Raw genomic sequence first — 56,226 nt, forward strand, 5'->3', positions numbered from 1 at the left:
TGGCCGGGCCGTCGGCGAACATCGGGGGCACCGCCCACCGGGCACCGCCGAGGGCGAGCCCGTCCAGGGCCTCCCGGCGGCGCTCGTACGGCCAGCCGGTCAGGTCGTCACCGTTCAGGCGGAGCAGGTCGAAGATCATGTACGTCACCGGCATGACCGCCGCCAGCCGTGCCGCCTTGGCCCGGTCCCGGACGTGCATGCGTTCGGCCAGCGCGGTGAACGAGGGCTGCCCGCCCTCGCCGAGCAGCACCACCTCGCCGTCGAGCAGCGCGTCGTCGACCTGCTCGTGCAGGGTGGCCAGTTCGGGGTACGCGGTGGTGATCTCCACGCCGGAACGGGCATACAGGTGCTGAACACCGCCGGAGATGTCGGCCAGGGCGCGCACGCCGTCCCACTTGAACTCGTACGCCCAGCCGTCACCCGCCGGGAGCGGCCCGGTCATCGCGAGCATCGGCTTGAGCGGCGCGCCGGGCACGACCCGACTGTAGTAGCAGCGCGAACACCTCGCGTCCGGTTCCTCGGGATGCGAGCATGGTCGATACCGGCGAAGGGAGCGCAGGATGCGGGCAATCTGGAAGGGAGCCGTGTCGTTCGGGCTCGTCTCGATCGGGGTGAAGCTCTACTCCGCGACCGAGGAGAAGGACATCCGGTTCCACCAGGTGCACCGCGAGGACGGTGGCCGGATCCGCTACAAGCGCACCTGCTCGGTCTGCGGCGAGGAGGTCACCTACGACGACATCGCCAAGGGCTACGACATCGGCGGTGGCGAGATGGTCATCCTCACCGACGAGGACTTCGCCGACCTGCCGCTGACCAGCTCCCGCGCGATCGACGTGCTGGAGTTCGTCCCGGCCGAGCAGGTCGACCCGATCCTCTACAACAAGGCCTACTTCCTGGAGCCCGACGGCGCGGCGACCAAGCCGTACGTGCTGCTGCGCGACGCGCTGATCGAATCGGAGCGGGTGGCCATCGTCAAGGTGGCGCTGCGCCAGCGGGAGCAGCTCGCCACGCTGCGGGTCCGCGAGGGCGTGCTGCTGCTCAACACCATGCTCTGGCCGGACGAGATCCGGACGGCGGACTTCGGCTTCCTCGACGAGGACCTGAAGGTGCGCCCGCCGGAGCTGGCGATGGCCAGTTCCCTGATCGACTCGATGACCGGCGAGTTCGAGCCGGACGTCTTCACCGACGACTACCGGGCGGCGTTGCAGGAGGTCATCGACGCCAAGGTGGAGGGTCGCGAGGTCGTTCAGCCGGAGGAGGTCGAGGAGGCCCCGGCCGCGGCGGTGGACCTGATGGCCGCTCTGAAGGCGTCGGTGGAGCGCGCGAAGGCGGCCCGCGGCGAACCGGCTCGCGGCGGTGGAGGCGGCGGCGGCGAACCGACGCCCATCTCGTCGGCCCGCTCGGCGAAGAAGGCAGCCGAGAAGAAGGCGGCCAAGGCACCGGCCAAGAAGACGGCCGCGAAGAAGACCGCCGAGAAGAAGGCGGCCGAACCGGCGAAGAAGACCGCCGCGAAGAAGACTCCGGCCAAGAAGGCCGAACCGGCGAAGAAGACGGCGGCCAGGAAGGCCGCACCTCGCAAGACCGCCTGACCGTACGGCAGCGCCGACGGCGTCCGCCGGACCGGGTACGCTCCGCCGGCCGTTGGCCACCGGAGGAGCCCGCCATGCCGTACACCCCTGACCTGGACCGGTTGTTGACGCCGGGAGCCCGCTTCACCGACGAGCACGGGGCGTACCTGATGGAGGCCCACCCGGTGGGCGACATCGTGCTGCCGACCGGCCGGGTGGTGGGGTGTGACCCGCTGGTCTGCCCGGAGGCCGAGCCGTACACGGTCGGCGTGCCGCCGGGGCGGCATCCCGCCCGGGCGTGGGTGGCGGTGGTGCTCCGAGAGGACGCCGAGGTGGACAGGCGGGTGGCCGCACTGGAGCTGGTCATCGAGGAGGAGCCGACGGTCCGCTGGGAGCTGGCCGTCGCCGGCGACCAGGACGTCGCGACCCTCGGCGCGGACGACTACTTCGGGTACGGGGTGGACGCGGGCGCCGGCACCCTCGCCGACCCGACGGCCCTCACCGCCCTGGAAGGTTGGGACGAGAACCGGGTGGAGGAAACGTTCATCCCGGCCGAACCGCCCGCCTCGCCGGTCCCGGGGTTGATCACCGCGGTCCTGGACGAGGCCACCGGCGCCAACGTCGTCACCGTCGCCACGGGCTGGGGTGACGGCTGTTACGGCACCTGGATCGGGCGGGCCGCCGACGGTCGGGTGACCTCGTTCGTGACGGACTTCATGGTGGTCCCGGATTAGTCGCCCCGAAGGGCCCGGAACGACGCCGGAGGGCGATTCGACCGGTCCGGGGCGGGCACAGCGGGCCGCCGGGCGGGTACCGTGTGCGTCGGCTTTCCCCCCGGCACCGCGTGCCGGCCACACCTTCGCAGCAGGGAGTCGACGACGTGAGCGAGCGCACGCAGCAGAACCGGTCGGAGGGCCAGGGCCCGGCAACCAAGGCGGGTCGCCGCCTGGCCGCCCAGCTGGCGGCGCAGAAGGCGGCCGAGGCGAAGCGGCGTCGCCAGGCGTGGGCCGGCGGGCTCGCCGGTGTCGCCGTGGTGGCGGTGCTGATCACCGTCTTCGTGATCGTCGGGAACAACGACGACAAGCCCACCAACCAGGCCGGCGCGACCCCGTCCGCCTCCGCCCCGGCCCCGGACGCGGCCGGCGCGCCCCCCGCCCCGCAGCTGCCGGAGGGTGCCGACCCGGCGCTGGGCAGCAAGCCGACCGTGACGGCCGGCAAGGGTGAGCTGAAGAAGCTCACGGTCACCCCACTGATCAAGGGCACGGGCCCGGCGGTCGCGAAGGGTCAGACCATCACCACCAACTACGTGGGCGTGTTCTTCAAGGACGGCAAGGAGTTCGACTCGTCCTGGACGGGCGGCCAGCCGGCTTCCTTCCCGATCGGCGTGGGTCAGGTCATCCCGGGCTGGGACCAGGGTCTGGTCGGGGTGACCGTGGGCAGCCGCGTGCAGCTCGACATCCCGGGCGAGCTGGCGTACGGCAACGACGAGGCCGCGGCCGGCGGGCGGCCGACCGGTCCGCTGCGCTTCGTGGTGGACGTGCTCGCCGCCCAGTGACCCGTCCGGATCGCCCCGGTTGTCGCCCGGCCGCGATGCAGTTGTTCACATGGGGCTTCCGGCCCGTCACCCACCGGCAGTAGGTTCGGCGTCACCCCGGGCGGTTCGCCGCCCGGGGTGACCATCCGGACGGGGACGCGGAGGTGCACGTGACGGCGCTGGACGAGCCTGGGCGTACGGCCCGGTTGATGTGGACGCACTTCGAGCCGGTGCACGCGGTCACCTACTTCCACCCCCGGGCCCGCGCCGCGTACGAGGCGGTGGGGCTGCGCGGCTACTGGCGGGGCTACTTCGCCGGCCGTGCTGCACCGCTGGGCGCCACCGAGGCGCCCCCGGTGATCGCCGCCTTCTTCAACTTCGCACCGCCGATGGTGAGCCGGGCGCTGCCGGCGGTGTGGCGGCTGGCCACGCCGCAGGAGGCGCTGCGCGCCCGCCTGACCGGTGCCGTGCAGGCCCTGGCGGAGCTGACCTACGAGCTGCCCGAGACGCACCTCGCGGAGGCCGCCGACCTGCTGGAGCGGGCCGCCTCGGCGGTGCAGGCCGCCGGCCGGGTGCTCGGCGCGGTCAACGCGGCGCTGCCGGTCGGGGAGTACCCGCTGGCCCGGCTCTGGCAGGCCGCCACCACGCTGCGCGAGCACCGGGGCGACGGGCACGTGGCGGCGCTGGTGGCCGCCGGCCTGGACCCGGTCGAGACGCTGGCCTGGCGGGTCGCCGTCGACATGTCGCCGCAGAACCTGCTCGGCCGGGGCTGGTCCGAGGAGCAGTGGCGGGCCGCCCGTGAGCGGCTGGCACAGCGGGGCTGGCTGACCCCCGACGGTGCGGCCACCGACCACGGCCGGGCCGGTTTCCAGGCGGTCGAGGACGCCACCGACCGGGCCGCCGCGCACCCGTGGGAGGCGCTCGGCCGGGACGGCACGGACCGGCTGCGGGAGCTGCTGGAGCCGATCGCCCGGTCCTGCCACACGGTGATCCCGGAGGGCAGCCCGATCGGGCTGCCCGCGCTGCCCGGCTGACCGGAGCGCCACCCGTCGGGCAGGATGGGCCCGTGGTGGATGCGGTGGTCTTCGACCTGGACGGCGTGATCGTGGATTCCGAACCGGTGTGGGAGGAGGTCCGCCGGGCGTACGTGGCGGCGCACGGCGGAACCTGGCAGCCGGACACCCAGCGCCGGCTGATGGGCATGAGCACCGGCGAGTGGGCCCACTACCTCAGTGGCGAGTTGGGCGTGGACCGTACCGCCCGGCAGGTCGCCGACGAGGTGGTCGAGGAGATGACCCGGCGCTACCGGGAACACGTACCGCTGATCGACCACGCCGACCGGGTGGTACGCCGGCTCGCCGGTCGGTGGCCGCTGGGGTTGGCCAGCTCGTCGCCGACCCGGCTGATCGCGGCGGCGCTCGCGGCCACCGGGCTGACCGACGCGTTCGCCACGACCCTGTCGACGGAGGAGACCGAGCGGGGCAAGCCCGCACCGGACGTGTACCTGGCCGTCGCGCGCCACCTGGGCGTCGACCCGTCCCGCTGCGCGGCGGTGGAGGACTCGTCCAACGGCGTGCGGTCGGCGGCCGCGGCGGGGATGCGGGTGGTGGCGGTGCCGCACGGCGCGTACCCGCTGGACCCGGACGCGGCCGGCCTGGCCGCGGTGACGCTGGGCCGGATCGGTGAGCTGACCCCGGAGACGATCGACGAGCTCGCCGGCTGACCCACCGGGGTGCGCGGCGTCACGTCCGTCCGGTCCCTACCGACCTGTGCGCGGTTATACGGTTTTCGGAGGGCCGGAGGGTTCGGCATGACGGGGACTGAGCGGGGTACCGCAGCCGGCGGTGCTCGATCCGGGTGCCGGGCGCCGGACGGGTGAGGAGACCACGGATGAAAGCCATCGTGTACGAGCGCACCGGCGACCCTTCGGTGCTGGAGCTGGTCGACCGGCCGGTGCCGGAGCCGGGCGCGGGCGAGGTTCTGGTCCGGATGGCGGTGTCGGGGGTGAACCCGACGGACTGGAAGTCTCGCCGATCCTCGCCGCCGCCGGCGGGATGGCAGATCCCCGGGCAGGACGGCGCGGGCGTGGTGGAGGCCGTCGGCGCGGGGGTGGACCCGGATCGGATCGGCGAGCGGGTCTGGATCTGGGAGGCCGCCTGGCAGCGGCCGTGGGGCACCTCGGCGGAGTACACGCTGGTGCCGGTCCGGCAGGCGGTCCGCCTCGGTGACGCCTCGTTCGACCTGGGGGCCAGCCTGGGCATCCCGTTCCTCACCGCGCACCGGTGTCTGACGGCCGGCGAGTTCATGCCGGACTCGCTGCGCCCCGGCGCGCTCGCCGATCACACCGTGTTGGTGCAGGGCGGGGCGGGCGCGGTCGGCAACGCCGCGATCCAGCTCGCCCGGTGGGCCGACGCCACGGTGATCGCCACGGTGAGCAGTGCGGAGAAGGCGCAGCTCGCGGCGGCTGCCGGCGCGTCTTTCGTGATCAACTATCGCGAGCAGGACGTGGTCGAGGAGGTCCACAAGATCGCTCCCGACGGTGTGCACACGATCGTCGAGGTCTCCCCGTCCCGGAACGCCGCGACGGACGTACAGGTGATCCGGAACGCTGGCGCGGTCTGCGTCTACGCCGACGGCGACGGGCCGGAGGTGAGCCTCCCGACCCGACCGTTGATGACGCGCAACGCCCGGTGGCAGTTCGTGCTGGTCTACACGGAGCCGAAGGCGGCCAAGGCACACGCCGTGCGGGACGTGGCCGCGGCGGCCGACCAGGGCGGCATCCGGGTCGGGGCGGACGCCGGCCTACCGCTGCACTACCACCCGCTGGCCGAGACGGCTGCGGCACACCAGGCGGTGGAGGACGCGGCGGTGGGCAAGGTCTTGATCACCACGAGCGACGCCTGATCGGGTCGTCGACCCACGCGATTTCCCCATCATCAGGACAGAGGCGAACAACTTTCGCAACAATGACGGTGCGGGTCGCCCCGCATGTAAAGGGCGGCCCCGGCGCGGTGCGAACGCCGGGGCCGCCCCTCTGGGGAGGAATGTTCAGGAGACTCCTCTGCCCAACAGGCGACGGTGCCCGGAAAAACGTTACGGGGCTGTCAGCTCCCGGACAGTCAGCTCGCCCCCGGCGTACCGCGAACGGACGACCTTCTTGTCGAACTTGCCCACGCTGGTCTTCGGCACCGCGTCGATGAACGCCCACCGCTCGGGCAACTGCCAGCGCGCCACCGAGCCGGCCAGGAAGTCGCGCAGCTCCTCCGCCGTCACCGAGGCACCCTCCCGGACGACCACGGTGGCCAGCGGCCGCTCGTCCCACCGCTCGTCCGGCACACCCACCACGCACGCCTCGAGCACCGCAGGGTGGGCCATCAGCGCGTTCTCCAGCTCCACCGACGAGATCCACTCACCGCCGGACTTGATGACGTCCTTGGCCCGGTCCGTCAGGGTCAGGTACCCGTCCGCCGAGAGGGTGCCCACGTCGCCCGTCCGCAGCCAGCCGTCGCGGAACTTCTCCTCGTCGGGGGCGTCGTCGCCGACGTACCGGGCGGTCACCCATGGCCCACGGACCTCCAGCTCACCCACGGCCGTGCCGTCGGCGGGCATCGGCTCGCCCAGCGGGCCGACGATCCTCGCCTGCACCCCGGCCGGCACCCGGCCCTGCGTGTAGCGGTAGCGCCACGCCTCCTCACCGGTCACGCCGGCCGGCGGGCGGGAGACCGAACCCAGCGGGGACATCTCCGTCATGCCCCAGGCGTGGATGACGTCGATCCCGTGCCGCTCGTCGAACGCGTGCATCAGCGCCGGCGGGCAGGCCGAGCCGCCGACGATCACCTCCTTGAGCGAGGAGGTGTCCACGTCGTGGCTGTCCAGGTAGGCCAGCAGGTCCGTCCAGATGGTCGGCACCGCGCCGGCCAGGGTGGGCCGCTCGGCGGCGATCATCTCGGCGATCGGCGCGGCCTGGAGGAACCGGTCCGGCATGATCAGCGACGCGCCGGAGAGGAACGCGGCATACGGCAGACCCCACGACATCGCGTGGAACATCGGCACGATGGCCAGCTCCCGGTCGGTCGGCGCGAGCCCGAAACCCTCCGGCATGCAGACCTGCAACGAGTGCAGGTAGATCGACCGGTGCGAGTAGGCGACACCCTTCGGGTTGCCGGTCGTGCCGGAGGTGTAGCAGAGCGCCGCCGCGTCCCGCTCGTCCACCTCGGGCCACTCGAACACCTCGGGCCGGTCGGCGAGCAGCGCGTCCCAGTGGTGCACGGCGATCCGGTCGCCGGCCGCCGCCACCAGCGGTGCGGGGTCGCCGCCACCGACGACCACCACGTGCCGCACCGTGGTCAGCTCGCCGATCACCCGGGCCAGCAGCGGGATGAGCGTGCTGTCGACCAGCACCACCCGGTCCTCGGCGTGGTTGGCGATGTAGGTGACCTGGTCGGGAAAGAGCCGGATGTTGAGGGTGTGCAGCACCGCGCCCATGCTCGGCACCGCGAAGTAGGCCACCAGGTGCTCGTTGTTGTTCCACATGAAGGTGGCGACCCGTTCGTCGCCGGTCACCCCGCACTCGTCGCGCAGCGCGTGTGCCAGCCGGGCGGCCGACCGCCCCACCTCGGCGTACGTCATCCGGCGGGGTTCCGCGCCGGTCCAGGTCACCACCTCGGCCGTGCCGTGCACGGTGGCGCCGTGGTCGAGGATCCGGGAGATCTGCAGGGGGGCGTCCATCATCGTGCTACGCATGGGTAACAAGCTAGTGTCGGCGGTCACACGTTGGGAACCCCCGTAAATTGTCGCAGGTGAGCATCTCCTGGGCCGACTCGTACGTGGGGCAGCTGCGCGCGCTCGCCGGGGACCGGACGCTGATGTTCGTCGGCGCCCGCGCCGTGGTCCGCGACAACGCCGGACGCATCCTGCTGATCCAACGCTCGGACAACGGCCAGTGGGCCATGCCGGCCGGGGCGATGGAGCTGGGTGAGTCGATCGCGGACTGCGCGGTGCGGGAGGTCCGTGAGGAGACCGGGCTGCGGGCGCTCCGGGTCTCCGCGTTCGCCCTCTACACCGGCCCGGACCGGACCAGCACCAACATGTACGGGCACACGTACCAGGTCTTCACCACGGCGTTCCGGGTGGACGAGTGGGACGGGCAGCTCTCCCGGGTCACCGACGAGACCACCGACGCCGGCTTCTTCCCCCCGGACCGGTTGCCGGCCCCGCTCTCCGTCTCGGTCACCGAGACCCTGGCCGACCTGGACGTCTTCGAGCAGACCAACCGGCTCATCCTCAAGTAGGGCGGCCCCGGGGTCACCGACCCCGGGGCCGTGCCTCACTGCGGGTGGCGGATCCCGGCGAAGAACCCCTCCTGGATCCAGTTCGGGTACGCAACCGGCAGCTTGGTGGCCTCGTCCAGCTCGGTGAGGTCCTGCTCGGTCAGCGTGAGATCCGAGGCGGCGATGTTGTCCACCAACTGCTCGTGCTTGCGCGCACCGACGATCACGCTGGTCACGGCCGGTCGGGACAGCAGCCAGGCGACCGCCACCCGGGCCGGGCTCACCTCGTGCCGCTCGGCGACACCCTTGAGCACGTCGACCACGGCGAAGGCGTGCTCCGGGTCGAACGGGGTGAAGCTGGCGTAACCGGGCTGGGCGCTGCGCGCGCCACTGTCGGCGACGGCGCCGTCCCGGCTGACCTTGCCGGAGAGGAAGCCACCGGCGAGCGGGCTCCACACGGTCAGCCCGACGCCCGCGTCGAGCGCCATCGGCACCACGTCGCGCTCCACGTCGCGGCCCAACAGGGAGTAGTACTCCTGCACCGAGACGAAGCCGGCGAGCTTCTCCCGGGCGGAGATGCCCAGCGCCTTGGACATCTGCCAGGCGGCGAAGTTGGCGGCGCCGATGTAGCGGACCTTGCCCTGCCGGACCGCGTCGTCCAGGGCCCGCAGCATCTCCTCCATCGGGGTGACCTGGTCGAAGTTGTGGATCTGGTACAGGTCGATGTGATCGGTGCCCAGCCGGCGCAGGCTGTCCTCCAGGTTCTGCATGATGTGCAGCCGGGACGTGCCGACGTCGTTCGGGCCGGGGCCGGTCCGGGAGTGCACCTTGGTGGCCAGCACCACGTCGCGGCGCCGCTTGCCGAGCGCCTGGCCGAGCAACTCCTCGCTCTCGCCGTCGCTGTAGCCGTCGGCGGTGTCGATGAAGTTGACCCCCGCGTCCAGCGCGGTGTCCACCATCCGCTGCACGTCGGGCAGCGCCAGCCCGCCGAGGGTCCCCCAGAGCGGGTGCCCGCTGCCACCGAAGGTCATCGCGCCGAGCGAGATCTCCGAGACGTACACCCCGGTGGTGCCCAACAGTCGGTACTTCACGTGTTGCTCTCCTCATGGTGCGGGGGTCGGAGGCCGAGGTCAGGGCTCCGTGGTCACAATGTCGGACACTGTGTCCGGCAACGAGCGTACGTCGCCCGCCCCACCCCCGGCCACCTAGGATTCCGGCTATGCCCTCGATCACCCGCCGCCGCCCCCGCAACCCCGACGGCCGAGCCGCCGTCGAAGCGCGGGTGCTCGCGGCCACCGAGCGGCTGCTGAAGGAGGGGATCCGCTTCACCGACCTCGGCGTGCAGCGCATCGCCGCCGAGGCCGGCGTGGCGCGGTCGACCTTCTACACCCACTTTCGGGACAAGAGCGAGCTGCTCATGCGCCTCGCGGGCACCATGCGGGAGACGTCCTTCGACCGGATCCGCGACTGGGATCCGGGCGGGCCCGGCGACCAACTCGAGGTGCTCAGTGAGGTCTTCGTCGACGTGATCCGCATCTACCGGACATACGCCCCGGTGCTTGCGGCGGTCACCGAGGTCGCCGCGTACGACGAGACGGTCCGGGACTACTGGGCCGCCGGGCTGGAGCAGTTCGTGGGGCGCACCGTGGAGGCGCTCCGCGCCGAGCAGGAGGCCGGGCGCACTCCCGCGAGCATCGACGTGGAGACAGCCAGTCGGCTGATCGTGATCGGCGGCGACCGCTTTCTCGCCGGTCACGTCAGCGCCACCTCGGCCGACCCCGACACCGACGCGGCGGCCGCCCGAGAGTTGGCTGCGACCTGGTGGTACGGCGTCTACCGCCGCCCCGCCTGACCTCGCGAGATCGACTCCGGATCGCGGAAGTCGGGGCATCCCTGCCACCCGGACACCCCGACTTCACTGACCCCGACTCGATCAGGCTGCCAGCCGGTCTTCAGCCGGCGTTCGGGCCGAACTGTTCGGTGAAGCGGCCGGTGAACAGGTCGGTGCCCTTGTACTCGGAGACCGTCGCGGCAGGGACGACGGCCGGGCCGTCGGGCGTGGGCATCTGGCCGACACCGTGACGCGACCCGAGTGGGACCAGGATCATGGGGTGGGGCATGGGCTGGTAGGTGGCCGTCAGCTGCTCGCCTCGCAGTTGGGCGGCGATGTTCCGCACCACGACCTCGGCGTGCTGCAACGCGTACGCCGCCATCTTGTCCTCGGCGACGTCGGTGAGGTCGCCGACCGCGTAGACGTGGCCGAGGATGTGGTCGGGCCCGCGGACGTTGAGAGTCTCGGTGACGGATACCTGCCCGTCCGGGGTGAGCGTGGTCAGCCGGCCGTCGGCGAGGTAGTCGCTGTTGATGCGCACGCCAAAGGCGCGGAACCAGATGTCGGCAGTGATCTCGTCGCCATCGGTGGTGGTGGCCGTGAAGGTAGCGGCCCGATTGGCCTCGGTCGCCAACGGCGCGACCAGCCCGGTGCCCAGCCGCAACTGGATGCCAAGCTCGTCGAGCTGCCGATGGAGGTCGTCGCGCATCTCCGACCTGAAGCCGGGCAGCAGTTGATCGGCCGGATCGACGATGGTCACGTGCTTGTCCGGCCAGACGTCCTTGATCTCACCGGCCAACTCCAACCCGACCGGCCCGGCGCCGAGGATCAGTACCCGCTCGGCGCTGGCCAGTTCCTTGTTGGTCTGGCGCAGGTCGTCGAGCGCCTCGTCGATGGAGTCGGCGTCGAGTCTGGCCGGGTAGGCGTAACTGGAGCCGGTGGCCAGGACCAAATAGTCTGCCGCGACACGCTCACCTGAGGCCAGGGTGACGCCGCCAGGATCCACCGAGACCACTCGACCGCGGATGACGGTGCCCCGCGTGAGCAACGTGTCGAAGGGAAAGAACATGTTGCCGGCCCAGTCGGGCCGGGTGAGCGCTCGCAGCGATCCCGCAACGTTGACGAACGCGTCCCGAGGATCGATGAGCACGACATCGGCCTGCGACTCCAGCGCCTTGGCAACCGCCGTGCCCCCATAACCGCCGCCGACGACCACAACCGTACGACTCATGATTCAGCTCCTGACAGCCAGGGATCTACGCTCGACCGCTGTCGAGCGCCTTCCCCAACGGTCGTCAGCTGGCCGGAAGCCAGGGAGGCCGGACTGAGGCTGGTAGTGGCAGGGACACCATCCGAACGGCCTCCGTTGTTACCTTCGGATGGTGAGCGACAACGAGCTCGGGTTGTTCCTGCGCGTCCGCCGTGAAGCGGTGACTCCCGCCGAGGTGGGTCTCCCCACCGGGCCGCGTCGCCGCGCCGCCGGGCTGCGCCGCTCGGAGGTGGCGGCCCTCGCCGACGTGAGCGTGGAGTACGTCACGAGACTCGAACAGGGCCGCGACCGCCGACCGTCTCCGCAGGTGCTCGCCGCGCTCGCCAACGCACTTCGGTTGACCCGCAACGAACGCGTCCACCTGCACCACCTCACCAAGGCGGCCGATGCCGGCTTCAACTGCCGGGGCCACAGCACTCCGGCGCGCACCGTACGTCCGACCGTTCAGGCCCTTCTCGACCGTCTCGAACCCACGCCGGCGGTGCTGCTCAACCAGCTCAGCGACATCCTCGCCCACACCGCCGGTTACGAACGGCTGACTGGACCGACCGGGTTGCTGGACGCGACAGAGCCCAACCTCGCCCGGTTCGTCCTCACCGACAGCCGCGCACGCAGCACCTACCCCGACTGGGACCACATCGCCGACGAGCAGGTCGCCGCCCTCAAGCAGGGCCCGTTCCGGGCGTACCCGCCCACGGCCGCCCTGGCGGACGAGCTGACCGTCACCGCCGGGGACGCCTTCACTCATCGCGTCGACACCGTTCCCGGCCTGCCGAAGGCCAGCGGCATCTTCCGTCTGGCCCATCCCGAGGTGGGGATGCTCCGGCTCGCGTACGAGACCCTCGAACTCCCCGCGGATGACGACCAGCGTCTGATCGTCCACCTGCCTGCCGACGCGGCGACCTCCGACGCGCTCGACCGCCTCAACAGCCGACCCACGCAGCCGCTACGCCTTGTGGCCGGATGACACCGACCGTCCCGGAGGGGTCCGGGGCGGTCGGTGTCGCGCGGTCAGATCATCGTCTGGGACTTGGCCTCCATGTCGGCGGCCGCCTCATCCTTGGATTCGCGGGTCAGCGGCTTGCCGCCGGGTGCCGGAGCCTCACCGCCGAGCGGGTCGGCACCGCCCTTGGCGCCCTCCGGGCCGGCGCCCCGGAGCTGTTCGTTCGGCAGCGCCACGGTCACCAGCACGGCCACGATCGCGATCAGTCCGGCGGTCAGGAAGACCATGTCCAGCGCGTCGACGAACGCGTTCTGGATCGCCGCCCGCACCGGCCCGGGCAGGGCCATGATGGCCGCCGGATCGTTGATCGAGATATTCGTGCCGCCGCTCGCCGCCACCTCTGCCTGCTGCTGCGGCGGAAGCTGGGCGATCGCGCCGGGCAGCCGGTCGGCCAGCCCTCCGGCGAGCCGGGAGGACAGCACCGCGCCGAGGATCGCCACCCCGAACGAACCACCCAGCGACCGGAAGAAGGTCGCCGACGAGGTGCCCGCGCCCAGGTCGCGCACGGAGACCGCGTTCTGCACCGCGAGGACCAGCGACTGCATGCACAGGCCCAGGCCGACGCCGATCACCACCATGAAGCCGAAGGCGATCCAGAGCGAGGTGCCCACCGACAGCTGGGTGAACAGGAACATGCCGACCAGCAGGGTCACCGACCCGGCCACCGGGAACCACTTGTAGCGGCCGATCCGGCTCATCGCCCGCCCCGTGAGGATCGAGGTGACGATGATGCCCGTCATCATCGGCAGCATCAGCAGACCGCTGCGGGTCGGCGAGGCGCCCTTGACGATCTGCAGGTACAGCGGGATGAAGATGATCGACCCGAACATCACCAGACCGAGCACGAAGCCGGCCGAGTTGGCCAGCGCGAAGGTGGCGCTGCGGAACAGCCGCAGCGGCAGGATGGGCTCGGCGACGCGGGCCTCCTGGAGCACGAAGAGGACGGCGAGCACCGCGCCCGCCACGAAGAGACCGATGATCACCCCGGAGCCCCAGGCGTACTCGTTGCCGCCCCAGCTCAGCGCCAGCAGCAGGGAGCTCACCCCGGCGACGAGCAGGCCGGCGCCGAGCCAGTCGATCGCGTGGTCCCGGCGCTCGAACGGGATCAGCCGCATCACGTGGTAGCAGACCACGATGGCGAGGATCGCCAGCGGCACGTTGATGTAGAAGATCCACCGCCAGTCGGTCTCCGCGAAGTAACCACCGACCAGCGGGCCGGCCACCGACGAGATCCCGAAGACGGCTCCGAAGAGCCCCTGGTAGCGGCCCCGCTCCCGGGGTGAGACGACGTCCGAGATGATCGTGAACGCCAGCGTCAACAGACCACCCGCGCCGATGCCCTGGATGCCCCGGGTGATGATCAGCTGGGTCATGTTCTGCGAGAGCCCGGCCAGCAACGACCCGACCAGGAACGTGCCGATCGAGAAGAGGAAGACCGGACGGCGCCCGTACAGGTCGGCCATCTTGCCGTACAGCGGCGTCGACGCGGTCGAGGCCAGCAGGTACGCGGTGACGACCCACGAGTAGTGGTTGATCCCGCCCAGCTCGCCGACGATGGTCGGCAGGGCCGTACCGACGATGGTCTGGTCGAGGGCGGCCAGCAGCATGCCGGTCATCAGACCGATCATGAGCAGCCGGATCTGCTGACGGTTCAGCACCGGCGCGGCGGAGGCTTCGGTCATCTGGCCTTCTTTCCCGGCCGACACGGAACATGCGCCGGGTCGGGAAAAACCTCCCACCGCACCCGGCGTTGATCATGAGGTCCAGCGACCCACGACCAACGCGCCGGGTGTGGAACGGGGATCAGCGGGCGAAGGTCTCGGTGATCCGCTGGCAGAAGGCGGGAAGGTCGTCGGGCTTGCGACTGCTGGTCAGGTTGCCGTCGGTGACGCACTCCTCGTCGACCCAGGTCGCACCGGCGTTGGTCAGGTCGGTGCGCAGGCTCGGCCAGGACGTGATCCGCCGGCCGCGCACCACGTCCGCCTCGATCAGCGTCCACGGGCCGTGGCAGATCACCCCGACCGGCTTGCCCGCATCGAAGAACGCCCGCACGAACCGGACCGCATCCTCATCCGTACGCAGGAAATCCGGGTTCGCCACCCCGCCCGGCAACACCAGCGCGTCGTAGCCGCCGGCGTCCGCCTTGTCCGCGGTGACGTCCACGTCGTACGTCCTGGACTGGTCCAGGTGGTTGAAGGACTGGATGGAGCCGGGCTTGAGCGACACCAGCTCGACCGTCGCGCCGGCGTCCTCCACCGCCTCGCGGGGCTGGACGTACTCGACCTCCTCGACGCCGTCTGCGGCCAGGAAGGCGATCCGCTTGCCCTGCAGTGTCGTCGTTGCCATCTCGATGCATCTCCTCTCCGGGTACCCCCATTTCCTTCCCGGGCCCGAACACCCGAAACGCCCCCAGGCGGGCACCGTGGGCAGTTCGGGCACCGCTGCGAGCGGGCGAGCCTGAAAGCCCGGCGGCCCGCCCTGGGGTCGATCACCGCCAAGGTTTGACCCCGGAGGCACTGGGGACCCCGGGAGGCATGGCAGGAGCAGCAGCGGAACAGCGCCGGCTCGCCACCGTCGTGGAGAGCTGGCTCGGGCGCCCGGTCCTGATCATCGGCGACGCCATGTTGGACGAGTGGCGGTTCGCCGACTCCGACCGGCTGTGCCGGGAGGCACCCGCCCCCGTCCTCACCCTGCGGCGGCGGATCTCCGCCGCAGGTGGGGCCGCCAACACCGCGGTCAACGTCGCCGCCCTCGGCGGTCGGGCCGTGCTGGTGGCGCCGGTGGGGGCCGACGTCGCCGGCGACGAGCTACACGACTGCCTGGACCGCGCCGGAGTGTGGGACCGCACGGTCAACCAGCCCGGCCGGCCCACCCCGGTCAAGCGGCGGATGCTGGCCGGCAACCAGATCCTGCTCCGGGAGGACTCCGGTGACCCGGACGACGCACTCGACCCGGACGGGGTGACCCGGCTGCTCACCGCCCTGGACTGCGCCACCGAGGAGCTGCGCGCCGCCGCCGGCGGGGAGGCGCCGACCCTGGTGGTCTGCGACTACGGCCTGGGCGCGCTGCCCGCGCCGGTCCGCGCGTGGCTGGTCGAGCAGCGGGAGCGGTATGCCACCGTCGCGCTGGACGCTCACGACCTGGCCGACTGGCGGGGCCTCGCGCCGACCGTGGTCACACCCAGCTTCGCGGAGGCGACCCGACTGCTGGCCCGGGCCGGCGGTGCGACCCGCCCACCCGCCGGCGTCGAACTGCACCTGGAACACCCCGACAGCGACCCGGCTGACGGACCGTCCGAACTGACCGTCGGCACCGCCCCGGGCGGTTCCCACGTGGAGGACGTCCCGGCCGCGACCGCCCCGGACCCGACGCGGGCCGACCGCCCCGGGGCCGTCGGGGAACCCACCCGCAGCGAAGGCCGGGTCGCCCTCACCGGCGACGGGCTCAGCGTCACGGGCACCGGCGTGACCGTGAACTCCGAGGCCGGCGAGGGCGTCGACCGGGCCGTGCTGGCCGAGTCGCGCCTGGCCGAGCTGCGCGCACACACCGGCGCCGACGTGGTCGCCGTGACCCTGGACACCGAGGGCGCGGTGGTCGGCGGCGCCGACGGGGAGCCCCGACGCAGCCACAGCACACCGGTCCCGGCGAGCCACGCCGTGGGGGCCGGCGACGCGTACCTGGCGGCGATGACGCTGACCCTGGCCGCCGACGCGCCGCTGCCGACCGCCGCCCAGCTCGCCCAACTGGCGGCCACCATCACCGTTTCCGACACCGGCACCTGCGTGTGCCGGCGCGAGGACCTGCTCGCCGCGCTCGATCAGCCGTCGGCGAGCAGCGGGCACCCGGCGCTTGTCGGCACCGACGAACTCGACGCGATCGTCGCCGAGCACCGCGACGCGGGGCGGTCGGTGGTGTTCACCAACGGCTGCTTCGACGTGCTGCACCGTGGGCACGTGCGCTACCTGGAGCAGGCCCGCGCCCTGGGCGACCTGCTCATCGTGGCGGTCAACTCCGACGGCAGCGTGCGCCGGCTGAAGGGGCCGGACCGGCCGGTGAACCCGGTGGAGGACCGGGGCGCCCTGCTCGCCGCGCTGTCCTGTGTGGACCACGTCGTCGTCTTCGAGGAGGATTCGCCGGCCGCGCTGATCGAGGCCGTCCGGCCGGACGTCTACGTCAAGGGCGGTGACTACCCGCCGGAGCTGGTGCCGGAGGCGCCGCTGGTGCGCCGGCTGGGCGGCCAGGTGCGCACCCTCGGGTACGTGCCGGACCGGTCCACCTCGGCCATCATCGAGCGGATCCGGTCGCACAGCCAGGACCGCGAACCCGATGCGGCGCCGCACGACCAGGACCGGCAGCCGGACCCGTCGCTGCGCACCCGCACCCGAGCGTCGTGAACCGACCCCTCGACCTCGACACCGCGGCGGCGTTCCGCGCCGACCGGCAGGTCGACGTGCTGATCCCGACCCGTAACCGGCCCGCCGAACTGGCCGTCACCCTGGCCGGGCTCGCCGCCCAGGAGGGGGTGCCCGGTTTCGGGGTGGTGGTGAGCGACCAGTCCGACGGCGATCCGGCGTACGCCCATCCCGCGGCGGCCACCATGGTCCGGGCGTTGCGCCACCGGGGTCACCCGGTGCTGCTGACCCGCCGGCTGCCCCGGCGCGGGCTGGCCGAGCACCGGGCGTACCTCCTCGCCGCCTCGGCGGCCCGGTACGTGCTCACCCTCGACGACGACGTCTGGCTGGAGCCCGGGGCGCTGCACCGGCTGGTCACCGCGCTCGGGGAGCTGGGCTGCGGGTTCGTCGGCAACGCCGTGCACGGTCTCTCGTACAGCGACGACGTGCGACCGGAGACGCACGGGCACTACGAGGAGTGGATCGGCACACCGACACCGGAGCGGATCCAGCCGGACACCCCGCAGTGGCACCGGGCCCAGATCCACTCGGCGGCCAACCTGCTGCACGTCACCGAGCAGTTGGCGCTGCCGCCCGGCGCGTGGAGGGCGTACAAGATCTCCTGGATCGGCGGATGCGTGCTCTACGACCGGGCCAGGCTCGTCGACTCGGGCGGCTTCGACTTCTGGCGCCGGTTGCCGGAGAAGCACCAGGGCGAGGACGTCGCCGCCCAACTCGCGGTGCTGGCCCGGTACGGCGGCGCCGGCATCCTGCCCAGCGGCGCCTACCACCTGGAATCCCCCACCACCGTCACCGAGCGGGACGTCGAGGCGTGGGAGGTCGTGCTCGCCGACGAGGACAGCCCGCAGCCGGCCTGAACCACCGGCGGGTCGGTGCGGGTCAGGGCGCTCCGGGCTCCGGGTTGAGCAACTCCCTGGCGGCCTCCAGCACCTCGGCCACCGGCACGTCCGTCACGAAGGAATCCCGGTGCGGGCACTCGCCGTCACCCGGCCGGTGCGGGTAGATGCCGGGCGTGCAGTCCACCCCACAGACCGGGCAGTGCACCATCCACGAGCTGATCGGCCGGTGCCGGCCGCGCAGCGGATTGCCCGTGTTGATGAGGTTGCCGACCCAGTAGACGCCGACCGTCGAGACGCCCACCGCGGCGGCCAGGTGCAGGGGGCCGGTGTCGTTGGAGACGACCAGCGCGCAGTCGGCGTAGCAGCCGGCCAAGCCGCCGAGGCTGAGCGTGCCCACCTGAGGCAGGACCGGCACCCCCGCCGCCGCGACCACCCGGTCCACCACCTCCCGCTCGGCGGGAGTACCGGTCACCAGCACCTCGTAGCCGTCCCGGTGCAGCTCACGGGCCACCTCGGCGAAGCGCTCGGCGGGCCAGCGGCGGCGCGTGTCGGTGGCGCCCGGATGCAGCGCCACCCGAGGCCGGCCCGCCGGGCCGAGCACCTGCGCCGCTTCGGCCCGGTCGGCGTCGGTGACCGTCAGCGCCGGCACGATGGTGGTCGCGGGCGCGCCCACCAGGGCCACCACCTCCAGGAAGCGGATCACCTCGTGCTGGTAGTAGACGTAGCGGATCCACCGGTCCAGCGGCGGCGCGTCCTCGCTTCGCAGCCCCACCGTGACCCGGGCGCCGAGGCGGCTGATCAGCGGGTTGGAGTTGGCGCCGCCGCCGTGGATCTGCACCGCCAGGTCGAATCCCTCGCCGGCCGCCGCGGCCAGGAAGTCGTCCGTCGACGACTCCGGCTCGCCCGGTTCCGGCTCGCGGATGCCCGGTCCCGGCGGCACCACCAGGACCCGGTCCACCGGGCCGGGCCGGTCGCGCCAGAGCTTCGCGTGCCACGGCGCTCCGAGCAGCACGATCTCCGCCCCGGGGTACGCGGCGCGCAGCGCCTCCAGCGCCGGTAGGGCGAAGATGAAGTCCCCCAGCGCGTTGGCGCGCAGCACGGCGATCCGTTGCACGTCGGGTACGCGCCCGGCCGTGGGGCCGAGCAGGGGCGAGGTGACCACGCAGTCCCGCTACGGTCGGTCGATCTCACCGGCGATGTCCGGGCGGTGCAGCTCCCGGTCCGCCGCGGGATCGACCGGCATCGGCGTACCACCGGAGACGCCGGTGGAGCGCGGCCCGGTGCGGCCGACGGTGATGGTGCGTGGCGTGGGCCGCGCCGCCCGGGGCAGCCGGACCCGGAGCAGGCCGTGGTCCATCACCGCGTCGATGCCCTCGGGGTCGACGCGGGAGGGCAGGTCGACGCGGTACTCGAAGCCGCGGGTCTCGAAGCCACCCGGGATGCCCTGGTCGGCGTTGACCTCCGCCTCGGATCGGGCCCGCACGCACAGCTCCCGGTCGTCCAGCTCGACCGCCACCTCTTCCGGCGCCACCCCGGGCAGCCGGACGACGACCTCCCAGCCGTCCGAGGTCTCGGTCAACTCGACGTCGGACGCGCCGGCCCGGCCACCGACCAGCCGGCTCAGCTCGGCGCGCAGCGACTGCAACTCGCCCATCGGGTCCCAGCCCTGCTGCCGGCCGCGCCAACCCCGGCCGAAACCGCCGGGCTGCTGCTGCTCGCTCATCGCGCCTCTCCGATCCGGTGGGTGGCCGCGGGCGGCCGCAGTGAGCTGGGCGCGTCCAGACCGGCCTCGCGGTCGACGCCCACGCCGAGCCGGTCGACCAGCTCGCCGCCGAGCCAGGCGCTGATGCCGAGGATGGCCACCGCGACCACCTCGATGGCGATCAGCGCGCCACCGGCGGCCCGGGAGTCCGCGTTGAGCCGGACCGCCCAGACGGCGGCGAAGAGCAGGATCACGGCGACGTTGGCGCCGGCGTGCAGCAGACCCACCCGCTTGGCGCGGGTGCCGGTCGGGATCGCCAGCAGGTCGAACGAGCCGGCCACCGCGGCGAGCAGACCGCCGATGAGTCCGACGGTGATGTTCCAGTACGCGACCTCGCCGAGGAAGTCGGGCCCGCCGACGGTATCGATCACGTCGAACAGCACCGCGGTGACCAGCAGCGCGACCGGGAACATGACCAGCATCGGATGGACTGGGTGACCCAGTACCTTGAGTCGGCTCTCCATTACCCGGCCTCCACTGGTCGGCGTTTCGCGTGACGGGTCCTGCGGCGGGCGCGGTGAGGCCGTACCCCCGACAACCGGGCGCAAACCTCGCGCTGGTCGCGCGGGCCTAGGCTGGCGGGCGAGGCCGTCGGACGGTGGCACCTGCCACCCGGGTCAACGGCCGGGGGAGGGAACACGTGACGGTGGAGATCACCTCGCACGAGGAGCTGCGCGATCTGCTCGGCGTGCCCAACGCGCGGGCGGTCGACAAGGAACGCGTCCGCCTGCACCAACGGGACCGCGAGTGGCTCGCCGCCGCGCCGTTCTGCCTGGTGGCGACGGCCGGCGCCGACGGCACCTGCGACGTCTCACCCAAGGGCGACCCGGCCGGGTTCGCCCTGGTGCTGGACGACACGACCATCGCGCTGCCCGAGCGGCCGGGCAACAGGCGGGCCGACGGCTACCGCAACATCCTGGACAACCCGCACGTCGGGCTGCTCTTCATGATCCCGGGGCGGACCGACACCCTGCGGATCAACGGCCGGGCCCGCCTGGTACGCGACGCGCCCTGGTTCGACGACATGGTGGTCAAGGGGCACCGGCCCGTGCTCGCGGTGGTGGTGGAGATCGAGCAGATCTTCTACCACTGCGCCAAGGCGTTCCTGCGGTCCGCGCTGTGGCAACCGGAGACCTGGCAGCCGGAGGTGTTGCCGTCCCGCGCCCGGCTGGTCAAGGAGGTCGAGGCGCCGACGGAGAACCTGGAGGACCTGGAACGGCACTACGGCCCGGAGTACGCCAAGAACATCTACGTCTGACCCCGCCGGCTCGCGCTCAGCTCGACCAGCCGGCGGGGTTGCCGAACGACTCCCGGGAGATGCCGGAGCCGGTGTCCGGCCAGGCACCGAACCGGTCGTTGTGCAGGTGGGCGAAGAAGTAGCAGAACTCCTCGCAGTCGGCGTCGAGCACGGCGAGGGCCGGGTTGGCTCGGACCGCCTCGTAGTACTCCCGGCCGAGCGCGACGATGAAGCCCCGGCAGTAGAGGAAGCCGTCGTCCGAGCCGTCGGTCACCTCGTGGATGTCCTCCCGGTCGATGTCGTGCAGTTTGCGCTCCACCACCCGGTCGAGGTCGGTCAACTCCTGCGCGGACAGCTCGGCGCTGAGCTGCCCCAGGCGCTCCAGGAACGGGCCCAACCAGGCGTCGATCGCGCGAATCTCGTCGTCGTCATCCTCGCCCGCGTCGGGGTCACGCTCCAGGAGGGCCCGGCGCAGCGCCAGGGCCTCCGCGCCGAGCCCGACCCACGCCGACTCGACGAGCTCCCACAGCCGGGCCTCCTCGGCGGGGGTCGGCAACGTACCGGTGGCATCCATGATCACGGTCACGACCGGACCGTAACCGCCCCCACCGACGGTTTCAGGACGCCGGTTCGACGCTCACCATCCACAGGTGACCGTCCGGGTCCGCGAAGGTGCCGGCGTACCCCCAGGGTTGTGCCTCCGGCTCGGTGACCACCTCGGCACCGGCGGCACGCGCCCGCTCGACGATCGCGTCCGCGTCGGCGGGTGCGGTGACGCCGAGGCTGAGCAGGCACTCACTCTGCCCCCGCGCGGCGACCTCGTGCCCGCCGACCACCCAGCCGAAACCGCCGGTCGGAATGAGCATCAGCCGCAGCCCGTCGTTGACCACGAACTGCAACGGCTCCGGGATGCCGTCGTCGGCCAACTCCCCCACCGCCTCCAGACCGAGCGCATCACGGTAGAAGCGATGCGAGGTGGCACGGTCGGCGATGGGAAGACTGACGATCACGGGCGCGAAGGTCATGGCGGGACGCCTCCAGAGTGTCGGACGGACAGGTTCACCAGGATGGACCGCCCGGACCGCGGAATCCATCGGACCCGCCTGCGGATCGCGCCGCACCGCTGACTCGTGACGGTCAGCCGGTTGCTGGATACCACCCCTCGCGTACGGCTGCTTGACTCGGCGCACAGGGTCACACCCGCTGACGGAGCGAGCCGAAGGGACGCGATGTCACCACAACCGGATCCAGACGCTCGGGAGAAGCGGCGGCTTTGGTTACTGGCCGCTCGGCTCAGGCACTGGTGGGGTCTGCAGGTCACGGGCATGCGTGGACGGCTGACGTACTACGGTGCGCTGGCCGGATTATTGCTGGGCGTCGTGGGGACGGTTGCCGGCGCGGCCAGTTGGAGTTGGGCATATCTGGCCGGGTTGCTCGGCTTCGCGCTCTCCCTTGCGCTGTTTCTTCCCGAATGGGTGAAGCTGCGGCGTCCAGAAATCGCGCTCGTCCCGGGAAACCCTCCGCCACGCAACCCGGGCGGATTAGCGGACGGTACCGTCGTTCGGCTGCCGGGTGCGAACGAGATCGCCGTCGCCTGGGATGATCTGGATATCGCGCTGATGCGCTCGGCCGCCACCTACGGATTCACGCCCGTCAGGCGGCGGCTTCCCCGACGGGTGGGGCGGTTCGCGTACGCCATCCTCATCGCCATCTCAAGTTCGAAGCACATATACAACGGCAAGCTCGTCCGACAGGACGAGGACCTGACCCTGAACATGGTGGTCAACGGCGGAAGCCTCCGCCTCAGCCTGACCGACTACTTCAGCACGGTGTGCTCGAACTACCTGACCGGGCGGCGAGTCATCGACCGGAGGACCGGAGCGACCCTCGTCGAAGGAACCGACCTGTTCATTCGGGACGGTGACCTCCTGCCGCTGGACGAGAACAACCAAGCCAACGTCATCGGGGTGTCAACCCTCGCCCTGACCACCGACGGCAAGCTGGTGCTGACGACGCAGGGCTCGCAGACCCCCTCGTCCGCCGGCCTCTCCGCACCCGGAGGCTCGGGATCGGTGGACCTGAACGACATCCGGGGACCCGGATCCAAGGGCCAGTCATTGGTCCACTTCATCGCCTGTGCGATGCAGCGGGAGCTCGTCGAAGAGGCGAGTGTCTCGTACCGCGAGATCGAATGGACCGAGGTGCTCGGTTACTTCCGTTGGCTGAACATGGGCGGAAAACCGGAGTACGTCGGCGTCACGAAACTCAAGCTCAGTTCGGACGAGCTGATCGGGCGTGACGTCCGCGTTGTCGAGACGCCCTTCGTTCAAAGGATCGTGTTCGACTGCACACTCGACCTGGCACACCTACGGAGCGACCCAGAGAGTCTTCACGCTCTGGGGCGCGCGTTCCGTCAAAACGTGTCGATGCCACTGTTCATGAGCTTGAGAGCACTCGGTATGGCACTTCGCCGTGACGATGCCCTGATGCAGAAGCTGACCGCACCGACCGAGTCGCGCGAACACCTTTGACGGGGGTCAGGGCGTGGGAGGCGGAGCGCCCTCTTCGGACCCCGGACGCGTCTCCGCCCAGGTACCGGGCGGGTGCGGCGGAAGGCGCAGGTCGGCGAGCACTCCGAAGTGGTCACTCGCCCACACACCGCCGACCGGATCGGCGAACACCCGCCGGCAGTCCACGACGTCGAGGGTCGGCCCGTGCGGACCGCACCGGACCAGGGCGTAGTCGATCCGCCGCCCCCGATCCAACGGCATGAGCCCTGCCCGGATCAGCGGATTGCCCGGCGAGAAGGTGTGACCCGGCGCCGCACCACGAACCGCCGTCCAGCAGTCCTGATAGCAGACGCTGACGCCCGCGAGCGACTGCCGACCGGTCCAGAACCGGACGCTCGCGGCGTCGGGCGCCGCGTCGAAGTCACCCAGCAACACCACGTGCGGCTCGGTGTCCGGACCATCCGGGTCGAGCGCACCGGTCCGCCGCTCGACGACGATCTCCTCGATGTACCGGGCCGTCCGCACCGCCTGCAGTTCCCGCTCGTACTCGGCGTCGTACTGCCAGGTCGGCTTGTGGTGCGCGACGAGTACCGGTCCCAGCGGCGGCGGCACCGCGACCTCCACCACGACGGCGGCACTCCACGGCAGCGCCGCGGTGCGCGGGGTGACATGCAGGTCGACGACCCCGACGGTACGCATCGGCCACCGGCTGCCCAGCACGGCTCCGACCCCGTCCTCCGACCGCCCGGGATGCGGTACGAGGTGATAGTCCGGCCCCAGCAGGCCACCGGCCTCGTCCATGTCCCCGCCGCCGGCCACCTCCTGTAGGGCCACCACGTCCGGCCGCAGCTCGCGCAGCCCGTCGACGAGCACCGCCCGACGGCGCGGCCAGTCGGCGAAGAACGGCGCAAGGGCGTTCAGGGTGAGCACCCGCAGGGTCGCCGACTTCTCGGACATCCCGTCATCCTGTGCCCGATGCCCCGCCTCGGCAACCGGAGGCGGAAATGCCACGACCGGGCACAGGGTTCACTGCGATGTGCGTGATGAACACCGATATCGCGGGGGACAACGCCGGTGCCGGAAGGGTCAGGCACTGTGCAGCCGCGCCGCCCGCATCGTCAACCCGCTGTTGCTGGCCGCTGGCCTCGTGGCCACTGGATCCGGCGCGGTGACGGATCCAGGGCGCACCTCCTGGCCAGGACTGGCCTTTGCGCTGTTCGCGGTCCTGGAGCATGTCAACTACTTTCACGTCCAGCTCATGCATGACACGCTCGCGGACCTGCGCCGACTCCGGTCGGTCGGTCTGCGTGCCTCCCACCTCGCCCGCGACATCGCGCGGGCCGCGTCCGATACATCTGTGCGATGACGACCCGACGTCACGCCGACGACGGTTTGTAGGCGGTCGAGCTGGCCGGCCATGACGTCGGGCGAGGCCAGGAGCCACCGCAGTACGGGCTCGGCCAGCAGGAACTCGAACCGCTTGCCGGCGTCGTACAGGAGGTGCTGGCGCTGCATCCGGGTGGATACGGCGGCATCAACGTCGGCGATGTCGAGGTTGTGCAGCTCGACCATCTCGGTGAGGATGCGGCGCGCGTAGTCGGGGGTCTGGAGCAGGCCCGGTACGTACAGGTGGTGCAGGGCGGACCATGTGCGGACCGGCATGGCCGGCGGCGAGGTTGTCGACCTTGGGAAACGGCGAAGCCCAGGCCGATGACCTGGGCTTCTGTACCGAGCCGCCTGACGGAATCGAACCGTCGACCTACGCATTACGAGTCTGTCCCCGGCCGCCGGTCCGCCGCCTGGTCCTGGCGCTCGACATGGCGTCCCTGTCTGCGATCGTCCGCTTGCGTTCGCCGGTTTGGCTGCTCCGTTGGCTGCTCCTGGTAGAACCAGACCACTGCGTGGGGAAGCTCATCCGCAACACGTGCCGCCAGCAGACGTCCCTCTGCGGCGAAGGCTGCATCCTCGTCTGCCGTAACGGGTCTGCTGTCATTTGGATCGACGATGTTGACCATGGACTCGGACCATTGCCGCCAAGACGCCAACCGCCCCACGAGGCTGCCGGACAGCCCGAGCGTTGCAGGATCGCGCGGCTCGTAGACGTCATTGCGGTCGTCACGGACCCACAGGGGCCAGCATCCGTAGTCGTCCATCACCTTGATCAGCACTGTGTGAGGCTACGTCGAGAATCTTCCAGGCCGTCCCCGGCAGGATTCGAACCCGCGACACACGGTTTAGGAATTGTCGGCACTGCTGGTCGGACAGAGCCGCTACCTGCCGTTGCCGCTGCTCAGCGACCGGGAAGACCACCAAGCTTTGACCGCTGTTGCCCCTCGGCGACCGCCGGATCGGGCACGCAACGGGCACGCGACCAGCGCCAGGACCGAGACCAGCAACGAAGGATCTCGGTACCACCGGACGGCACGCCCGCCTTCCACCTGGAGTTGCCGTACCTGCCGCTGAAGTGCGGCCAGTACGTCACTTTCCGCGGCTTCCGTCACAGCGGCTCCGGGCCTCGTCAGCGCCCGTTGCCCTTTCCTGGTAGAACCCTGTCTCGGCACACCTACTCCTTGGCCCCACCATGTTGCCAAGAGCCTAGGCACCCAACGCAACCCACGCACCGCCTGCCGTCCCGATGCTCCTGGACCTCAAGCTCCGCCAGTCGTTTCGCCTACCGAGCTTGACTCCTTCGTCCCGAAGGAACCATCACACGATGCTGAGCTGCGGGGTTGGCGGTGGTGAGCTGGTTCGACGGTCCGCGAGTGTCCAGAGGCGTCCACCCCTGTCCGCGTCGATCGTCACTCAGTTGGTCACCCAGCATCGACTGTCAGGTGCTCACCATCTGCGGAAATTGCACATGTCCCTGATCGCTTGCTGGATAAGATCCCAGGACTTCTGGATATCGACCCTCCCGCTTGTCGCACCCGAATAGCGCGAAGTATCCCTCATCAGGAAAACCGCACCAATCCAAGCCGTTATCACACCCAGCGCCATGGCAACAAACAGCATTATTATGATTGGCACAAGAACATTCGGTGCAACACCGAGTCGAGCAAGCACCATCAGCACCAGCGTTACCGGGAAGAGCAGAGCGAGGCGCATGCCTCTTACAAATAAGCGGTATCGGTACGACTGGACTATTCTAGACATATTGGGACTATTCAAGGGGTTCTCCATTCCGGTCCCAAGCACTCGCAAACACAGTCGCACGCCGAGTCAACGGATGCGCCATCCCGATGCTCCTATGGATGTCAACCCGCGACCCCTTGACCCCCAGGCAACCCACTCAGGCTGCTGACCAGGACGGGCGGGACCTTAGCCTGCCGAGGCCATCCCCCATCGTCCATCGTTGTCCGTCCACGTCCGCCCTGATCGTCACTCAGTTAGTCACTCAGGCGGAAGAACACCGTTCGCCGTATACCGCTCGCCGTCGTCGCCTTGGAGATTGGCCTGTAAGTCCTCGGCGAAAGTTCCGAACTCGCGGTAGGGGTCGCCATCGAAATGACCCTTGATGTCGATCGCACCTTCGAACCAAGTCAGCGAAACCGGGCTTCCGTCCGCGCAGGCGTATTCGTAGATGGGCTGACGGTCCTCATCCCAACCAAGCCATCCGCCTGCGCTGAGCGCGGGATTGCCATCCGCGTAGGACTGCCATTCGGGCAGGGTGATCGGCTGCCCTTCGCTCTCGTAGTACTCCTCGGCTCGGCTGATATGAATCTCGTATCCCACGCTTCCTCCACGTAATCAGCTCTCTTGCCAGGGAGGGACGCAGAATACAGGGCAGACAGATGCTGGCCGGAGGTCGTCAGCAACCCCCTCAAGCCGCGCCTGCCCGCTGCGGCACGACTGGAGGGGGCGCTGTGGTCCGGTGAGTAGGTTGGCTGCTCACTTGGCTGCTCGGCCTAACGACGGCAAGCAAAAGGCCCAGGTCATGATCGGCGATCAAGCCGGTGACCTGGGCCTTTCAGTGGAGCCGCCTGACGGAATCGAACCGTCGACCTACGCATTACGAGTGCGTCGCTCTAGCCGACTGAGCTAAGGCGGCAACGATCAGCAAGTGTACGGCACCCCACGGCCACCGACCGAACGGGATACCCCCTCCCGGCGCGCTGCTGCCAACCGGACATCGGCCGCCATCTAGCCGTTTACCGGACAGCGGATCATCGAGGTCGGGACTACGCTGCGGCGGGTGAGCGACGATCACGCCCCCCTCGACGACCCCCACCAGGACCCGCCGGCCGGGGAGCGGGCAGCCCACCGCCCCCGCACCACGGACCCGCTGGAGCTGGGCTTCACCCCGCGCAAGCCGGTGCCGTGGCTGGCCCCGTTCCTGCTGATCAGCACCGGCATCCGCACGCTGCTGGCGGTGCTCTTCGGGGCGTACCTGGACAAGCGGGAGCTGCAGAACGCGTTCGGCGACGACGCCTTCCGCCAGGTCGGGCCGGACGGCGGTCTCTGGCTCGACTACGTGGCGGACCTGGGCGACGGCTTCAATGCCACCTACTCGGTGGCCTACCTCCTGGCGCAGCCGGAGCTGACCGTGGACGGGCACCGGCTGCCCCGGGCGCAGACCCTGGTGATGGGCGGCGACCAGGTCTACCCGTCGGCGGCCTACGCGTCGTACGAGGACCGGTGCAAGGGGCCGTACCAGGCCGCGCTGCCGGCCACCCCGCCGGAGCGACCCACCCTCTACGCGGTGCCCGGCAATCACGACTGGTACGACGGCCTGACCGCCTTCCTGCGGCTGTTCGTCCGCTCCCGGGACCGGCACTTCGGCGGCTGGGGCACCGGGCAGTCACGGTCGTACTTCGCAGTGGAACTGCCGGCGGGCTGGTGGCTGCTCGGCGTGGACGACCAGTCCGGCTCGTACCTGGACGATCCGCAGCTGGCCTACTTCGACGAGGTGGCCCGGCAGCTCGGCCCCGAGTCGAAGGTGATCATCGCGGCGCCGGCGCCGACCTGGGTCAAGGCCGCCGACCACCCGACGGCGTACGACTCGATCGACTACTTCATCCGGACGATCATCGACCCGACCGGGGCACAAGTCCGGCTGCTGCTCTCCGGCGATCTGCACCACTACGCGCGCTACGCCGGGCCGGACCGGCAGTTGATCACGTGTGGCGGCGGTGGGGCCTACCTCTACCCCACCCACAAGCTGCCGGAGCGGCTCGAGGTGCCGCCTCGGGACACCCTGGCCCGCCGGGCCAGCCGCACCCAGCCGTACGACCTGGTGGCCCGCTATCCGGACGCGGCCCGCTCCCGCCGCTACGGCTGGGGCATCTTCGCCCGGCTGCCGTTCCGCAATCCCGGTTTCACCACGCTGCTCGGCACCCTGCACACGCTGCTGATGCTGGCCATGGCGGGTGCGACGGCGAACTGGGCGGACACCAGCGACCAACGACTGTTCAGCGTTCCGCTGGTGATGATGCTGCTCGTGACGGTGCTGGCGGCGGCCCTGTTCGCCAAGCCGCCCAGCGCGAGCGGCAAGCGGCACGCGCGGCACTGGATCCTCGGTGTCAGCCACGGCCTGGCGCACATCGGGCTGGCCGCCGCCGGCACGTGGGCGTGGCTGGCGCTGCCGTTCTACGACTGGCCGTGGCCGCTGCCGGTGGTCGCCGCAGCGGTGCTCTACGGACCGGTGATCGGCCTGGTGTCCAGCCAACTGGTGGCGGCGTACCTGCTGGTGGCGGGGTCGTTCGGGGTGAACGTCAACGAGCTCTTCGCCGGTCAGGGCATCGAGGACTCCAAGTCGTTCCTCCGGCTGCGCATCGATCCGGACGGCACGCTGACCATCTACCCGATCGGGGTGGACCGGGTCGCCCGCGACTGGCAGCCCAACCCCGACCAGACCCCCACCGCCAGCTGGCTCACCCCGAAGACCACCCTCACGGCCCGCCTGGCCGAACCCCCCATCACCCTCCCCTGACCAACCCGCCCCCCGCCCGGCCGTCCCCCCCGCCGTTGACCATGAAGTTGTTGCGGCGACACGCCGGGACAGCGGGCGATAACTTCATGATCACCGGGGGGCCGGGGGGTCAGGGGGTGTAGTGCTGGTCGTGGGCCTGGCGGGGGGCGCAGACGGAGGCGCGTGAGCAGGAGCAGCGGGAGCCGTCGGCGTCGAGCCGGACCGTCACCGCGTCACGGGGGACGCTGTGGCCGACCACCCGGCCGTCGCCCTCCGCAGTGGAGACCCGGCTGCCGACGGCCGGGGCCGTCTCCTGGAATCGTTGATAGAGAGGGTGCTCGTACTTCAGGCAGCACATCAGCCGGCCGCAGGCGCCGGAGATGCGCAGCGGGTTGAGCGGCAGGTCCTGGTCCTTGGCCATCCGGATGGTCACCGGCTCGAAGTCGGTGAGGAACGTGGCGCAGCACAGGTCCCGGCCGCACGAACCGATGCCACCCTGCACCCGCGCCGAGTCCCGTGCGGAGAGCTGCCGCAGCTCGACCCGGCAGTGCAGGGTGGCGCCCAGGTCGCGGACCAGGGAACGGAAGTCCACCCGGTGCGGGGCGGTGAAGTAGACGGTGCTGCGCTCACCGCCGCCGTCGGCGGAGCCGAGCACGTGGTCGACAGCCACGACCTTCATCGGCAGGCCGTGCGCGCGGATCAGCCGCTTCGCGGCCACCTTGGCCTCGGCCTTGCGCCGGCGCAACGCCTCGTCCCGGCGCAGGTCGTCGTCGCCGGCCAGCGCCACCAGCCGGGGGAAGCCGTCGGTCTCCTCGGTCACCCACTGGGCGGCCCAGACGCACTCCGCCACCTCGGGCCCGTCGTCGGTGGGCACCAGCACCTTGTCGCCAACCTGCGGGCGCAACTCACCAGGGTCGAGGTAGTAGAGGCGCCCGTACCGGTTGAAGCTGACCGCGCAGAGCATGCCCATGCCCCCACCCTACGACGGCTCACCGCGGCGGGCGCGGCGGCCGTCGCCAGACGACTACACCCCGCTTCCATCCATGACCGTCGACTTGACCGATTGCCCGGCCAACCCGTCGTGCCGTTGCACCTCGCCCGGACGGTTGAATCCGGGTCGCGGCAGGGGACAAACGCGGCCGGGCGGCGTTGAGTGGAGGCAGACCTGCGGGGGGTGCAGGGGGAAGACCACGGCGTCGCCGCCGGTGCCGGCTCCGGCCGGGTGCCCGCGAGCGACGCCGTGGCCTGTCCGGGGCTCGGTGGCCCGGCTACCAGCCGACGCGTGTCGGCTGGTCGTAGCGGGGCCGACCGTCGGCCGACGGACGCCAGGCGGACTCGGCCAGGCTCGGCGCCCACTGGCGCAGCAGCGTCTCCGCACCGTCGTACGCCACGCAGAGCACCGCCAGCACCCGAGCGGCGATCTCGGCCGCGTCGGCAACCCCCGGCCCGACCGGCCCGGGTCGGTGCGGAGCGCCGGCCACGGTGGCGGCGACCACGCTGACCGCCTCGGCCGAGCGCAGCACGTCGGCCAGCGTCCGGGCCAGGGCGAGGCGGCTGCCCTCGACCCAGTCGGCGAGCGCGTCCGCGTATCCGGCGGTGGATTCCAGTCGCCCGACCAGGCTCTCCGGCCCCTCGTCGAGGTGGCGCAACAGCGCCGCACGCTCCTGCCCGTACGCGGAGGCGGCCGAGCCGGACCAGAGGACCGGGTCGGTGAGCGTGGCGGAGACGTCGTCGTACCCGCGAATCAGCCGGCGCACCGCGTGCCCGGCGCCGGCGAGCGGTGCCGGGTGGAGGTCGAGGAAGCCACGGACAGCGTCACCCGGGAGGACCTGCATGCGGCGCAGCAGCGGCCAGACCCGGTGGCCCTCGGGGACACCGGCGGCGAGCAGGGTGTCCACCCGGCGCAGCAGGTCGAGGCCGGGCTCGGCGAGCCGGTCCAGCGGATCCATCACGGCTCTCCGATGATCCGGCGGCGGGCGGCCCGGTCGACCTCGCCGTAGCGGTCGGCGGCCTCACGCACCGCCGAGGCGGCGGCTGCCAGCCGGCCGGCGGCGGCCCGCGCCTCGCGGGCCCGGTCGTCGGTGGCGGCGGCCCACTGCCGGTGCAGCGCGCGGCCGATCTCGCCGGGCCGACCGGGGGCGTCGGCGCCGAACGCCGCCTGGGCCGGATCGCTGGCGGTGACCGTGCGGGACAGGGAGGTGAGGGTGGCGCTCGCCTCGTCCAGTCGGGCGGAGAGCGCGCGCAGTGTCTCCATCTCAGGCCCCCGCGAGCGGTCGGTAGGCGGCGAACGTCTCGTTGTGCAGCTTCTCCCGGGCCCACTCGGCGGCATCGGCGGCCGCGGTGACCGCGGCCTGCACGGAGCCGGCCACGTCGCGTGGGCTGCGGCTGTGCAGCGGCCCGAGGAACCGGACGTCGGTGATGCGCCCACCGGCGGTGACCACCACCTCGACCAGCCCGTCCGGCGACCGCACGGTGACCTCGACGGTCGACACCGCCTGGTCGAACTCGGCCTGGAGTGACTCGATCCGGCGGTAGCGCCGCACCGCCTCCTCGATCCAGGCTTCGTCGATCTCCCCCCGTGGCATCGGCCGACTCCTCCCCCGGGTGATCCCTCACTCAGTGTGCTGTCACCGTCACCACGGCACACCGGACCGTACCGCACAGCAATCGCGCGTGTCGATGCCTGTGGATGACCGGTCCCCGGGGGTGGGACCACGGGTCGAAAGCCGCGGGTCAGCCCTTCCAGAGGGCGAGCATCATCGCCTCGACCGCGATCCGCGGCTTGACGTTCGCCTCGATCGCGGCCCGGCAGGCGAGCACGGCTTCCAGCCGGCGCAGCGACCCCTCCGCGTCCCACTTCTGCGCCCCGGCACCGGCCAGCGCCGCGGTGTCGGTGTGCACCGGGGCGACGGGGGCCCGCAGCGCCATGGTGAGCGCGTCCCGGTAGAAGCCGGCGAGGTCGACCAGCGCGCGGTCCAGCGCGTCCCGCTGGGCCCGGGTGGCCCGCGACTTCTGCCGCTTCTCCAGCTCCTTGAGCTGCCCGGCGGCGCCACGGATCGCGCCGGCCGCGCCCCGGCCGGTGCCGCCCGCGCCGAGCGCGGTCTCCAGCGCCGCCCGCTCGGCCGTGTCGGCCTCGGCGACCGACGCCTCGGCCTCCGCCTCGGCCGCCTCGATCAGCGCGGACGCCGCGTCGAACGCCGCGCCGACGCCGGTCAGCCGGCGCGGCACGGCGAGCACTGCCTCGCGTCGCTTGCGGGCCTCCGGGTCGCGGGCGAGCCGGCGGGCCCGACCCACGTGCCCCTGCGCGGCCGCCGCCGCCCACTGGGCGACGTCGGGCGCGACACCGTCCCGACGGACCAGCACCTCGGCCACCGCCGTGGCCGGCGGCTGCCGCAGGGGTACGACCCGGCAGCGCGACCGGATGGTCACCGAGACGTCGTCGGGGTGGGTGGACGGGGCGCAGAGCAGGAAGACGGTACGCGGAGGAGGCTCCTCGATCGCCTTGAGCAGCGCGTTGCCGGCCGCCTCGGTCAGCCGGTCGGCGTCCTCGATGACCACCACCTGCCAGCGCCCGCCCGACGGGGTGCTGGCCGCGCGGAGCACCAGCGCACGCATCTCGCCGACGCCGATGGAGAGCCCCTCCGGCACGACCATCCGGACGTCGGCGTGGGTGCCGCCCATCGTGGTGTGGCAGCCGGGGCACTCGCCGCAGCCGGTGCCGTGCACGCACTGCAGGGCCGCGGCGAAGGCCCGCGCGGCGACCGAGCGACCGGAGCCGGGTGGCCCGGTGAAGATCCAGGCGTGGGTCATCCCGGCGGACGGATCGACCCCGTCGGGTGCGGCACTGCCGGTCGGGCCGGCGGCGATCAGCGCGGGTGCCCGATCGGCCGCGCCGGCGCGCAGCACGACCGCCGCGGCGGCGGCTGCCCGACGCAGCTCGTCCACCGCCTCGTCCTGGCCGACCAGGTCGGCGAAGACGTCCGGCATCAGGTCCGATGCTCCATCGTCACCAGCTCCGCGTCGGATAACTCGGGCTGGACCGAGGTGTCCGGGCCCTGGGCAGGACGGGGGTGCACGATGCCACCCGGCTTGCCGAGCATCTCCTCGACCCGACGGACCACCTGACCGGTGATCTCCTCGACCGGTCGGGACGCGTCGAGCACCAGGTAGCGCTTCGGGTCGGCGGCGGCGAGGTCGAGAAAGGCGTACCGGACGCGCTCGTGGAAGTCGACCGACTCGGCCTCCAGCCGGTCGGCACTCTCGCTGCGCGACGCGACCCGGGACAGGCCGGTCTGCGGCTCGACGTCCAGCAGCACCACCAGGTCGGGCTTGAGCCCGCCGGTGGCCCAGGAGGAGAGCCAGGAGACCTCGTCGACCGGGAGTGTCCGCCCCGCACCCTGGTACGCCAGCGACGAGTCGACGTACCGGTCGCTGATCACCACTCCGCCGCGGGTCAGCGCGGGCCGGACCACGGCGGCCACGTGGTGCGCCCGGTCGGCGGCGTACAGCAGCGCCTCGGCACGCGGGGAGGGCGCCTCGTCGCCGGAGGTGTCCAGCACCAGCGACCGGATCCGCTGGCCGACGGCGGTGGCCCCCGGCTCGCGGGTGACCACGACGTCGCGCCCCTGACCGCGCAGCCTCTCGGCGAGCGCGGTGAGCTGGGTGGACTTGCCAGCGCCCTCGCCACCCTCGAAGACCACGAAGAGCCCGTTGGAGACGAACGGCTCGGCCGGCATCAGCGGACGACCCCGGATGGAGCCCCAGAGGTCGGCGAGGACCGGGACGCCCTTCTTGTCGTCCATCTGGCCGAAGGCGCTGATCCCGGCGAAGATGCCGGCGGCTCCGGCGGCCAACAGCAGCAGCCGGGTCGACGAGATGGACAGACCCAGGTCGGCGATCTCCAGCTTGCGGGAGCCGCCGACGCCGGCGAGCAGGCTGCTCAGCGCGATGGCGAGGATCAGCACCAGCCGGGTGCCGATCTGCACCACGGCGAAGACCCGGCCGCGAACCTCGTCCCTGATCTCGCCGCCGAGCAGGGTGGTGCCGGCCAGGAAGGCCATCCCGGCTCCAGCGCCGACCAGCACCGCGCCGACGATCGCCATGGACAGGTGGATGGCGAAGGCGAGGGTCATCACGGCGGCGCTGGCCAGCACGATGCTCATGCCGAACCAGCGGCGCCGGGACATGTCCTTGACGATCATCGGACCGAGGCCGATGCCGAGCGCCAAGCCAACGAAGATCGCGCCGAAGAGCAGCGAGAACGCCGCGTCACCGGCGCCCAGCGAGCTGGCGAAGAACTTCGCCGTGCCGATCACGATGCCGCCGCCGGCGAACGCACCCAGGATGCCGAGCACCAGCCCGCGCACCAGCGGGGTCTGGCCGATGAACTGCCAGCCCTCCTTGAACTGGCGCAGCATGCTCTGCTCGTGCCGCTCGCCCTCGGCGGTCTGCCCCTGGCTGATCTCCTTGATGCCGAACGCGACGACCAGAGCGGTGGCCAGCCGGGAGAAGGAGTTGAACCAGAGCGCCAGCTGGGCCGGTTCGGCCCAGTTCGGGAAGTTGCCGCCGGTCACGCCCCGGACGCTGCGGTCCAGGACGGCGCTGACCAGCGCGGCGAGCACCGGGGTCAGGCCGTAGGTGGTGATCAGCGTGAGCTGGTTGGCCGCCTCCAGCCGGGCGCGCGGGATCAGGTTGGGGACGGCCGCTTCCTTGGCCGGAATCCAGATCAGCGTGATCGACTCGATCAGGAACGTGGCGAGGGTCGCCCACCCGACCACGACCGCACCGCTGGCGCCGGCCAGCGCCACCATCGGGATCGAGGCGAACAGGACGAAACGGAGCAGATCGCAGATGACCATCGTCCAGCGGCGGTCGAACCGGTCGGCGAGCACGCCGGCGACCGGGCCGAGCACCAGGGCGGGGAGCAGCCGGATGGCGATGACGCCACCGAAGGCCGCGCCCTTGGCGGTGTTGCCCTGCACCTGTGAGGCCGCGAAGACCGAGGTCGCCAGCAGGCCGAGCCAGTCGCCGAAGGAAGCGGCGCCGAGCACGATCCAGAGCCGCCGGAACGGCCGGATCCGCAGGACCGAGCGGATCGCGGCGTAGCCGGACGGATCGACCTGGGCACCGCTGGGCTGGTTGGCGGCGTTGCCGGGCTGATCGCCCGAGCGCGACACGCCGCGCGACTCGCCGCTGTTCTGGCTTTCGATGGCCGTACCTCCACGTGCCGGCCCATCGCTGGGCACCCCCGGTGGAACACTCTAGACCCGGTGGGGGGCCGCCCCACCGGCGACATTCTCCTGCTCGCTGAGCCTAGGCCGCCGGAGGCACCGGCCGCAGCCCGGACGTACGCGAGGGTATTTCGCATTCATCGTCGGACAGTTAGCGTGCACACGTGGCTATCGAAAGCGACAAACTTCGCGAGCGCCTGGATCGGGCGACCGCCCACCTCGACCCGCCGTACGCGGTGGTTGATCTCACCGCCTTCGACGCCAACGCGGCCGCCCTGGCCGACCGCGCCGCCGGCAAACCGGTCCGGCTGGCCAGCAAGTCGGTCCGCAGCCGGGAGCTGATCAGCCGGGCGCTCGCCCGACCCGGGTGGCACGGCGTGATGGCGTTCACCCTGCCCGAGGCGATCTGGCTGGTCCGCGCCGGCGTGAGCGACGACGTGCTGGTCGCGTACCCGAGCGCGGACCGGGCCGCCGTCGCCGAACTGGCCGCCGACCCCACACTGGCCGCCGCGATCACCCTCATGATCGACGGCACCGGGCAGCTCGACCTGATCGACGCCGTACGGCCCGCCGGGCAGCGCGCCGAGCTGCGCGTCTGCCTGGACCTGGACGCCTCCTGGCGACCACTGCGTGGGCGGGTGCACGTCGGCGTCCGCCGCTCGCCGGTGCACAGCGCGCGGGCGGCCGGCGCTCTCGCCGCCACCGTCGCCGGTCGGGCCGGCTTCCGGCTGGTCGGCCTCATGTCGTACGAGGCGCAGATCGCCGGCCTGGGCGACGCGCCTCCGGGGCAGACATTGCTGGCCGGCGCGATCCGGCTGGCCCAGCGCGGGTCGTACCGTGAGCTGCTGGCCCGCCGGGGCGCGGCGGTCGCCGCGGTCCGCGAGCACGCCGACCTGGAGTTCGTCAACGGCGGCGGTACCGGCAGCGTGGCCGCGACCAGCGCCGATCCCGCGGTCACCGAGGTCACCGCGGGATCGGGCCTGTACGGGCCGACGCTGTTCGACGCCTACCGCGCCTGGCGCCCCACCCCGGCGGCGTTCTTCGCCTGCACGGTGGTCCGCCGGCCGACCCCGGAGCTGGCAACCGTGCTCGGCGGGGGCTGGATCGCCTCCGGCCCGGCGGCCGACAGCCGACTCCCCCGCCCCTGGCTGCCGGCCGGCCTGAAGCTGGTCGGCACCGAGGGGGCCGGCGAGGTGCAGACCCCGCTCTCCGGCGCGGCGGCGGCCACCCTGCGTATCGGCGACCGGGTGTGGTTCCGGCACGCGAAGGCCGGTGAGCTGTGCGAGCGGGTCAACGAGCTGCACCTGGTCGAGGGGGACGCGGTCGTGGCGACCACGCCCACCTACCGCGGGGAGGGCCGGGCCTTCCTCTGACGCCACCCCGCCGGGCCGTGCCGGCCCCCGGCCGGGCCCGGCGCGGGCGGGTCAGGCCGGCTGGGTCGCCGGCTGCTCGGCGGTGTACCGGTCGCTCTCCGGGCCGTCGACCTGGCGGTGCAGGTACTCCCGGATCAGCGCCTTCGCCTCGAGCAGCACCCGCTCGTCGCCGTCGGACCTCCGGCGGAACGCGAGCTTGATCAGCGCGTCGGCCGCCTCCACGGCGATCTCCAGGACGAAGCGCAGCTTCGGCACGTCGGTCAGCCCGAAACGCTCGGTGAGCACCCGGGCCAACTGGTCGGCGATCACGCCGTTGTTGTCGCGCTGCTCGTCCAGCAGGTGCAGGTCGACCACGTCGCCGAAGTGCAAGGTACGGAAACCGGGGACGGTGCGGTGCATCGTGATGTACTCATCGATGCCCGCGTCGACGCCGTCCCACCAGTGGGTCATCTCGTCGGAGGCGAACCGCTCGTCGAGCCGCTGGAGGTAGGACTCCATTGTGCGCAGAGTCAACGCCTGCACGATCGCCCGCTTGTCCGGGAAGAACTGGTAGACCGACCCGATCGCCACCTCGGCACGCTCGGCGAGCAGGGTTGTGGTCAGCCCCTCGTACCCCACCTCGTCGACGAGTTCGGCGCAGGCATCCAACATGCGCTGTACCCGCGCGACACTTCGACCCTGCACCGGTACGCGGCGCAGCGGCCCGGTCGTGGCGGCTGGTGTGGACACTCGGTGCCACCCCCCTTCGACGGATGAACATATCTGCACGTCACGAGTCCGTGACTACCGGTACAACGAGCGGGCCGGGATTGCGGTATTTACCAGGTACAACGTTCCTGATATGAAGTCAGTTCATATTCATCTCTGAGGAGCGCGCATGGTCGGCACCGCACCGGTCACCGCCCGCTGGTCCAACTGGGCCGGTAACCAGCGTGGCAGCGCCACCACCATCCTGCGCCCCGGCTCGCCAGCCGACGTCGCCGAGGCCGTCAACGCCGCCGTGGCCGAGGGCGGTCGGATCCGGGTGACCGGCAGCGGCCACTCCTTCACCGCCGTCGCACTCGCCGACGACCGGCGGATGGACCTGTCGGAGTTGACCACCACCGTCAGCGTCGACGTCGAGAACCGGCTCGTCACCGTACCGGCGGGAATGACCCTACGGGCGCTCAACGGCCTGCTCGCCCGGCACCGCCTCGCCCTGCCCAACCTCGGCGACATCGACGCCCAGACGGTGGCCGGGGCGATCTCCACGGGCACCCACGGCACCGGCGTCGCCTACGGCTGCCTGTCCACCTTCGTCGAAGCGATCACCCTGGTCACCGGCACCGGAGAGGTGCTGCGCTGCTCCGCCGACGAGCACCCGGACGTCTTCGCCGCCGCCCGGGTGTCGCTCGGCGCGCTCGGCGTGCTGGTCGAGGTGACCCTGCGCTGCGTCGACGCCTTCGTGCTGCACGCCCACGAACGCCCGGCCGCGCTGGCCGACGTGCTCGCCGACCTGCCCACCCTGATCGGCGGCCACGACCACGCCGAGTTCTACTGGTTCCCCTACACCGCGCGCGTGCAGGTCAAGACCAACGACCGGGTACCCGCCAACGACCGGCCACTGCCCCGGTGGCGCGGCTGGCTCGACGACGACTTCCTCGCCAACACCGTCTTCGCGAGCGCCTGCCGGCTCGGTCGGGCCGTACCGACGCTGGCCCCGGGAATCAGCGCGGTCTCCGCCCGGGCGCTCACCGAACGCCGCTACACCGGGCGCTCCGACCGGGTGTTCTGCACCCCACGCCGGGTCCGCTTCGTCGAGATGGAGTACGGCCTGCCCCGCGAGGCGCTACCCGAGGCACTGGCCGCGCTCCAACGGATCGTCGGCGGGCTGCCGTTCAAGGTGCTCTTCCCGGTCGAGGTGCGGTTCACCGCCGCCGACGACATCTGGCTGTCCCACGGCTACGGCCGGGACTCCGCGTACATCGCGGTGCACCAGTACGTCGGCATGCCGTACGAGCCGTACTTCCGGGCCTTCGAAAGGGTCGCCGCCGGGCTGGGTGGCCGCCCGCACTGGGGCAAGTTGCACTACCGCGACGCCGCCTCGCTGGCCACGGCGTACCCGCGCTTCGCCGACTTCCAGGCCGTCCGCGACCGCCTGGACCCGAACCGTGTCTTCACCAGCCCTCACCTGACCCACGTCCTCGGCGCCTGACGGCACCTGTCGGCGCTAGAGCGCGAGGTCGTCCAGGTTGACTGCGTCGGCCATGGCTTCGGCGCCCTTGTCGTTCAGGTGCATACCGTCGCCGCTGTCCAGCGCGGGGTGGATGTGGTCGGGGGCGTGAGGATCGGCGACAGTTCGGGCCACATCGACGACAGAGTCGAAGGCGTCGGTCGTGCGGATCCAGTCGTTCACCTCACGTCGGGTGGCGAGGCCCTCCGGCGTGCTGATCCCGGGACCGGCGCCCGCGAAGGGACCAATGGTGGCGGCGAGGATCTTCAGCCCGGCGCGGTGGGCGCGGCCAGCCAGAGCGCTGAAGCCTTCGATGAGGGCGCTGGCGGTGGTGGGCGGTTCGCCGAGCACGCCGGGAAGACCGAGGTCGTTGATGCCGAAGTGGACCAGAACGTGGGTCAGGGCGGGTATCGAGAGAACATCGCGGTCGAATCGCGCCAGCGCGTGTTCGCCGACCCCGTCACGCAGGAGGCGGTTTCCAGCGATGCCCTGGTTGACGACCCATCCTCGCTTCAGGCGCCGGTTGAGAAAGTCGACGGAGCGATGGTTCGCGCTGGTCGTGGTGCCGACTCCTTCGAACCAGGAGTCGCCGAAGGCCGCTGCGATCACGGTGTCCTGCGGGGCGGGCACGTCGACACCCGAGATGTAGTACCGGGCTTCGACCTGCTCCGTCCACGGGAGTACGGGAGACGTGACGTGGTTGCCGTCGGCGATCCGAGCGACTTCCGCGGGCCGATGGGAATGGGTGGCCAGACCGGTCCTCTCCGGGAGGTAGAGGCTCACGACCAGGTCCGTGCCGGCGGCGACCGGGAGGTCGACCGGGTCGGAGAAGCACTCTTCGCCCGCAGGGATGACGCAGTGCTCGGCGCCATCGAAGGAGAGGACGGCCTGCCGGTGACCGACGGCGACCGTCGCGGCCTGGATGGCCAACGGGGTGCGGCCGTAGCGGTTCGTCAGGCGCAGACGGAAGGCTTCCCCACCGCCGGCCATGTGCAGCACCTGACGAACGGTCTGGTCGACGAAGCCACGGGGTTCGCTGAACTGGAGCTGCTCGTACGGGCTGATCACTGCGGTACGGAAACCGGCCGTCCAGATCATGTTCCAGGCCCCTCAGATGTCCAGGACGATCCGGCCGCTGGCTGAGCCCTGCTCGACCAGTTCGTGTGCCCGTGCGATGTCCGCCAACGGCAACCGGGCGGCGATCGGGTAGCGCAGGTCACCGCCGACCAGCGCGGCTGTCAGTTCGGTCGCGGCGGTCTCGTTCGCCTGCTCCGGGAAGTCGTCGTTGCTGAGGAACCGGACGGTGATGTTCTTGAAGCCGAGCGGCCAGTACGGGATGCGTGGCTCAGCCGCACCGGTCGCGTAGGTGGCGATCACACCACCGGTGCGGAGGATTTCCAGATCGGTCGCCACGTTGACGTCGAAGGCCAGCTCGGCCACCCGGTCGATCGGTTCCCCACCGGTGTATTCGAGGATCCGGGCGGCCACATCGCCACCGGCGGTGTCGACCGCGTGGTGCGCGCCCGCGGCCAGCGCATCTGCGATCTGGTCTGCCTTGCGTACCGTCGCGATCACGATGGCGTCGCCCCGGCGGGCCACCGCCAACGCGGCCCGGCCGACCGCACCGAGGGCTCCGGTGACGACAACCCGCTGGCCGGCCACCGGTCCGTCGGCGAAGATCGCCCGGTGGGCGGTGATGCCCGGGATGCCGAGTCCGGCCGCCTGCTCGTACGGCACGCCGGCGGGCAGCGTCACGGCGTGCCGGGCGGGCACCACGGTGTATTCGGCGGCCGTGCCGAACGGGCGGTACGACTGGGCGAGGTAGATCCAGACCCTTTCGCCGATCCGGGACGGATCGACGCCCAGCCCGACCGCGTCGATCATCCCGGCACCGTCACCGTGCGGGACGACCCGGGGAAACATCATGGTGGAGCCCCACCAGCCCTGCCGTTTACCCAGGTCGCCGACGTGAATCCCGGAGACCGACACCCGGACCCGGACCTCGCCCTCACCCGGCCACGGATCGGGCAACTCACCGACCTGGAGCACCTCGCGCGCCGGGCCCTGCCGGTCGTACCACGCCGCGCGCATCAGGCACCTACCGGTTCGGTCGTGGTGCCCTCCTCGACGCTGACCACCTCATCGATCAGGGAGAAGAACGCCTGGATGCCGGGCCGGTCCGCGCCCCGTCGCCGGGATTCGGCGAAATTCTCGGACGAGCCCCAGAAGACGATGTCCAGCCATTCGTCGGCCGTCAGCCGGACCAGTCGCGCGCCGAGGAAGCCGGCGCGATCGGTCTGGAAGTCGCGCAGCATCTCCGGCCGCGCGGCCAGCAGGGCATCGGCGCGTGCCGGGAGCACGCGGAAACGAGTGATTTCGACGGTGGTCATCGTTCCTCAATCCGTTCGGGTAATAGGCCCTGAGCCCTTGACGCCCAGCATCAGCCTGAGCTGGGTCAGCAGGACCTCGCGGAACTCCGCGGGCGACGGCGTGGGATGGCGCTGGACGCGAGAGACGATCAGACCGGCCAGCGCCGAAAGCAGGAGATCCGTCACGGCTTCGGCGTCGTGGGCCAGCTTGAACTCGCCCCGCTCAGCGCCTTCCCGTACGGCGGCCAGAAAAGGCGCCCGGTAACGCATCTGCACTTCCGCGCTGTAGTCGCGGAGTTCGTCGTCGCGCATGGCGGATCGCCAGAATTCGACGAGGACCTGCCGCGTGCTCTCCGAGTTGTGCAGACTCCGGTCCACCAGCGCGACCAACCGTCGCCACGGATCGGCTTCGGCGGCGGACGCCGCTTGCAGGGCATCCACTTCCTGGTCGGTGAAGACCTGCATGGCCTCGATGATCATGTCCTCGCGGGAGCCAAAGTAGGTCTGCAGGGTGCTGATCGCGACGCCGCCGGCAGCGGACACGTCCGCGAACCGTGTGTTCTCGTATCCGCGGGCAGCGAGCACACCTGCCACCGCTTCGAGAACGGCCGTCCGTTTCGCCCCACCCGCACGCCTTTTCCGAATCACCATGGCGTCATACGCGGGGGCAGGACGTTGTCGTTCCAGCGGTACATGTCTCGCGGGTCCCACACGTGGTTCACCGGCATGACCATACGGTACGACCGTACCGATCCGGCCGAAAGATTTTCCCCTGCACTGTGATGGGAGACACCAGACACGAAAACGGCCCCCGTAGGGGCCGTTTTCTCCAAGATCTCGTAGCGCAGGGGTTACTCGGTGCTGGTGGCCGCCTTGCGGGGGGCCGCCTTCTTGGCCGGGGTCTTCTTGGCCGCGGTGGTGGCCTTGGCGGTGGTGGTCTTCTTCGCGGCGGTGGACTTGCTGGCAGCGGCCGTCTTCTTGGTGGCCGCTGCCTTCTTCGCCGGAGCCTTCTTCGCCGCCGCCTTCTTCTTCGGCGCCGGACCCTTGGCCCGCTTCTCGGCCAGCATCTCCGAGGCTTCCTCGATGCTCAGCGCCTCCGGGGTCTGCCCGCGCCGCAGAGACGCGTTGAACTCCCCGTCGGTGACGTACGGGCCGAACCGGCCGTCCTTGATCACCAGCGGCTTCTCGGTCGCCGGGTCGACGCCCATCTCCCGCAGCGGGGGCGCCGCCGCCCGCCGTCCGCGGGTCTTCGGGGCGGCCAGCAGAGCCAGCGCCTCGTCGAGGCCGACGGTGAACATCTGCTCCTCGGACTCCAGCGAACGGAACTCCTCGCCGCGCTTGACGTACGGACCGTAGCGGCCGTTGTTGGCGAACACCTCGACGCCGTCGGGCGCGACGCCGACCAGCCGGGGCAGGCTGAGCAGCCGGAGCGCCTCCTCGAGGGTCAGCGAGTCCGGTGTCTGCGAGCGCAGCAGGGACGACTTCCGCTCGCCGCTGGACACGTACGGGCCGAACCGGCCGGACTTGAGCACGATCGGCTCGCCGGTGGCGGGGTCGTCGCCGAGCTTGCGCTCGCCGCTGCCGCCGAGGAACAGCTCGTGCACCTTCTCCGGGGTCAGCTCGTCCGGGGCCAGGCCCTCGGGGATCGGAGCCCGGTCGCCCTGGGCACCGCCCTCCTCGCCCTCGCCCGAGGGAGCCGGCGTCGGCTGCTCGCCACCGGGCAGCTCGCGCTGGAGGTACGGCCCGTACCGGCCGACCCGGACGACGACCTCGCGGCCGTCCTCGTCGGTGAAGAGCGGGATGGAGTTGACGCTGCGGGCGTCGATGTCGCTGAGGTTCTCGGTGACCAGCTTCTTGAGCCCACCGGAGCGGGCGATGTCCTGGTCACCGGCACCGTTGGAGCTGCCGAAGTAGAACGCGGTGAGGAAGTCGACCGCGGCGTGGTCACCGCCGGCGATCTCGTCCAGCTCGTTCTCCATCGTGGCGGTGAAGTCGTAGTCGATCAGGCGGGGGTAGTGCCGCTCCATCAGCCCGATCACCGCGAAGGCCAGGAAGGTGGGGATCATCGCCTGGCCGCGCTTGGTGACGTACCCCCGGTCCTGGATCGTCTGCATGATCGACGCGTAGGTGGACGGGCGGCCGATGCCCAGCTCCTCCAGGGCCTTGACCAGCGACGCTTCGGTGTATCGCGACGGCGGCTGGGTGTGGTGACCCTGGGCGGCCAGCTCGTCGGCGGTCAGCGGCTGGTCCTTGACCAGGGTGGGCAGCCGGCGCTCGGCGTCCTCGGCCTCGGCGTTCTCGTCGTCGCTGGACTCGACGTAGGCGCGCAGGAAGCCCGGGTCGGTGATGGTCTTGCCGGTGGCGCCGAAGTCGGCTTCCTCCTGGGAGGTGGAGACCGCGCGGATGCGCACCGAGACGCTGGAGCCGACCGCGTCGGTCATCTGCGAGGCGATGGTCCGGCGCCAGATCAGCTCGTAGAGCTTGAACTCCTCGGCGGACAGCTCCTTGGCGACCTCGCCGGGGGTACGGAAGTTGTCCCCCGCCGGACGGATCGCCTCGTGCGCCTCCTGCGCGTTCTTCACCTTGCCGGTGTATCGGCGCGGCTCCGGCGGCACGCTGCGCTCGCCGTACAGCTCGACGATCTGCCGGCGGGCCGCCGAGATGGCGGTCTCCGACAGGTTGACCGAGTCGGTACGCATGTAGGTGATGTAGCCGTTCTCGTACAGCCGCTGCGCGGTGCGCATCGTCTGCTGCGACGACAGGCGCAGCTTGCGGGCCGCCTCCTGCTGGAGCGTCGAGGTGATGAACGGCGCGTACGGGCGGCGACGGTAGGGCTTCTCCTCGACGCGGGTGACGGTGAACGGCCGCCCGTCGAGGCGGGCCGCCAGGCCACGGGCGCCACTCTCGTCGAGGTGCACGACGCCAGCGCCGGGCTTCACCTTGCCGGTGGTCGGCTCGAAGTCCTTGCCGGTGGCGATGCGGTCGCCGTTCAGCGCGATGAGAGTGGCGTTGAACGCGCGCGGCCCCTCGCCGGCGTTCGCCACGGCGAGGGTGGCCAGGATGTCCCAGTACTCGGCGGTGCGGAAGGCCATCCGCTGCCGCTCCCGCTCGACCACGATCCGGGTCGCCACGGACTGCACCCGGCCAGCCGAGAGCCTCGGCATGACCTTCTTCCACAGCACCGGGGAGACCTCGTAGCCGTAGAGCCGGTCGAGGATCCGTCGGGCCTCCTGGGCGTCGACGAGGTCGCGGTCGATCTCCCGGGGGTTGGCCACCGCCGCCTGGATCGCCGGTTTGGTGATCTCGTGGAACACCATCCGCTTGACCGGCACCTTGGGCTTGAGGGTCTCCACCAGGTGCCAGGCGATCGCCTCGCCCTCGCGGTCCTCATCCGTCGCCAGGAAGATCTCGTCGACCTCCTTGGCCAGCTTCACCAGCTTGCTGATCTGCTGCTTACGGTCGGCGGAGACGACGTAGAGCGCGTGGAAGCCGTTGTCCACGTCCACCCCGAGCCGGGCCCAGGGCTCCTTCTTGTACTTGGCCGGCACGTCGGCGGCGTTGCGCGGCAGGTCGCGGACGTGACCGAAGCTGGCCTCCACGACGTACCCCGGGCCAAGGTAGCCCGAGATCGTCTTGGCCTTCGCCGGTGACTCGACGATGACCAGACGGGTGGTTCCAGCTTCGCTCGGCACGTCTCTCCCCGACCTCACTCCTGCTCGTGGCCTTCCGGCGCCCGGACAGCGACCGCTTTCGACCCCGCCGTCGCACCGGCGGTCCGGATGTCCAACGTAACGCGCCGCCCGCGTTTCGGGTTTCGCGGGCCGCAAACCGCTCCGGCGAGGCGGTCAACTCCCGCCCCGCCGCGCTCGGCACTGCCGGACGGCGCCACCGTACACCGTGTGTAGGGCTCGAAGCGGGTCACTGTGACGATGGCGGACTCTCGGCCGAGGTCCGACCCGCCCGTTTTCCGCCTGTATCGCCCCGCCGGCTGTCCGGCACCGGACACGCGGCGCCCACCCCGGCTCGCGCCGCATTCTGGGCGGAATGACCGGTTCACGCCTCGGTCAGGGTCGGGTCGGCCAGGCGTCGGCCGGCGCCGCTCGCGGCGGCTCCCCGACCAGCTCGGCGAGCCGACCCAACCGGCGCCGGCCGCTGATCAGATAGCCCGGGCCGCCGTCGTCCGGGCCGGTCATCGTGCCTTCCAGGCCGGCGGCGGCGAGTGCCGCACCGATCGGTTCCCAGCACTCCCGGTCGCCCTCGCCGAGCCTGAGCAGGAAGCCGCCGGAGGGCTCCGGCGTCCCGGCGGCGGCGAGCCAGAGCCGCAGCCGCCGGCCGGTGAGGTGGAAGGTGGCCGGTGGGCGCTTCGCCGTGCCGTGCAGCCAGGCGACCGCGAGCGGCTTCAGAACCCGGGTGTACGAGGTACGGACGGCGTGTCGCTCGTCCCCGGTCGGCTCCCAGCTCGCCGCGAGCCCGCGCAGCGCCAGCTCGGCGACGAGCACGTGCACCCGCCAGGCGGCGTCCACCCGCACCGAGAGGCGGGCGGTGCCACCCATCCGCACCACCTCGCCCGGACCGGCGAGCAGTCCGGCCAGGTCGGCGACCGTCGGTTCGGCCGCCTCCGCGCCGAAGAAGACCAGTTGCCGCCCCGCGTCGTCGGTCTGCGGGGGCGGGGAGGACGGCACGCCCGCTCCGGATCGCCGTCGCACCGAGCCGGGTGCTGGCGCCTCGGGCTCGGGGGCCGGGAACAGCGCCGGCGGCGGCTGAGCCGCTCCGGTGTCGCCGAACCCGCTCAGCGACACTCCGGCACCTCGTCGAAGGCTTGTTTCAGCTCCTCGGAGTTGAGCTGGCTGGTGTCCAGGGCGCTGGCGTCGTACTCCTTCTTGAGGGTCTCCACCGCGGCGCGCACCCCGTCGTAGAAGGCGGTCGGCTCGCTGGTGCCCAACCCGTCGATGGTGTCCCGGGCCCGGCCGTACGCGTCCCGCATCTTTCCCAGAGAGCTGCGGAAACCGGCGGAGATGGCCTCGCCGTTGTCCGTCTCCGGGATGCCGGCCTGCTCCACCTTGCGGCGCGCGGTCTCGCTGGCCTGCTCCGCCCCACCGAAGAGCCGCACCAGGTTCTCCTTGGCCTGCGCCGGGGTGGTCTGCGCGGTCATCTGCTCGTCGGTGCTGCTGGTCAACTTGCTGATCTCCGACCGCCACGGGGTGAGCGCACCGCAGACCGAGGCCGCCCAGGCTCGCGGGCTGGGGCCACCACCGCAGCCGGAGAGCACGACGACGAACGTGGCCAGGACCACCGTGAACTTTCCGGCGGCTGACGCCCGGCACGTACGCATGCGTTGCAGCGTACGACCTCCGGCCGGGTGTGGCATCGGTCAGGACGGCCCGGAGAAGGACCCGAGAGTCCCCGGTCGGCGCGGCACGCCGACCGGGGACCCGGTGCCGGGAACGATCAGGCGTTGACCGTCTCCGGCCGGTGGTCCGTGCTGCCCGCACCGGTGTCGGAGTCGTCCATCGCGATGCCCTTGCGCTTGCTGAACACCACGGACGCCGCGATGATCAGCGTGGCCACCACCGCGATGGCCACCCGCACGGGGGTGTTCCGGTCGTCGCCGATGCTGAACGCCACCACGGCGGGGGCGATCAGCAGCGAGACCAGGTTCATCACCTTGAGCAGCGGGTTGATGGCCGGGCCGGCGGTGTCCTTGAACGGGTCACCGACGGTGTCGCCGATGACCGTCGCGGCGTGCGCCTCGGAGCCCTTGCCCCCGTACGCGCCGTCCTCCACCAGCTTCTTGGCGTTGTCCCAGGCACCACCGGAGTTGGCCAGGAAGACCGCCATCAGCGTGCCGGCCCCGATCGCACCGGCCAGGTACGCCGCGAGCGCACCCGGCCCGAGGCCGAACCCGACCGCGATCGGCGCCAGGATGGCGAGCAGGCCCGGGGTCATCAGCTCGCGCTGCGCGTCCCGGGTGCAGATGTCCACGACCTTGCCGTACTCCGGGCGCTGGGTGCGGTCCATGATGCCGGGCAGCTCACGGAACTGCCGGCGGACCTCCATCACCACGGCGCCGGCCGAGCGGGACACCGCGTTGATGGCCAGCCCGGAGAAGAGGAAGACCACCGCCGCGCCGATGATCAGGCCGACCAGGTTGCGCGGGTTGGCCACGTTCAGCGAGTTGAGGATCTCGCTGCCGACGTCGCCCACGCCCGCGTCCGCGTACGCGGTGCGGAGCGAGTCGGTGTACGACCCGAACAGCGCGGTCGCGGCGAGCACCGCCGTGGCGATCGCGATGCCCTTGGTGATCGCCTTGGTGGTGTTGCCGACCGCGTCCAGCTCGGTGAGCGTGCGGGCGCCGTGCTCGTCGATGTCACCGGACATCTCGGCGATGCCCTGGGCGTTGTCGGAGATGGGCCCGAAGGTGTCCATCGCGACGATCACGCCGACCGTGGTGAGCAGGCCGGTACCGGCCAGCGCCACCGCGAACAGCGACAGCGTGATGGAGCTGCCGCCGAGCAGGAACGCGCCGAAGACACCGGCGCCGATCAGCAGCGCCGAGTAGACGGCGGACTCCAGGCCGATGCTGATGCCGGCCAGGATGACCGTGGCCGCACCGGTCTGCGAGCTCTTGCCGATGTCCTGCACCGGGCGCCGGTTGGTCTCGGTGAAGTAGCCGGTCAGTGCCTGGATCGCCGCGGCCAGCACGATGCCGATCACGACCGCGCCGATGGCCACGAGCCGCGGGTTGCGGTCGACGTCGGTGAGCCCACCCTCCAGCTCGGCGAAGGTCCCCGGCAGGTAGGCGTAGGCGGCGATCGCCACCAGCACCGCGGAGAGCACCGCCGAGATGTAGAAGGCCCGGTTGATCGCGGTCAGGGCGTTGCGGTCGGACGCGCGCAGCCGGGTGATGAAGACTCCGAAGATCGCGACCAGCACGCCGATGGTGGAGATGATCAGCGGGAAGACCAGGCCGTCCTCGCCGAACGCGGCGCGACCGAGGATGAGGGCGGCGACAAGCGTGACCGCGTACGACTCGAACAGGTCGGCCGCCATGCCGGCGCAGTCACCGACGTTGTCGCCCACGTTGTCGGCGATGGTGGCGGCGTTGCGCGGGTCGTCCTCGGGGATGCCCTGCTCGACCTTGCCGACCAGGTCGGCGCCGACGTCGGCGGCCTTGGTGAAGATGCCGCCACCGACCCGCATGAACATCGCGAGCAGCGCGGCACCGAAGCCGAAGCCCTCCAGCACGGTCGGCGCGTCGCCCCGGTAGACCAGGACGACGAGCGCGGCGCCGAAGAGGCCGAGGCCCACGGTGAGGAAGCCGACCACGCCGCCGGTCCGGAAGGCGATCTTCATGGCTGCCTCGCGGCCGCCCACGCGCTCCCGTGCGGCGGCGGCCACCCGCAGGTTGGCCCGGGTGGCCAGCCACATGCCGGCGCCGCCGATGAACGCGCTGAACAGCGCACCCACCACGAAGAACGCCGACCGGCCGAGCTTCACCGCGGTCTCGCTGCCGTCGGTGTCATGCACCGGCAGCAGGAAGAGCAGGATCACCGCGATCACCACGAAGATCGCCAGGGTGCGGAACTGCCGCAGCAGGTACGCCGAGGCGCCCTCCTGGACCGCGCCGGAGATCTCCTGCATGTTGGTGGTGCCCTTACCGGCCGCCAGCACCGCCTTGGTCAGGGCGGCGGCAAAGGCGAGCGCCACCAGCGCGATGACCGCGGCGATGATGACGTACCTGGCATTGGCCCCGGTTAGGGATAGCCCGCCGCTGTCGGCGGCCAAGGTCTCGGACATCTGTGTCCTCCTGTACCGAACACGCGCGCCGGTCAGTGGAGACGCACCCACCGGCGCCTGAAATGCGGACTCGCAAGCGCGCGCCAACCCACTCCAGCGGACCAGCGATGACCACCCATACCCGCTGGCTGCGGGATGGATCACTTGCTGACAACCCGGGTACTGTAGCCCTCCACAGTGTCGGAGGTCACACCGAGGTGGCACCGTGTCTCGATGATCTTCGTCGCTGTGTTATGAAACGAAATCTGATATAGGGCCCGGTCCATGCAAGAAGGCCGCATCCCCGGCGGGATGCGGCCTGTGGAACGGGAACGGGTCAGCGGCCGACCGGCCACACCATCCGCACCTCGGTGCCGATGCCCTCGTCGACCGGACGCACCTGAAGGTCCTCGACGAAACCGGCGAGCAGCGCGAAGCCGACACCCGTGGTCAGCGCCTCGTCGGTGAGCGACTCGTTGGCCAGCTCGTCCGGCGGCAGGGCCGCCAGCCCGATGCCCGCCTCGATCGGCGCGCGATCCACCACCCGCACCGAGTACGACCCCGAGTCGGACATCTCCACCAGCACCGGGTCGGCCAGGCCGTACTGGCGGTGCAGTGCCACCGCCCGGGTGCACGCCTCGCCGATGGCCAGGCGAACCTCATCCAGCAGGTCCTCCCGGACCCCGGCGCGCCGGGCGACGGCGACACCGACCAGCCTGGCGGTGCGCACGTGCACCGGTGCCGGGGAGAAGGAGAGCCGGACCGTCGCCATCACGCGCTGGCGCCGCTCGGCTCCGCGCCGACGGCAGCATCGACCGTGGGGTGCAGCGGGAACACCTGGTCCAGCGCGGTGATCCGGAAGATCTTCAGCAGGGGCTCCTTGTCGCAGACCAGGGCGAACGAGCCGCCGGCCGTACGCAGCCGCTTGAGCGCGCCGACCAGCACGCCCAGCCCGGTGGAGTCGAGGAAGTCCACCCGACCGAGGTCGACCACCACGTGTCGGGCGCCACCGTCGATCAGTTCGAGGAGCCGTTCGCGGAGCCGGGGCGCGGTGTAGACGTCCACCTCACCGCCGACCTCGAGCACCGTGTGCTCGCCCACGGTGCGGGTCGCCAGCGACAGCTCCATCGGTCCTCCTCGCCAGAGCCGTAAACTCTCCTGGGCATCTAACCACTACCGCCGGGACACCCTGCGGTCACCGGCGGAGCCTTCCCTTTACCCCCGGGCCCGACTTTTCATCTCCGAACACCAGTGCGAGAGTGCAGGACGTGACTGACGACCGCTTCAGCTCGGCGCGCCTGTCGCCGGGCCACGACCTGGAGCCGTCGTCCCTGGCCACCGTATCCGCAGACCCAGGCACCGGGCCAACGCCGGTCGACCTGCTGCGCCGGCTGCGCGCCCGGGGCGCCGGCGACCCGGTCACCCACGTCGAGCGGGTGCCGGCCCGCGCCGGGGTGCCCGCGCCCTGGCCGACGTGGGCACCGGCGGAGCTGCGCACGGCGTTCGCCCGCCGCGGCGTGGTCGCGCCCTGGCAGCACCAGGCCGAGGCGGCCAACCTGGCGTACGACGGCGGGCACGTGGTGGTCGCCACCGGCACCGCGTCGGGCAAGTCGCTCGCGTACCAGCTCCCGGCGCTGGCCACCCTGCTCGCCGACCCCCGTGCCACGGTGCTCTACCTGGCGCCGACCAAGGCGCTCGCCGCCGACCAGCTGCGCGCCGTCGCCGCACTGGAGCTGGAGGGGGTACGCCCGGCCTGCTACGACGGGGACACTCCGCGCGCCGAGCGGGAGTGGATCCGCCGGCACTCCCGGTTCGTGCTGACCAATCCGGACATGCTGCACCACGGCATCCTGCCCGGGCACGCCCAGTGGTCCGGGTTCCTGCGCCGCCTGGCGTACGTGGTCATCGACGAGTGCCACACCTACCGGGGGGTCTTCGGCTCGCACGTGGCGCACGTGCTGCGCCGGCTACGCCGCCAGTGCGCCCGGTTCGGGGCCACCCCGGTGTTCGTGCTCGCCTCGGCGACCTCCGGCGACCCGGCGACCGCGGCCGGCCGCCTGACCGGCCTGCCGGTGACCGCGGTCACCGAGGACGCCTCACCGCGCGGCGGGGTGACCTTCGCGCTCTGGGAACCACCGCTGCTCCCGCCCGACTCGGGGGCGGCTTCCTCGTTCCCCCCACCGCAGCCGACGGGCGGGCACGACGAGACGGCGGACCTCGTCCAGGTCCGCCGGTCGGCCCTGCGGGAGACCGCGGACCTGCTCGCCGACACGGTCGCCGAGGGGGTACGCACGCTCGCGTTCGTCCGCTCCCGCAAGGGCGCCGAGGTGGTGGCGGCCAACGCACGCCGGGCGCTGGACGACGCGGTGCCAGGGCTCGGCGACCGGGTCGCCGCGTACCGGGGCGGCTACCTGCGCGAGGAGCGCCGCGAGCTGGAGCGCGCTCTGCTGCACGGCGATTTGCTCGGCCTGGCCTCCACCAACGCCCTGGAGCTGGGCGTCGACCTCATCGGGCTCGACGCGGTGCTGATCTGCGGCTACCCGGGTACCCGGGCGTCGCTCTGGCAGCAGGCGGGCCGCGCCGGGCGCTCCGGACAGGAGGCCCTCGCGGTGCTGGTGGCCCGGGACGACCCGCTGGACACCTACCTGGTGCACCACCCGGAGGCGATCTTCGGTGCGCCGGTGGAGGCGACGGTGCTCGACCCGGCCAACCCGTACGTGCTGGCCCCGCAGCTCGCCTGCGCCGCGGTCGAGGCCCCGCTCACCCCGGCCGACCTGGCACTCTTCGGCGACGGGGCCAAGGAGGCTGTCGACGAGCTGGTGGCGGCCGGTGCGCTGCGGCAGCGGCCCACCGGCTGGTACTGGCGGCACCGGGAGCGCCCCGAGGTCGACCTGCGCGGCGAGGGCGGCGCCCCGGTCTGCGTGGTGGAGGCCTCCACCGGCCGGCTGCTCGGCACCGTGGACGGCGGCTCGTCGCACTTCCTGCTCCACGCCGGCGCGGTCTACCTGCACCAGGGCGTCTCGTACGTGGTCGACGAGCTCGACCTCGCCGACGGGTGCGCGCTGGTGCACGTCGAGGAGCCGGACTGGTCCACCCACGCCCGGGACGTCACCGACCTGTCCGTGGTGTCGGTGCGCTCCTACGTGGACGCCGGGCCCGTCGGCATGTTCCTCGGCGAGGTCGACGTGACCAGTCAGGTGGTGTCCTACCAGCGGCGCCGCATCGCCACCGGCGAGGTGATCGACACCCGGCCGCTCGACCTGCCCACCCGGGAGCTGCGCACCGTCGCGGTCTGGTTCACCCTGTCACCACAGTCGCTGGCCGCCGCCGGCGTGCAGGCCGCGGACGTACCGGGTGCGCTGCACGCCGCCGAGCACGCCGCGATCGGCCTGCTGCCGCTGATGGCCACCTGCGACCGGTGGGACATCGGTGGGCTCTCCACCGCGGTACACCCGGACACCGAGGCGCCGACCGTCTTCGTCTACGACGGGCACCCGGGAGGCGCCGGCTTCGCCGAGCGGGCGTACGGGACGGCGTCGGCGTGGCTGCGGGCCACCCGGGACGCGATCGCGGAGTGCGGCTGCGAGACCGGCTGCCCGTCCTGCGTGCAGTCGCCGAAGTGCGGCAACGGCAACAACCCGCTCTCCAAGCCGGACGCGATCCGGGTGCTCGACGTGGTGCTGGCGAACCTGCCGGCCTGAGCCTGGTTGCATGATCCGGTGCCGCACGGGGAATAGCGTGGGAGCGCTTCCATTGATGCATGTCTCGCCGTTCACTCACGCACCGAGGAGGAGCCGTGGCCGACACCATCGCCGAGACCGTCGACCTGCTCTACACCATCGACCAGGAGAAACTCACCCTCGACCAGCAGATCGCGCTCGGTTCCGCGCTGGCCGCCCTGGCCCAGGCGGAACGGCTGGAGCAGATCAACGAACGGCTGCGCGGGATCCATCAGGTCCTCAACGGCTGGGCGCTGCGCGCCACCGTCGACGGTCGCTGACCTCCACGGGTACCGATCAAACCGGGTGGATCTTTCGCTGGTGGGGGCGCCGGGGGACGCGGGCCGGCGGTGGTCGCAAGGCTGTGCGAGACTCCGGCGCATCATTCCCCTGAGGAGACCAGATGCAGCTCGACAACTTGCAGACCCTGCGGCAGTTCCACATCCGCCAGCGACTCCGGATGATGGTCAACCAGTACGAGGTCCGGGCGGTCGCCCCGGACGGCACCGAGGGTGAGCTGCTGGCTTTCGCACAGCAGAAGCGGCTCGCCTTCAAGGAGCAGGTGACGATCTACACCGACGACTCCAAGCAGCAGCCCCTGCTCGGCTTCAAGGCCCGCCAGCGCATCGACCTCGGCGCCACGTACGACGTCACCGACGCGGCCGGCAACCCGATCGGCCTGTTCCGCAAGGACTTCGCCCAGTCGCTGCTCCGCTCCACCTGGCACGTCGAGCAGGCCGGCCTGCCGCAGGTGACGGGCCAGGAGCGCAGCCTGCCGGTGGCGCTGCTGCGCCGGTTCGTCGACTCGCTGTCCTGGCTGCCGTACCACTTCGACTTCGTCGCCGACGGCCAGACCGTCTTCTCCGTGGTGAAGAAGTGGGGCCTGCGCGACAAGTACGTCGTCGAGGTGCACAACCCGCAGATCGACCGCCGCCTGGTCATCGCGATGGCCGTCGCCCTCGACGCGCTCCAGGCCCGCTGACGCACCCGGCCCACCGGGCCACTCTGCGCTCGGCCGCTGGCCGGGACACGGGCCCGCCGGTCCGTGTCCCGGCCATCCGGCTGCCAGCCGCCGGATCAGGTGCCGACCGGATCGGCTGATCGCCCGGCAGTGGTCGAGCCAGTCAGGCGCGCACCGGTCCGGCGCGGGCCGTGGACGCCGCGACACGGGTCAGACCGGGTAGGGGCGTGACTGTCACCTCGACGGTCACCAGCACGTCGAGCCCGTCGAGACGACAGTCCGCGAGACGTCCGCCGTTGCGACCGGCGATGTCGGCGGCGAACGCGCAGGCGGCCGTGTCGCCGTCGAACGCCCTGCCTGCGCCGGCCAGAGCACCAAGGTCGGCTGCCACCGCCGCCCGTTGAGCCGCCATCGCGGTCGCGGTGACGGCAGCGCCGAACGTGCCCACCAGCACGAAGACCAGCCCCAGCGCCAGCAGAAGAACGGTTGCACCACCCCGATCGCGGGGCAACTGCTCGACTCCGGGCCGCTCGGCGTCCGACTTCTCCTCGTGCGACCGGTCGATCTCCAGGTGGTCCGCGTGCTGTCGCTGTTGGCGGAGGTGCGGCGAGCCGGTCGGGGTCTGGTGCTCCGGAACGACCGGGCATCGGTTCACCGGTCCACCTCCCCGGCCCCGGGTTCGACAGCCGCGACGGCGGTGGCCTCCACGGTCATGCGCGGTAGCCGACCGCCGAGCGCACGCACCGGCGCCCGTACGGTCGCCCGCACCCGGTCGCCCTCGATCGACACCGACACCTCCGCCCCCGGCGGCGCCGCACCCGGGCCGCCGGTGCTGCCGTCCGCGCCCCGAGCGGCGGCCAGCGCCGCCTCCCGCGCGGCGTGCAGGCAACTAGCCTGGGTGCTGACGGCCGTGACGGCGGTCAGGCCGGCGAGCAGGAGCAGGAGCAGCGCCGGCAGGCCGGCCGCCAGTTCGGCGGTGAAGGACCCCCGGTCGCCGTCGCCCGGCCGGTCGACGACGACGCGGACCCTCCGCCCGCCACCGGTCGGCCACCCGGCGGTGCCGGTCCCCCGATCGCGGCCAGCCTGCCGGCGCCGGATCACTTGAGCGCCCGGTCGATGACGGCGGTCAGAGCTGACTGGACGTTGCCGGAGGTCAACACCTTCAGCAGGATCCCGGCGAAGGCGACGGCGGCGAGAGTGCCGACGGCGTACTCCGCCGTGTTCATTCCGGCATCACCGCGCAGGCGGGCGATGAGTTTACGCATGGCTTTCCCTTCTCGATGGGTCAGAGCACGTCGCCGAGGACGGCGACGATCACCGGCACCAGGCCGGCGAGAATGAACGCCGGGAGGAAGCAGAGCCCCAGCGGCAGGACGATGAGCACGCCCGCCCGGCGGGCCGACGCCTCGGCGGCGGTGGCCCGGTCGGCACGCAGGTCGTCGGCGAGCCGGGTCAGCGCACCGGCCAGAGCCGCCCCGCTGTTCGCCGAGCGGAATGCGGCTGCGGTCAAGCGCTCCGCCCCCGGCACCCCGTCCAGCGCGGACCACGCCTCGGCAGGCCCGCCGCCCAGCAGCAGGGTGCGGCCGACCCGGGCCAACCGCTCGGCGAGCGGGCCGTCGAGCGCCTCGGCGACAGCCAGCACCGAGCGGTCCACCGGGGCGCCCGCCCGCAGCGCCGCAGCCAGCAGGTCGGCGGCGAGCGGCAGGTCGCCGGCCTCCCGGAGCCGCCGGTTGCGCGCGGCCGGCGACTCGATCCGCCGCAGAAGCCGGTCCAGCATCAACGCGGTCGGGACCGCGCCGAGCAGCCCGAACCAACCGCCGATGACCACGGCCACGGCGAGCCCGCCCAGACCCGCTGCGAGCCGGATCGCGTCCGGCCGCCGCCGCACTGCGCTCGGACCCGCGGCGGAAACCGTCCGGGACATCAACCGGCCCGCCCCGGCGTCGCGCCCAGGCGTTCGGCCCAGAACAGACCAAGGACCTGCAGGGCGACCGCGAGCACCGCGCAGACCCCGCCGACCGTGCTGTGCAGGAGGACCGCCACGGGATCCACGCCGATGCCGTACCCGAGCCCGATTCCGCCGATCGGCAGGGCCGCCAGTAGTAAGGCCGTGGCCCGGGCACCGGCCGCCTGCGCTGCCGCAGCGGCCAGCCCTCGGTCGGTCGCCCGGGCGTCCGCCTCGATCCGCTCGACGAGGTCCGCCAGCGGCGCACCCGTCCGGTCCGCCAGCCGCACCGCCGCCGAGGTGAGCTGGCGAAGCCGGTCCGGCCCACCAGCGGAGGCGATCTCGACGACCGGCGGGACGGGCAGACCCGCCCGGAGATCCGCCGCGAGACCGCAGAGCTGGTCCAACCCGCGCCGTCGGATCCGCTCGACGTGTCGATTCGTCCGCCACCGCAGCAGAGCGCGCACGGCCAGCGTGCCGTAGGCGGCAACCGCGACGGC

57 protein-coding genes and 1 tRNA gene (2 of these 58 running past the window's edge) are annotated in these 56,226 nt (G+C 71.6%); 19 read left to right on the forward strand and 39 right to left on the reverse strand.

All coding sequences use genetic code 11. The features are described 5' to 3' along the window. Positions 1–475, reverse strand: the 5' portion of a protein-coding gene (ligD, locus tag M8C17_RS09915) for a non-homologous end-joining DNA ligase (RefSeq protein WP_252416108.1). Its footprint begins 467 nt before the window's first position; only the first 475 of its 942 coding nucleotides appear in the window; the start codon lies at positions 473–475; its stop codon lies off the left edge, out of view. Between the two features lie 85 nt (positions 476–560). Here ligD and M8C17_RS09920 point away from each other — a divergent pair, with 85 nt between their 5' ends. The 6 genes from M8C17_RS09920 to M8C17_RS09945 all read left to right on the forward strand — a co-directional run bounded on the left by M8C17_RS09920 (position 561) and on the right by M8C17_RS09945 (position 6,006). Continuing rightward, positions 561–1,589, forward strand: a complete 1,029-nt coding sequence (locus M8C17_RS09920; RefSeq protein WP_252416109.1) for a Ku protein — start codon at positions 561–563, stop codon at positions 1,587–1,589. Between the two features lie 74 nt (positions 1,590–1,663). Further along, positions 1,664–2,302 carry a DUF4241 domain-containing protein gene (locus M8C17_RS09925; RefSeq protein WP_252416110.1) on the forward strand — a complete coding sequence of 213 codons (639 nt, stop codon included), beginning with the start codon at positions 1,664–1,666 and terminating at the stop codon, positions 2,300–2,302. 110 nt (positions 2,303–2,412) lie between these two features. Next, entirely contained in the window at positions 2,413–3,123 is a 711-nt protein-coding gene (locus M8C17_RS09930; protein WP_252416111.1) for an FKBP-type peptidyl-prolyl cis-trans isomerase, read from the forward strand. A 188-nt stretch (positions 3,124–3,311) separates the two neighbouring features. Further along, positions 3,312–4,136 carry a hypothetical protein gene (locus tag M8C17_RS09935; RefSeq protein WP_252416340.1) on the forward strand — a complete coding sequence of 275 codons (825 nt, stop codon included), beginning with the start codon at positions 3,312–3,314 and terminating at the stop codon, positions 4,134–4,136. Beyond that, complete coding sequence (locus tag M8C17_RS09940; protein WP_256482461.1) at positions 4,133–4,825, forward strand: HAD family phosphatase; 693 nt, start codon at positions 4,133–4,135, stop codon at positions 4,823–4,825. The genes M8C17_RS09935 and M8C17_RS09940 overlap by 4 nt, the downstream gene beginning before the upstream one ends. Before the next feature lie 167 nt (positions 4,826–4,992). Next, complete coding sequence (locus M8C17_RS09945) at positions 4,993–6,006, forward strand: NADPH:quinone reductase (protein ID WP_252416113.1); 1,014 nt, start codon at positions 4,993–4,995, stop codon at positions 6,004–6,006. 189 nt (positions 6,007–6,195) lie between these two features. Here M8C17_RS09945 and M8C17_RS09950 read toward each other — a convergent pair whose 3' ends face one another. Further along, positions 6,196–7,830, reverse strand: a complete 1,635-nt coding sequence (locus tag M8C17_RS09950; protein ID WP_252416341.1) for a fatty acid--CoA ligase — start codon at positions 7,828–7,830, stop codon at positions 6,196–6,198. A 71-nt stretch (positions 7,831–7,901) separates the two neighbouring features. Here M8C17_RS09950 and M8C17_RS09955 point away from each other — a divergent pair, with 71 nt between their 5' ends. Then, positions 7,902–8,393, forward strand: a complete 492-nt coding sequence (locus M8C17_RS09955; protein ID WP_252416114.1) for an NUDIX domain-containing protein — start codon at positions 7,902–7,904, stop codon at positions 8,391–8,393. Positions 8,394–8,428: 35 nt separating this feature from the next. Here the strand turns inward: M8C17_RS09955 and M8C17_RS09960 are convergent, their stop codons facing one another. Then, positions 8,429–9,463: an aldo/keto reductase gene (locus tag M8C17_RS09960; protein WP_252416115.1), complete on the reverse strand. Its 1,035-nt coding sequence runs from the start codon at positions 9,461–9,463 to the stop codon at positions 8,429–8,431. A gap of 128 nt (positions 9,464–9,591) precedes the next feature. On the opposite strand from M8C17_RS09960, the gene M8C17_RS09965 reads away from it, so the two are divergent. After that, positions 9,592–10,224: a TetR/AcrR family transcriptional regulator gene (locus M8C17_RS09965; protein WP_252416116.1), complete on the forward strand. Its 633-nt coding sequence runs from the start codon at positions 9,592–9,594 to the stop codon at positions 10,222–10,224. 100 nt (positions 10,225–10,324) lie between these two features. On the opposite strand, the gene M8C17_RS09970 is transcribed toward M8C17_RS09965, so the two are convergent. Further along, on the reverse strand, positions 10,325–11,434 hold the full coding sequence (locus M8C17_RS09970) for an NAD(P)/FAD-dependent oxidoreductase (protein WP_252416117.1): 1,110 nt from the start codon (positions 11,432–11,434) through the stop codon (positions 10,325–10,327). A 148-nt stretch (positions 11,435–11,582) separates the two neighbouring features. Between M8C17_RS09970 and M8C17_RS09975 the strand changes: the two genes are divergently transcribed. Beyond that, positions 11,583–12,440 carry a helix-turn-helix transcriptional regulator gene (locus M8C17_RS09975; RefSeq protein WP_252416118.1) on the forward strand — a complete coding sequence of 286 codons (858 nt, stop codon included), beginning with the start codon at positions 11,583–11,585 and terminating at the stop codon, positions 12,438–12,440. Between the two features lie 44 nt (positions 12,441–12,484). On the opposite strand, the gene M8C17_RS09980 is transcribed toward M8C17_RS09975, so the two are convergent. Then, positions 12,485–14,158 carry an MDR family MFS transporter gene (locus tag M8C17_RS09980; RefSeq protein ID WP_252416119.1) on the reverse strand — a complete coding sequence of 558 codons (1,674 nt, stop codon included), beginning with the start codon at positions 14,156–14,158 and terminating at the stop codon, positions 12,485–12,487. 121 nt (positions 14,159–14,279) lie between these two features. Then, positions 14,280–14,822 carry a type 1 glutamine amidotransferase domain-containing protein gene (locus M8C17_RS09985; protein ID WP_252416120.1) on the reverse strand — a complete coding sequence of 181 codons (543 nt, stop codon included), beginning with the start codon at positions 14,820–14,822 and terminating at the stop codon, positions 14,280–14,282. Between the two features lie 188 nt (positions 14,823–15,010). Between M8C17_RS09985 and rfaE2 the strand changes: the two genes are divergently transcribed. Further along, entirely contained in the window at positions 15,011–16,870 is a 1,860-nt protein-coding gene (gene rfaE2, locus M8C17_RS09990; protein WP_252416121.1) for a D-glycero-beta-D-manno-heptose 1-phosphate adenylyltransferase, read from the forward strand. Beyond that, positions 16,867–17,745, forward strand: a complete 879-nt coding sequence (locus M8C17_RS09995) for a glycosyltransferase family 2 protein (protein WP_252416122.1) — start codon at positions 16,867–16,869, stop codon at positions 17,743–17,745. Before rfaE2 ends, M8C17_RS09995 begins: the two co-directional genes overlap by 4 nt. A 22-nt stretch (positions 17,746–17,767) precedes the next feature. Here the strand turns inward: M8C17_RS09995 and M8C17_RS10000 are convergent, their stop codons facing one another. The 3 genes from M8C17_RS10000 to M8C17_RS10010 are packed head-to-tail and all read right to left on the reverse strand — an operon-like array spanning position 17,768 to position 19,953. Next, positions 17,768–18,889, reverse strand: coding sequence for a glycosyltransferase family 9 protein (locus tag M8C17_RS10000; protein WP_252416123.1), 1,122 nt, complete (start codon positions 18,887–18,889; stop codon positions 17,768–17,770). Positions 18,890–18,898: 9 nt separating this feature from the next. Beyond that, the gene (locus M8C17_RS10005; protein WP_252416124.1) at positions 18,899–19,450 is read right to left on the reverse strand and encodes an Hsp20/alpha crystallin family protein; all 552 of its coding nucleotides are present in this window, start codon (positions 19,448–19,450) and stop codon (positions 18,899–18,901) included. After that, complete coding sequence (locus M8C17_RS10010; RefSeq protein ID WP_252416125.1) at positions 19,447–19,953, reverse strand: DUF2231 domain-containing protein; 507 nt, start codon at positions 19,951–19,953, stop codon at positions 19,447–19,449. Before M8C17_RS10010 ends, M8C17_RS10005 begins: the two co-directional genes overlap by 4 nt. 176 nt (positions 19,954–20,129) lie before the next feature. Between M8C17_RS10010 and M8C17_RS10015 the strand changes: the two genes are divergently transcribed. Then, the gene (locus M8C17_RS10015) at positions 20,130–20,747 is read left to right on the forward strand and encodes a pyridoxamine 5'-phosphate oxidase family protein (RefSeq protein ID WP_252416126.1); all 618 of its coding nucleotides are present in this window, start codon (positions 20,130–20,132) and stop codon (positions 20,745–20,747) included. A gap of 16 nt (positions 20,748–20,763) precedes the next feature. Here M8C17_RS10015 and M8C17_RS10020 read toward each other — a convergent pair whose 3' ends face one another. Both M8C17_RS10020 and M8C17_RS10025 read right to left on the reverse strand, forming a co-directional pair. Then, on the reverse strand, positions 20,764–21,312 hold the full coding sequence (locus M8C17_RS10020; RefSeq protein WP_252416127.1) for a DUF4240 domain-containing protein: 549 nt from the start codon (positions 21,310–21,312) through the stop codon (positions 20,764–20,766). Between the two features lie 31 nt (positions 21,313–21,343). After that, positions 21,344–21,751 carry a VOC family protein gene (locus M8C17_RS10025; RefSeq protein WP_252416128.1) on the reverse strand — a complete coding sequence of 136 codons (408 nt, stop codon included), beginning with the start codon at positions 21,749–21,751 and terminating at the stop codon, positions 21,344–21,346. 300 nt (positions 21,752–22,051) lie between these two features. Between M8C17_RS10025 and M8C17_RS10030 the strand changes: the two genes are divergently transcribed. After that, positions 22,052–23,257, forward strand: coding sequence for a hypothetical protein (locus tag M8C17_RS10030; RefSeq protein WP_252416129.1), 1,206 nt, complete (start codon positions 22,052–22,054; stop codon positions 23,255–23,257). 6 nt (positions 23,258–23,263) lie between these two features. Here M8C17_RS10030 and M8C17_RS10035 read toward each other — a convergent pair whose 3' ends face one another. The 6 genes from M8C17_RS10035 to M8C17_RS10060 all read right to left on the reverse strand — a co-directional run bounded on the left by M8C17_RS10035 (position 23,264) and on the right by M8C17_RS10060 (position 27,281). Then, the gene (locus M8C17_RS10035) at positions 23,264–24,193 is read right to left on the reverse strand and encodes an endonuclease/exonuclease/phosphatase family protein (RefSeq protein ID WP_252416130.1); all 930 of its coding nucleotides are present in this window, start codon (positions 24,191–24,193) and stop codon (positions 23,264–23,266) included. 288 nt (positions 24,194–24,481) lie between these two features. Continuing rightward, on the reverse strand, positions 24,482–25,003 hold the full coding sequence (locus M8C17_RS10040; protein WP_308209398.1) for a Scr1 family TA system antitoxin-like transcriptional regulator: 522 nt from the start codon (positions 25,001–25,003) through the stop codon (positions 24,482–24,484). Continuing rightward, entirely contained in the window at positions 25,003–25,404 is a 402-nt protein-coding gene (locus tag M8C17_RS10045; protein ID WP_252416132.1) for a hypothetical protein, read from the reverse strand. The genes M8C17_RS10040 and M8C17_RS10045 overlap by 1 nt, the downstream gene beginning before the upstream one ends. Before the next feature lie 667 nt (positions 25,405–26,071). Next, on the reverse strand, positions 26,072–26,338 hold the full coding sequence (locus M8C17_RS10050; RefSeq protein ID WP_252416133.1) for a hypothetical protein: 267 nt from the start codon (positions 26,336–26,338) through the stop codon (positions 26,072–26,074). A 285-nt stretch (positions 26,339–26,623) separates the two neighbouring features. Then, positions 26,624–26,965: a hypothetical protein gene (locus M8C17_RS10055; RefSeq protein WP_252416134.1), complete on the reverse strand. Its 342-nt coding sequence runs from the start codon at positions 26,963–26,965 to the stop codon at positions 26,624–26,626. A 239-nt stretch (positions 26,966–27,204) separates the two neighbouring features. Further along, positions 27,205–27,281 (reverse strand) — tRNA-Thr (locus M8C17_RS10060). 144 nt (positions 27,282–27,425) lie between these two features. On the opposite strand from M8C17_RS10060, the gene M8C17_RS10065 reads away from it, so the two are divergent. Then, entirely contained in the window at positions 27,426–29,162 is a 1,737-nt protein-coding gene (locus M8C17_RS10065; RefSeq protein ID WP_252416135.1) for a metallophosphoesterase, read from the forward strand. A 109-nt stretch (positions 29,163–29,271) separates the two neighbouring features. On the opposite strand, the gene M8C17_RS10070 is transcribed toward M8C17_RS10065, so the two are convergent. The 6 genes from M8C17_RS10070 to tmk all read right to left on the reverse strand — a co-directional run bounded on the left by M8C17_RS10070 (position 29,272) and on the right by tmk (position 35,218). Then, complete coding sequence (locus M8C17_RS10070) at positions 29,272–30,111, reverse strand: regulatory iron-sulfur-containing complex subunit RicT (protein WP_252416136.1); 840 nt, start codon at positions 30,109–30,111, stop codon at positions 29,272–29,274. A 298-nt stretch (positions 30,112–30,409) separates the two neighbouring features. Next, positions 30,410–31,090, reverse strand: coding sequence for a hypothetical protein (locus M8C17_RS10075; protein WP_252416137.1), 681 nt, complete (start codon positions 31,088–31,090; stop codon positions 30,410–30,412). Next, positions 31,090–31,395, reverse strand: a complete 306-nt coding sequence (locus M8C17_RS10080) for a hypothetical protein (protein ID WP_252416138.1) — start codon at positions 31,393–31,395, stop codon at positions 31,090–31,092. The genes M8C17_RS10075 and M8C17_RS10080 overlap by 1 nt, the downstream gene beginning before the upstream one ends. Position 31,396: 1 nt before the next feature. Next, positions 31,397–31,726 carry a YbaB/EbfC family nucleoid-associated protein gene (locus tag M8C17_RS10085; RefSeq protein WP_053659404.1) on the reverse strand — a complete coding sequence of 110 codons (330 nt, stop codon included), beginning with the start codon at positions 31,724–31,726 and terminating at the stop codon, positions 31,397–31,399. A gap of 148 nt (positions 31,727–31,874) precedes the next feature. Next, entirely contained in the window at positions 31,875–33,128 is a 1,254-nt protein-coding gene (locus M8C17_RS10090) for a DNA polymerase III subunit delta' (protein ID WP_252416139.1), read from the reverse strand. Continuing rightward, complete coding sequence (gene tmk, locus M8C17_RS10095; RefSeq protein WP_308209408.1) at positions 33,128–35,218, reverse strand: dTMP kinase; 2,091 nt, start codon at positions 35,216–35,218, stop codon at positions 33,128–33,130. The genes M8C17_RS10090 and tmk overlap by 1 nt, the downstream gene beginning before the upstream one ends. A gap of 317 nt (positions 35,219–35,535) precedes the next feature. On the opposite strand from tmk, the gene M8C17_RS10100 reads away from it, so the two are divergent. Beyond that, positions 35,536–36,744, forward strand: a complete 1,209-nt coding sequence (locus tag M8C17_RS10100; protein WP_252416140.1) for an amino acid deaminase/aldolase — start codon at positions 35,536–35,538, stop codon at positions 36,742–36,744. A 51-nt stretch (positions 36,745–36,795) separates the two neighbouring features. Here the strand turns inward: M8C17_RS10100 and M8C17_RS10105 are convergent, their stop codons facing one another. After that, positions 36,796–37,395 carry a TetR/AcrR family transcriptional regulator gene (locus M8C17_RS10105; protein ID WP_252416343.1) on the reverse strand — a complete coding sequence of 200 codons (600 nt, stop codon included), beginning with the start codon at positions 37,393–37,395 and terminating at the stop codon, positions 36,796–36,798. Positions 37,396–37,621: 226 nt separating this feature from the next. On the opposite strand from M8C17_RS10105, the gene M8C17_RS10110 reads away from it, so the two are divergent. Then, positions 37,622–38,938, forward strand: coding sequence for a D-arabinono-1,4-lactone oxidase (locus M8C17_RS10110; protein ID WP_252416141.1), 1,317 nt, complete (start codon positions 37,622–37,624; stop codon positions 38,936–38,938). A gap of 15 nt (positions 38,939–38,953) precedes the next feature. On the opposite strand, the gene M8C17_RS10115 is transcribed toward M8C17_RS10110, so the two are convergent. The 10 genes from M8C17_RS10115 to M8C17_RS10160 form a co-directional block, all read right to left on the reverse strand. After that, positions 38,954–39,946, reverse strand: a complete 993-nt coding sequence (locus tag M8C17_RS10115) for a GDSL-type esterase/lipase family protein (RefSeq protein WP_252416344.1) — start codon at positions 39,944–39,946, stop codon at positions 38,954–38,956. A gap of 120 nt (positions 39,947–40,066) precedes the next feature. After that, complete coding sequence (locus M8C17_RS10120) at positions 40,067–41,047, reverse strand: NADPH:quinone reductase (RefSeq protein WP_252416142.1); 981 nt, start codon at positions 41,045–41,047, stop codon at positions 40,067–40,069. Continuing rightward, a complete protein-coding gene (locus tag M8C17_RS10125; protein WP_252416143.1) occupies positions 41,047–41,346 on the reverse strand; it encodes a hypothetical protein in 300 nt (99 codons plus the stop codon). The genes M8C17_RS10120 and M8C17_RS10125 overlap by 1 nt, the downstream gene beginning before the upstream one ends. Before the next feature lie 6 nt (positions 41,347–41,352). Next, positions 41,353–41,976, reverse strand: a complete 624-nt coding sequence (locus M8C17_RS10130) for a TetR/AcrR family transcriptional regulator (RefSeq protein ID WP_256482369.1) — start codon at positions 41,974–41,976, stop codon at positions 41,353–41,355. A 200-nt stretch (positions 41,977–42,176) separates the two neighbouring features. Further along, positions 42,177–45,017, reverse strand: coding sequence for a type I DNA topoisomerase (gene topA / locus M8C17_RS10135; RefSeq protein WP_252416145.1), 2,841 nt, complete (start codon positions 45,015–45,017; stop codon positions 42,177–42,179). A 372-nt stretch (positions 45,018–45,389) separates the two neighbouring features. Continuing rightward, positions 45,390–46,124: a hypothetical protein gene (locus M8C17_RS10140; protein WP_252416146.1), complete on the reverse strand. Its 735-nt coding sequence runs from the start codon at positions 46,122–46,124 to the stop codon at positions 45,390–45,392. Further along, positions 46,115–46,657, reverse strand: a complete 543-nt coding sequence (locus M8C17_RS10145; RefSeq protein WP_252416147.1) for a hypothetical protein — start codon at positions 46,655–46,657, stop codon at positions 46,115–46,117. The genes M8C17_RS10140 and M8C17_RS10145 overlap by 10 nt, the downstream gene beginning before the upstream one ends. 116 nt (positions 46,658–46,773) lie before the next feature. After that, positions 46,774–49,122, reverse strand: a complete 2,349-nt coding sequence (locus M8C17_RS10150; RefSeq protein WP_252416148.1) for a sodium-translocating pyrophosphatase — start codon at positions 49,120–49,122, stop codon at positions 46,774–46,776. Positions 49,123–49,438: 316 nt separating this feature from the next. Further along, the gene (locus M8C17_RS10155; protein ID WP_252416149.1) at positions 49,439–49,876 is read right to left on the reverse strand and encodes an ATP-binding protein; all 438 of its coding nucleotides are present in this window, start codon (positions 49,874–49,876) and stop codon (positions 49,439–49,441) included. After that, positions 49,873–50,229, reverse strand: a complete 357-nt coding sequence (locus M8C17_RS10160) for an STAS domain-containing protein (protein ID WP_252416150.1) — start codon at positions 50,227–50,229, stop codon at positions 49,873–49,875. Before M8C17_RS10160 ends, M8C17_RS10155 begins: the two co-directional genes overlap by 4 nt. Before the next feature lie 188 nt (positions 50,230–50,417). On the opposite strand from M8C17_RS10160, the gene M8C17_RS10165 reads away from it, so the two are divergent. The 3 genes from M8C17_RS10165 to M8C17_RS10175 all read left to right on the forward strand — a co-directional run bounded on the left by M8C17_RS10165 (position 50,418) and on the right by M8C17_RS10175 (position 53,802). Continuing rightward, positions 50,418–52,802 carry a DEAD/DEAH box helicase gene (locus M8C17_RS10165; protein ID WP_256482473.1) on the forward strand — a complete coding sequence of 795 codons (2,385 nt, stop codon included), beginning with the start codon at positions 50,418–50,420 and terminating at the stop codon, positions 52,800–52,802. A 95-nt stretch (positions 52,803–52,897) separates the two neighbouring features. Continuing rightward, entirely contained in the window at positions 52,898–53,101 is a 204-nt protein-coding gene (locus M8C17_RS10170; RefSeq protein WP_252416152.1) for a hypothetical protein, read from the forward strand. 122 nt (positions 53,102–53,223) lie between these two features. Further along, the gene (locus M8C17_RS10175) at positions 53,224–53,802 is read left to right on the forward strand and encodes a hypothetical protein (RefSeq protein WP_252416153.1); all 579 of its coding nucleotides are present in this window, start codon (positions 53,224–53,226) and stop codon (positions 53,800–53,802) included. 142 nt (positions 53,803–53,944) lie between these two features. On the opposite strand, the gene M8C17_RS10180 is transcribed toward M8C17_RS10175, so the two are convergent. The 5 genes from M8C17_RS10180 to M8C17_RS10200 all read right to left on the reverse strand — a co-directional run. Further along, on the reverse strand, positions 53,945–54,292 hold the full coding sequence (locus tag M8C17_RS10180; protein WP_252416345.1) for an Rv3654c family TadE-like protein: 348 nt from the start codon (positions 54,290–54,292) through the stop codon (positions 53,945–53,947). A 140-nt stretch (positions 54,293–54,432) separates the two neighbouring features. After that, positions 54,433–54,750: a TadE family type IV pilus minor pilin gene (locus M8C17_RS10185; protein WP_252416346.1), complete on the reverse strand. Its 318-nt coding sequence runs from the start codon at positions 54,748–54,750 to the stop codon at positions 54,433–54,435. A gap of 128 nt (positions 54,751–54,878) precedes the next feature. After that, entirely contained in the window at positions 54,879–55,046 is a 168-nt protein-coding gene (locus M8C17_RS10190; protein ID WP_081883916.1) for a DUF4244 domain-containing protein, read from the reverse strand. A 20-nt stretch (positions 55,047–55,066) separates the two neighbouring features. Beyond that, positions 55,067–55,705: a type II secretion system F family protein gene (locus M8C17_RS10195; RefSeq protein WP_252416154.1), complete on the reverse strand. Its 639-nt coding sequence runs from the start codon at positions 55,703–55,705 to the stop codon at positions 55,067–55,069. Beyond that, positions 55,705–56,226 carry the end of a hypothetical protein gene (locus M8C17_RS10200; protein WP_252416347.1) on the reverse strand. The gene runs 684 nt beyond the window's last position, so only the last 522 of its 1,206 coding nucleotides appear in the window; its start codon lies beyond the right edge, outside the window; it ends in the stop codon at positions 55,705–55,707. Before M8C17_RS10200 ends, M8C17_RS10195 begins: the two co-directional genes overlap by 1 nt.

It is taken from the genome of Micromonospora sp. RHAY321 (assembly GCF_023896955.1).
Taxonomy (GTDB): Bacteria; Actinomycetota; Actinomycetes; order Mycobacteriales; family Micromonosporaceae; genus Micromonospora.

Coding starts and splice junctions, on each gene's coding strand:
- M8C17_RS10035 (WP_252416130.1), bottom strand. CDS start 24,193: ATGTCCGAGAAGTCGGCGACCCTGCGGGTGCTCACCCTGAACGCCCTT.
- M8C17_RS10160 (WP_252416150.1), bottom strand. CDS start 50,229: ATGGAGCTGTCGCTGGCGACCCGCACCGTGGGCGAGCACACGGTGCTC.
- M8C17_RS09980 (WP_252416119.1), bottom strand. CDS start 14,158: ATGACCGAAGCCTCCGCCGCGCCGGTGCTGAACCGTCAGCAGATCCGG.
- M8C17_RS10175 (WP_252416153.1), top strand. CDS start 53,224: ATGCAGCTCGACAACTTGCAGACCCTGCGGCAGTTCCACATCCGCCAG.
- M8C17_RS09970 (WP_252416117.1), bottom strand. CDS start 11,434: ATGAGTCGTACGGTTGTGGTCGTCGGCGGCGGTTATGGGGGCACGGCG.
- M8C17_RS09985 (WP_252416120.1), bottom strand. CDS start 14,822: ATGGCAACGACGACACTGCAGGGCAAGCGGATCGCCTTCCTGGCCGCA.
- M8C17_RS09965 (WP_252416116.1), top strand. CDS start 9,592: ATGCCCTCGATCACCCGCCGCCGCCCCCGCAACCCCGACGGCCGAGCC.
- M8C17_RS10080 (WP_252416138.1), bottom strand. CDS start 31,395: ATGGAGACACTGCGCGCGCTCTCCGCCCGACTGGACGAGGCGAGCGCC.
- M8C17_RS10025 (WP_252416128.1), bottom strand. CDS start 21,751: ATGACCTTCGCGCCCGTGATCGTCAGTCTTCCCATCGCCGACCGTGCC.
- M8C17_RS10190 (WP_081883916.1), bottom strand. CDS start 55,046: ATGCGTAAACTCATCGCCCGCCTGCGCGGTGATGCCGGAATGAACACG.
- M8C17_RS10040 (WP_308209398.1), bottom strand. CDS start 25,003: ATGCGTAGGTCGACGGTTCGATTCCGTCAGGCGGCTCGGTACAGAAGC.
- M8C17_RS10090 (WP_252416139.1), bottom strand. CDS start 33,128: ATGCCGGACGTCTTCGCCGACCTGGTCGGCCAGGACGAGGCGGTGGAC.
- M8C17_RS10115 (WP_252416344.1), bottom strand. CDS start 39,946: ATGGCCGGCGGTGGGGAAGCCTTCCGTCTGCGCCTGACGAACCGCTAC.
- M8C17_RS10145 (WP_252416147.1), bottom strand. CDS start 46,657: ATGCGTACGTGCCGGGCGTCAGCCGCCGGAAAGTTCACGGTGGTCCTG.
- M8C17_RS10105 (WP_252416343.1), bottom strand. CDS start 37,395: ATGTTGGATGCCTGCGCCGAACTCGTCGACGAGGTGGGGTACGAGGGG.
- M8C17_RS10110 (WP_252416141.1), top strand. CDS start 37,622: ATGGTCGGCACCGCACCGGTCACCGCCCGCTGGTCCAACTGGGCCGGT.
- M8C17_RS09975 (WP_252416118.1), top strand. CDS start 11,583: ATGGTGAGCGACAACGAGCTCGGGTTGTTCCTGCGCGTCCGCCGTGAA.
- M8C17_RS09925 (WP_252416110.1), top strand. CDS start 1,664: ATGCCGTACACCCCTGACCTGGACCGGTTGTTGACGCCGGGAGCCCGC.
- M8C17_RS10130 (WP_256482369.1), bottom strand. CDS start 41,976: ATGGTGATTCGGAAAAGGCGTGCGGGTGGGGCGAAACGGACGGCCGTT.
- M8C17_RS10195 (WP_252416154.1), bottom strand. CDS start 55,705: ATGTCCCGGACGGTTTCCGCCGCGGGTCCGAGCGCAGTGCGGCGGCGG.
- M8C17_RS09945 (WP_252416113.1), top strand. CDS start 4,993: ATGAAAGCCATCGTGTACGAGCGCACCGGCGACCCTTCGGTGCTGGAG.
- M8C17_RS10010 (WP_252416125.1), bottom strand. CDS start 19,953: ATGGAGAGCCGACTCAAGGTACTGGGTCACCCAGTCCATCCGATGCTG.
- M8C17_RS10050 (WP_252416133.1), bottom strand. CDS start 26,338: ATGCGCCTCGCTCTGCTCTTCCCGGTAACGCTGGTGCTGATGGTGCTT.
- M8C17_RS10085 (WP_053659404.1), bottom strand. CDS start 31,726: ATGCCACGGGGGGAGATCGACGAAGCCTGGATCGAGGAGGCGGTGCGG.
- M8C17_RS09935 (WP_252416340.1), top strand. CDS start 3,312: ATGTGGACGCACTTCGAGCCGGTGCACGCGGTCACCTACTTCCACCCC.
- rfaE2 (WP_252416121.1), top strand. CDS start 15,011: ATGGCAGGAGCAGCAGCGGAACAGCGCCGGCTCGCCACCGTCGTGGAG.
- M8C17_RS10120 (WP_252416142.1), bottom strand. CDS start 41,047: ATGCGCGCGGCGTGGTACGACCGGCAGGGCCCGGCGCGCGAGGTGCTC.
- M8C17_RS09920 (WP_252416109.1), top strand. CDS start 561: ATGCGGGCAATCTGGAAGGGAGCCGTGTCGTTCGGGCTCGTCTCGATC.
- M8C17_RS10005 (WP_252416124.1), bottom strand. CDS start 19,450: ATGAGCGAGCAGCAGCAGCCCGGCGGTTTCGGCCGGGGTTGGCGCGGC.
- M8C17_RS10150 (WP_252416148.1), bottom strand. CDS start 49,122: ATGTCCGAGACCTTGGCCGCCGACAGCGGCGGGCTATCCCTAACCGGG.
- M8C17_RS10075 (WP_252416137.1), bottom strand. CDS start 31,090: ATGGATCCGCTGGACCGGCTCGCCGAGCCCGGCCTCGACCTGCTGCGC.
- M8C17_RS10125 (WP_252416143.1), bottom strand. CDS start 41,346: ATGACCACCGTCGAAATCACTCGTTTCCGCGTGCTCCCGGCACGCGCC.
- M8C17_RS10030 (WP_252416129.1), top strand. CDS start 22,052: ATGCGTGGACGGCTGACGTACTACGGTGCGCTGGCCGGATTATTGCTG.
- M8C17_RS10070 (WP_252416136.1), bottom strand. CDS start 30,111: ATGGGCATGCTCTGCGCGGTCAGCTTCAACCGGTACGGGCGCCTCTAC.
- M8C17_RS09950 (WP_252416341.1), bottom strand. CDS start 7,830: ATGGACGCCCCCCTGCAGATCTCCCGGATCCTCGACCACGGCGCCACC.